The organism is Vibrio qinghaiensis (genome assembly GCF_002257545.1).
Taxonomy (GTDB): Bacteria; Pseudomonadota; Gammaproteobacteria; order Enterobacterales; family Vibrionaceae; genus Vibrio; species Vibrio ordalii.
Map to the genome: position 1 here is coordinate 691,277 of NZ_CP022741.1, position 57,671 is coordinate 748,947.

54 protein-coding genes, 1 other RNA gene and 1 riboswitch (2 of these 56 running past the window's edge) are annotated in these 57,671 nt (G+C 45.2%); of the genes, 31 read left to right on the top strand and 24 right to left on the bottom strand.

The window, feature by feature from the left end; translation table 11 throughout:
* From hscA to CCZ37_RS03385, 13 genes are all read left to right on the top strand, one after another.
* Positions 1-1,468, top strand: the 3' portion of a protein-coding gene (gene hscA / locus CCZ37_RS03325) for a Fe-S protein assembly chaperone HscA (RefSeq protein WP_094499740.1). Its footprint begins 386 nt before the window's first position; only the last 1,468 of its 1,854 coding nucleotides appear in the window; its start codon lies beyond the left edge, outside the window; the stop codon is at positions 1,466-1,468.
* An 11-nt stretch (positions 1,469-1,479) separates the two neighbouring features.
* A complete protein-coding gene (gene fdx, locus CCZ37_RS03330) occupies positions 1,480-1,818 on the top strand; it encodes an ISC system 2Fe-2S type ferredoxin (RefSeq protein WP_010320405.1) in 339 nt (112 codons plus the stop codon).
* A gap of 50 nt (positions 1,819-1,868) precedes the next feature.
* Positions 1,869-2,063, top strand: coding sequence for a Fe-S cluster assembly protein IscX (gene iscX / locus CCZ37_RS03335; RefSeq protein ID WP_010320404.1), 195 nt, complete (start codon positions 1,869-1,871; stop codon positions 2,061-2,063).
* Between the two features lie 184 nt (positions 2,064-2,247).
* On the top strand, positions 2,248-3,543 hold the full coding sequence (gene pepB, locus CCZ37_RS03340; protein ID WP_094499741.1) for an aminopeptidase PepB: 1,296 nt from the start codon (positions 2,248-2,250) through the stop codon (positions 3,541-3,543).
* A 72-nt stretch (positions 3,544-3,615) separates the two neighbouring features.
* Positions 3,616-4,041 carry a nucleoside-diphosphate kinase gene (ndk, locus tag CCZ37_RS03345; protein WP_010320402.1) on the top strand — a complete coding sequence of 142 codons (426 nt, stop codon included), beginning with the start codon at positions 3,616-3,618 and terminating at the stop codon, positions 4,039-4,041.
* Positions 4,042-4,250: 209 nt separating this feature from the next.
* Positions 4,251-5,372 carry a dual-specificity RNA methyltransferase RlmN gene (gene rlmN, locus CCZ37_RS03350; protein ID WP_010320401.1) on the top strand — a complete coding sequence of 374 codons (1,122 nt, stop codon included), beginning with the start codon at positions 4,251-4,253 and terminating at the stop codon, positions 5,370-5,372.
* A 301-nt stretch (positions 5,373-5,673) separates the two neighbouring features.
* The gene (rodZ, locus tag CCZ37_RS03355; protein WP_094499742.1) at positions 5,674-6,642 is read left to right on the top strand and encodes a cytoskeleton protein RodZ; all 969 of its coding nucleotides are present in this window, start codon (positions 5,674-5,676) and stop codon (positions 6,640-6,642) included.
* A gap of 8 nt (positions 6,643-6,650) precedes the next feature.
* Positions 6,651-7,775: a flavodoxin-dependent (E)-4-hydroxy-3-methylbut-2-enyl-diphosphate synthase gene (gene ispG, locus CCZ37_RS03360; protein WP_010320399.1), complete on the top strand. Its 1,125-nt coding sequence runs from the start codon at positions 6,651-6,653 to the stop codon at positions 7,773-7,775.
* Positions 7,776-7,800: 25 nt separating this feature from the next.
* The gene (gene hisS, locus CCZ37_RS03365) at positions 7,801-9,069 is read left to right on the top strand and encodes a histidine--tRNA ligase (protein ID WP_094499743.1); all 1,269 of its coding nucleotides are present in this window, start codon (positions 7,801-7,803) and stop codon (positions 9,067-9,069) included.
* Between the two features lie 38 nt (positions 9,070-9,107).
* A complete protein-coding gene (locus CCZ37_RS03370) occupies positions 9,108-9,722 on the top strand; it encodes a YfgM family protein (protein ID WP_094499744.1) in 615 nt (204 codons plus the stop codon).
* Positions 9,723-9,734: 12 nt separating this feature from the next.
* Complete coding sequence (gene bamB / locus CCZ37_RS03375; RefSeq protein WP_094149451.1) at positions 9,735-10,895, top strand: outer membrane protein assembly factor BamB; 1,161 nt, start codon at positions 9,735-9,737, stop codon at positions 10,893-10,895.
* A gap of 149 nt (positions 10,896-11,044) precedes the next feature.
* Positions 11,045-12,532 (top strand): ribosome biogenesis GTPase Der, encoded by a 1,488-nt coding sequence (der, locus tag CCZ37_RS03380; protein ID WP_026027693.1) that lies wholly within the window; start codon positions 11,045-11,047, stop codon positions 12,530-12,532.
* Positions 12,533-13,168: 636 nt separating this feature from the next.
* Positions 13,169-13,393, top strand: coding sequence for a zinc ribbon domain-containing protein (locus CCZ37_RS03385; protein WP_010320394.1), 225 nt, complete (start codon positions 13,169-13,171; stop codon positions 13,391-13,393).
* Between the two features lie 4 nt (positions 13,394-13,397).
* Here CCZ37_RS03385 and xseA read toward each other — a convergent pair whose 3' ends face one another.
* Complete coding sequence (xseA, locus tag CCZ37_RS03390) at positions 13,398-14,729, bottom strand: exodeoxyribonuclease VII large subunit (RefSeq protein WP_094499745.1); 1,332 nt, start codon at positions 14,727-14,729, stop codon at positions 13,398-13,400.
* A 230-nt stretch (positions 14,730-14,959) separates the two neighbouring features.
* Here xseA and guaB point away from each other — a divergent pair, with 230 nt between their 5' ends.
* The 5 genes from guaB to CCZ37_RS03415 all read left to right on the top strand — a co-directional run bounded on the left by guaB (position 14,960) and on the right by CCZ37_RS03415 (position 21,946).
* Complete coding sequence (guaB, locus tag CCZ37_RS03395) at positions 14,960-16,423, top strand: IMP dehydrogenase (protein ID WP_094499746.1); 1,464 nt, start codon at positions 14,960-14,962, stop codon at positions 16,421-16,423.
* Positions 16,424-16,519: 96 nt separating this feature from the next.
* A complete protein-coding gene (gene guaA, locus CCZ37_RS03400; RefSeq protein ID WP_017044245.1) occupies positions 16,520-18,073 on the top strand; it encodes a glutamine-hydrolyzing GMP synthase in 1,554 nt (517 codons plus the stop codon).
* Between the two features lie 48 nt (positions 18,074-18,121).
* Positions 18,122-18,232: riboswitch (TPP riboswitch) on the top strand.
* A gap of 99 nt (positions 18,233-18,331) precedes the next feature.
* Positions 18,332-19,189: a bifunctional hydroxymethylpyrimidine kinase/phosphomethylpyrimidine kinase gene (gene thiD / locus CCZ37_RS03405; RefSeq protein WP_094499747.1), complete on the top strand. Its 858-nt coding sequence runs from the start codon at positions 18,332-18,334 to the stop codon at positions 19,187-19,189.
* A gap of 280 nt (positions 19,190-19,469) precedes the next feature.
* Positions 19,470-21,158, top strand: coding sequence for a chitinase (locus CCZ37_RS03410; RefSeq protein ID WP_094499748.1), 1,689 nt, complete (start codon positions 19,470-19,472; stop codon positions 21,156-21,158).
* Positions 21,159-21,337: 179 nt separating this feature from the next.
* Positions 21,338-21,946 (top strand): acetate uptake transporter, encoded by a 609-nt coding sequence (locus tag CCZ37_RS03415; protein ID WP_010320388.1) that lies wholly within the window; start codon positions 21,338-21,340, stop codon positions 21,944-21,946.
* Between the two features lie 92 nt (positions 21,947-22,038).
* On the opposite strand, the gene CCZ37_RS03420 is transcribed toward CCZ37_RS03415, so the two are convergent.
* Entirely contained in the window at positions 22,039-23,583 is a 1,545-nt protein-coding gene (locus CCZ37_RS03420; protein WP_094499749.1) for an alanine/glycine:cation symporter family protein, read from the bottom strand.
* 525 nt (positions 23,584-24,108) lie between these two features.
* Between CCZ37_RS03420 and CCZ37_RS03430 the strand changes: the two genes are divergently transcribed.
* Positions 24,109-25,086, top strand: a complete 978-nt coding sequence (locus CCZ37_RS03430; RefSeq protein WP_094499750.1) for an ion channel — start codon at positions 24,109-24,111, stop codon at positions 25,084-25,086.
* 20 nt (positions 25,087-25,106) lie between these two features.
* Here CCZ37_RS03430 and CCZ37_RS03435 read toward each other — a convergent pair whose 3' ends face one another.
* A complete protein-coding gene (locus tag CCZ37_RS03435; protein ID WP_010320385.1) occupies positions 25,107-25,712 on the bottom strand; it encodes a DedA family protein in 606 nt (201 codons plus the stop codon).
* Between the two features lie 252 nt (positions 25,713-25,964).
* Between CCZ37_RS03435 and CCZ37_RS03440 the strand changes: the two genes are divergently transcribed.
* Positions 25,965-26,285: a DOPA 4,5-dioxygenase family protein gene (locus tag CCZ37_RS03440; RefSeq protein WP_010320384.1), complete on the top strand. Its 321-nt coding sequence runs from the start codon at positions 25,965-25,967 to the stop codon at positions 26,283-26,285.
* A 305-nt stretch (positions 26,286-26,590) separates the two neighbouring features.
* Positions 26,591-28,765, top strand: a complete 2,175-nt coding sequence (gene katG / locus CCZ37_RS03445; protein ID WP_094499751.1) for a catalase/peroxidase HPI — start codon at positions 26,591-26,593, stop codon at positions 28,763-28,765.
* A gap of 138 nt (positions 28,766-28,903) precedes the next feature.
* Here katG and CCZ37_RS03450 read toward each other — a convergent pair whose 3' ends face one another.
* From CCZ37_RS03450 to CCZ37_RS03500, 11 genes are all read right to left on the bottom strand, one after another.
* On the bottom strand, positions 28,904-30,829 hold the full coding sequence (locus CCZ37_RS03450) for a BglG family transcription antiterminator (protein ID WP_244187278.1): 1,926 nt from the start codon (positions 30,827-30,829) through the stop codon (positions 28,904-28,906).
* A gap of 88 nt (positions 30,830-30,917) precedes the next feature.
* Complete coding sequence (dagF, locus tag CCZ37_RS03455; protein ID WP_094499753.1) at positions 30,918-31,664, bottom strand: 2-dehydro-3-deoxy-phosphogluconate aldolase; 747 nt, start codon at positions 31,662-31,664, stop codon at positions 30,918-30,920.
* Positions 31,655-32,779 carry a DgaE family pyridoxal phosphate-dependent ammonia lyase gene (locus tag CCZ37_RS03460; protein ID WP_094499754.1) on the bottom strand — a complete coding sequence of 375 codons (1,125 nt, stop codon included), beginning with the start codon at positions 32,777-32,779 and terminating at the stop codon, positions 31,655-31,657. The genes dagF and CCZ37_RS03460 overlap by 10 nt, the downstream gene beginning before the upstream one ends.
* On the bottom strand, positions 32,763-33,926 hold the full coding sequence (locus CCZ37_RS03465) for an amidohydrolase/deacetylase family metallohydrolase (protein WP_094499755.1): 1,164 nt from the start codon (positions 33,924-33,926) through the stop codon (positions 32,763-32,765). Before CCZ37_RS03465 ends, CCZ37_RS03460 begins: the two co-directional genes overlap by 17 nt.
* Positions 33,927-33,971: 45 nt before the next feature.
* The gene (locus CCZ37_RS03470) at positions 33,972-34,619 is read right to left on the bottom strand and encodes a DUF4310 family protein (RefSeq protein ID WP_064624573.1); all 648 of its coding nucleotides are present in this window, start codon (positions 34,617-34,619) and stop codon (positions 33,972-33,974) included.
* 10 nt (positions 34,620-34,629) lie between these two features.
* On the bottom strand, positions 34,630-35,406 hold the full coding sequence (locus tag CCZ37_RS03475; protein WP_017042959.1) for a DUF4311 domain-containing protein: 777 nt from the start codon (positions 35,404-35,406) through the stop codon (positions 34,630-34,632).
* Between the two features lie 24 nt (positions 35,407-35,430).
* A complete protein-coding gene (locus tag CCZ37_RS03480; RefSeq protein ID WP_010320376.1) occupies positions 35,431-35,724 on the bottom strand; it encodes a DUF4312 family protein in 294 nt (97 codons plus the stop codon).
* Positions 35,721-36,089, bottom strand: coding sequence for an SFCGS family glycine-rich protein (locus CCZ37_RS03485; RefSeq protein ID WP_017042958.1), 369 nt, complete (start codon positions 36,087-36,089; stop codon positions 35,721-35,723). Before CCZ37_RS03485 ends, CCZ37_RS03480 begins: the two co-directional genes overlap by 4 nt.
* Positions 36,080-36,442 carry a transcriptional regulator gene (locus CCZ37_RS03490; RefSeq protein ID WP_244187280.1) on the bottom strand — a complete coding sequence of 121 codons (363 nt, stop codon included), beginning with the start codon at positions 36,440-36,442 and terminating at the stop codon, positions 36,080-36,082. Before CCZ37_RS03490 ends, CCZ37_RS03485 begins: the two co-directional genes overlap by 10 nt.
* Positions 36,443-36,736: 294 nt before the next feature.
* Positions 36,737-39,664 carry a DEAD/DEAH box helicase family protein gene (locus CCZ37_RS03495; RefSeq protein WP_094499757.1) on the bottom strand — a complete coding sequence of 976 codons (2,928 nt, stop codon included), beginning with the start codon at positions 39,662-39,664 and terminating at the stop codon, positions 36,737-36,739.
* A complete protein-coding gene (locus CCZ37_RS03500) occupies positions 39,661-40,248 on the bottom strand; it encodes a class I SAM-dependent methyltransferase (RefSeq protein WP_088731932.1) in 588 nt (195 codons plus the stop codon). Before CCZ37_RS03500 ends, CCZ37_RS03495 begins: the two co-directional genes overlap by 4 nt.
* Before the next feature lie 250 nt (positions 40,249-40,498).
* Here CCZ37_RS03500 and CCZ37_RS03505 point away from each other — a divergent pair, with 250 nt between their 5' ends.
* The gene (locus tag CCZ37_RS03505) at positions 40,499-40,894 is read left to right on the top strand and encodes an ACT domain-containing protein (protein WP_094499758.1); all 396 of its coding nucleotides are present in this window, start codon (positions 40,499-40,501) and stop codon (positions 40,892-40,894) included.
* A 243-nt stretch (positions 40,895-41,137) separates the two neighbouring features.
* The gene (locus CCZ37_RS03510; RefSeq protein WP_094499759.1) at positions 41,138-41,683 is read left to right on the top strand and encodes a hypothetical protein; all 546 of its coding nucleotides are present in this window, start codon (positions 41,138-41,140) and stop codon (positions 41,681-41,683) included.
* Positions 41,684-41,729: 46 nt separating this feature from the next.
* Here CCZ37_RS03510 and CCZ37_RS03515 read toward each other — a convergent pair whose 3' ends face one another.
* The 6 genes from CCZ37_RS03515 to smpB form a co-directional block, all read right to left on the bottom strand.
* A complete protein-coding gene (locus CCZ37_RS03515) occupies positions 41,730-42,074 on the bottom strand; it encodes a helix-turn-helix domain-containing protein (protein ID WP_010320369.1) in 345 nt (114 codons plus the stop codon).
* A 159-nt stretch (positions 42,075-42,233) separates the two neighbouring features.
* Complete coding sequence (locus CCZ37_RS03520) at positions 42,234-43,403, bottom strand: D-alanyl-D-alanine carboxypeptidase family protein (RefSeq protein ID WP_094499760.1); 1,170 nt, start codon at positions 43,401-43,403, stop codon at positions 42,234-42,236.
* A gap of 330 nt (positions 43,404-43,733) precedes the next feature.
* Entirely contained in the window at positions 43,734-44,201 is a 468-nt protein-coding gene (locus CCZ37_RS03525) for a helix-turn-helix transcriptional regulator (RefSeq protein WP_167372376.1), read from the bottom strand.
* Positions 44,198-45,559: a type II toxin-antitoxin system HipA family toxin gene (locus CCZ37_RS03530; RefSeq protein WP_167372377.1), complete on the bottom strand. Its 1,362-nt coding sequence runs from the start codon at positions 45,557-45,559 to the stop codon at positions 44,198-44,200. Before CCZ37_RS03530 ends, CCZ37_RS03525 begins: the two co-directional genes overlap by 4 nt.
* 359 nt (positions 45,560-45,918) lie before the next feature.
* Positions 45,919-46,303: a transfer-messenger RNA gene (ssrA, locus tag CCZ37_RS03540) on the bottom strand.
* A gap of 67 nt (positions 46,304-46,370) precedes the next feature.
* Positions 46,371-46,856, bottom strand: a complete 486-nt coding sequence (gene smpB / locus CCZ37_RS03545) for an SsrA-binding protein SmpB (RefSeq protein ID WP_010319509.1) — start codon at positions 46,854-46,856, stop codon at positions 46,371-46,373.
* Between the two features lie 116 nt (positions 46,857-46,972).
* On the opposite strand from smpB, the gene CCZ37_RS03550 reads away from it, so the two are divergent.
* Entirely contained in the window at positions 46,973-47,404 is a 432-nt protein-coding gene (locus tag CCZ37_RS03550; protein ID WP_010319508.1) for an SRPBCC family protein, read from the top strand.
* Positions 47,404-47,706 carry an RnfH family protein gene (locus CCZ37_RS03555; protein WP_094499763.1) on the top strand — a complete coding sequence of 101 codons (303 nt, stop codon included), beginning with the start codon at positions 47,404-47,406 and terminating at the stop codon, positions 47,704-47,706. The genes CCZ37_RS03550 and CCZ37_RS03555 overlap by 1 nt, the downstream gene beginning before the upstream one ends.
* A gap of 111 nt (positions 47,707-47,817) precedes the next feature.
* On the opposite strand, the gene bamE is transcribed toward CCZ37_RS03555, so the two are convergent.
* The 3 genes from bamE to nadK form a co-directional block, all read right to left on the bottom strand.
* A complete protein-coding gene (gene bamE, locus CCZ37_RS03560) occupies positions 47,818-48,177 on the bottom strand; it encodes an outer membrane protein assembly factor BamE (RefSeq protein WP_026027472.1) in 360 nt (119 codons plus the stop codon).
* Between the two features lie 144 nt (positions 48,178-48,321).
* Positions 48,322-49,986 (bottom strand): DNA repair protein RecN, encoded by a 1,665-nt coding sequence (recN, locus tag CCZ37_RS03565; RefSeq protein WP_094499764.1) that lies wholly within the window; start codon positions 49,984-49,986, stop codon positions 48,322-48,324.
* Between the two features lie 430 nt (positions 49,987-50,416).
* Entirely contained in the window at positions 50,417-51,301 is an 885-nt protein-coding gene (nadK, locus tag CCZ37_RS03570) for an NAD(+) kinase (RefSeq protein ID WP_010319504.1), read from the bottom strand.
* A gap of 142 nt (positions 51,302-51,443) precedes the next feature.
* Here nadK and grpE point away from each other — a divergent pair, with 142 nt between their 5' ends.
* The 3 genes from grpE to dnaJ all read left to right on the top strand — a co-directional run bounded on the left by grpE (position 51,444) and on the right by dnaJ (position 55,746).
* Positions 51,444-52,043, top strand: coding sequence for a nucleotide exchange factor GrpE (gene grpE, locus CCZ37_RS03575; RefSeq protein WP_010319503.1), 600 nt, complete (start codon positions 51,444-51,446; stop codon positions 52,041-52,043).
* A gap of 363 nt (positions 52,044-52,406) precedes the next feature.
* The gene (dnaK, locus tag CCZ37_RS03580; RefSeq protein WP_010319502.1) at positions 52,407-54,317 is read left to right on the top strand and encodes a molecular chaperone DnaK; all 1,911 of its coding nucleotides are present in this window, start codon (positions 52,407-52,409) and stop codon (positions 54,315-54,317) included.
* A gap of 286 nt (positions 54,318-54,603) precedes the next feature.
* Positions 54,604-55,746, top strand: a complete 1,143-nt coding sequence (gene dnaJ, locus CCZ37_RS03585) for a molecular chaperone DnaJ (RefSeq protein ID WP_094499765.1) — start codon at positions 54,604-54,606, stop codon at positions 55,744-55,746.
* Positions 55,747-55,855: 109 nt separating this feature from the next.
* On the opposite strand, the gene CCZ37_RS03590 is transcribed toward dnaJ, so the two are convergent.
* Positions 55,856-56,287, bottom strand: a complete 432-nt coding sequence (locus tag CCZ37_RS03590; protein ID WP_208613938.1) for a type IV pilin protein — start codon at positions 56,285-56,287, stop codon at positions 55,856-55,858.
* A gap of 102 nt (positions 56,288-56,389) precedes the next feature.
* Between CCZ37_RS03590 and CCZ37_RS03595 the strand changes: the two genes are divergently transcribed.
* The 3 genes in view from CCZ37_RS03595 to CCZ37_RS03605 are tightly spaced (each overlapping or abutting the next) and all read left to right on the top strand, a layout consistent with a single transcriptional unit that may run on beyond the window.
* Complete coding sequence (locus CCZ37_RS03595) at positions 56,390-56,890, top strand: GspH/FimT family pseudopilin (RefSeq protein ID WP_094499767.1); 501 nt, start codon at positions 56,390-56,392, stop codon at positions 56,888-56,890.
* On the top strand, positions 56,868-57,536 hold the full coding sequence (locus CCZ37_RS03600) for a PilW family protein (RefSeq protein ID WP_094499768.1): 669 nt from the start codon (positions 56,868-56,870) through the stop codon (positions 57,534-57,536). The genes CCZ37_RS03595 and CCZ37_RS03600 overlap by 23 nt, the downstream gene beginning before the upstream one ends.
* On the top strand, positions 57,527-57,671 hold the 5' portion of the coding sequence (locus CCZ37_RS03605; protein ID WP_094499769.1) for a hypothetical protein. It continues 1,163 nt past the right edge of the window; 145 of the gene's 1,308 nt are visible here — the first part of the coding sequence; its start codon is at positions 57,527-57,529; the stop codon falls past the right edge of the window. The genes CCZ37_RS03600 and CCZ37_RS03605 overlap by 10 nt, the downstream gene beginning before the upstream one ends.

A 57,671-nucleotide genomic window follows, 5' to 3' on the forward strand; every position in this document is an offset into this window, starting at 1 on the left:
TTCCGCCGATATTCTTCAATCTCTTGCTCAGCGTGCCGAAGCGTCGTTAGGTGGTGAATTAGCGGGCGTGGTGATTACCGTACCTGCTTACTTTGATGATGCGCAGCGCGTGGGCACCAAAGATGCCGCTCAACTTGCCGGCTTGCACGTACTACGTTTACTCAATGAACCTACCGCTGCAGCGATTGCCTATGGCTTAGACTCAGCGCAAGAAGGTGTGATTGCGGTTTATGATTTAGGTGGCGGTACGTTTGATATCTCTATCTTACGTCTGTCGAAAGGCGTGTTTGAGGTACTCGCGACTGGTGGCGATTCTGCGCTCGGTGGTGATGATTTTGACCATTTGATTGCTGACTATTTTTTGAGCCAAATCGGCTTAGCTGAACCGCTCAGTGCAGAGCAGCAACGAGCATTGCTTGATGCGGCCACCGAAGCGAAAATTGCCTTATCTGATACTGATAGTGTCGAGGTTTCTGTGCTGGGTTGGCAAGGGCGTTTAACTCGCGATGAGTTTAACCAACTCATCACGCCACTAGTAAAGAAAACCTTACTATCGTGTCGTCGAGCACTCAAAGATGCCGAGATTACTGCAGATGAAGTGTTGGAAGTGGTGATGGTCGGCGGTTCAACTCGTACGCCACTGGTTCGAGATTTAGTCGGTGAGTTTTTTGGTCGCACACCACTAACTAGCATTAACCCTGATGAAGTTGTCGCGATTGGCGCGGCGATTCAAGCCGATATTTTAGTGGGTAATAAACCCGATTCAGAAATGCTCCTGCTGGATGTCATTCCTCTGTCGCTGGGTATTGAAACCATGGGTGGCTTAGTGGAAAAAATCATCCCACGTAACACCACCATTCCTGTTGCGAAAGCTCAAGAATTCACCACCTTCAAAGATGGTCAAACGGCCATGAGCATCCATACGGTGCAGGGCGAACGTGAGATGGTAGACGATTGCCGCTCATTGGCTCGTTTTTCACTAAAAGGTATTCCACCAATGACGGCGGGTGCCGCGCATATCCGCGTAACTTATCAAGTTGATGCTGATGGTTTACTCTCTGTGACAGCGATGGAAAAAAGTACGGGAATTCAGGCGGAAATTCAAGTTAAGCCCTCGTATGGACTGAGTGATAATGAAGTAGCCAATATGCTGCGAGATTCGATGACGTTTGCCAAACAAGATATGCAGACTCGCGCTCTGGCAGAGCAACGTGTAGAAGCCGATCGTGTAATCGAAGGTTTGATCTCTGCCTTACAGTCCGATGGTGATGAATTGTTATCTGAGTCAGAAAAGCAGATCCTTCTGAATGCAATAGAAGATTTAATTGTGCTGCGTAATGGTGATAGCGCCGATGCCATCGAGCAAGGAATTAAAGAGACAGACAAAGCCAGCCAAGATTTTGCTTCACGCCGTATGGATAAATCCATTCGCAGTGCACTTGCTGGTCAATCGGTAGATGATATTTAAAGAGAAAAATTATGCCTAAGATTATTGTGTTACCTCACCAAGAGCTTTGTCCTGAAGGTGCCGTTCTGGAAGCGCAAGCAGGAGAAACCGTACTGGATGTGGCGCTGAAAAATGGTATCGCTATTGAACATGCGTGTGAAAAATCCTGCGCATGCACGACTTGCCATATTATCGTTCGCGAAGGGTTTGACTCACTTGATGAGAGTGATGAGTTGGAAGATGACATGCTTGATAAAGCGTGGGGTCTTGAACCTGAATCTCGCCTTGGCTGCCAAGCTAGAGTCGCTAACGAAGATTTAGTGGTTGAAATTCCAAAGTACACACTCAATCTGGCTTCTGAAGATCATTAATCCTATTGAGCGTATTAACGCCCGTTCACTGTTTGTAAAAGGAAAGCAAAATGAAATGGACCGATTCTCGTGACATTGCGATCGAGCTTTGTGAGCAATACCCAGACGTAGATCCTAAAAATGTACGTTTTACGGATCTACACCAGTGGGTGATGGAACTGGAAGAGTTTGATGATGAGCCAAACCGTTCCAACGAAAAAATTCTCGAAGCGATTATTCTATGTTGGATGGAAGAGATCGACTAAGACTATTGCTAACATGATGGTTATTCAGTAAAACATCACAGAGTTAACAATTTTAACTAAAAAGAGCGGACCGAATGGTCCGTTTTTTTATCAAGTTGACATTTTGACCCTACAAAATGCTAACATCCCTTGGTTATTTAATCGTAATGGCACAGGTGAGGCCATATTCAGGCAAGGAGAAACCATGTCTACAAAGATGTCCGTATTTATCAGCCAACAAGCTGCCCAGCCTCAGTGGGGCGAAAAGGCGATTGTTTCGTTTTCAGAAAATGGTGCCACAATTCATGCTATTGAGAGTGAGCATGAACTCAGCGCGGTTCAGCGCGCGGCACGTAAGCTTGATGGGCAAGCTATCAGAGCTATCAGCCTACAAGGTGACGGTTGGCACTTAGAAAATATTTGGGCTTTCTACCAAGGTTATCGTGAAGCGAAAAAACTCAACACACTAGAATGGCAACCGCTGAGTGAGTCAGATCAAGCCGAGTTAGAATATCGTATTAAAGCGACGGAATGGACGCGCGATATCATCAATAAAAGCGCCGAAGAAGTCGCTCCGCGTCAGTTAGCGACCATGGCGGCTGAGTTCATCAAATCGCTAGCGCCTGAGCATGTCAGCTACCGCATTGTCAAAGATAAAGATCTACTCACCGAAGGTTGGGAAGGTATTTATGCGGTTGGTCGCGGCTCAGAGCGCACGTCAGCCATGCTACAACTTGATTACAATCCGACAGGAAAAGAGAGTGCTCCTGTTTTTGCTTGCTTAATTGGTAAAGGCATTACTTTTGATTCTGGTGGTTACAGTTTAAAAACGTCCAACTTTATGTCGGCGATGAAAGCGGATATGGGGGGCGCTGCAACGATCACCGGTGGCCTTGGTTTGGCTATCATGCGTGGTTTTAATAAACGTGTGAAACTCATTTTATGTTGTGCAGAAAATATGGTTTCCGGACGCGCCTTGAAACTGGGTGATATCATCACTTATAAAAACGGCACCACAGTTGAAATCATGAATACCGATGCAGAAGGCCGCCTAGTGTTGGCCGATGGCTTGATTTATGCCAACGAACAAAAACCGCAGCTTATTATTGATTGCGCGACATTAACGGGTGCCGCTAAAAATGCACTCGGCAATGATTACCATGCACTACTCAGCTTTGATGAGCGCTTATCACAGCAGGCATTGGTGGCAGCTCACCAAGAGAAAGAAGGCTTATGGCCTCTGCCTTTGGCTGAGTTTCATCGCTCTATGTTACCTTCAAGCTTTGCGGATCTCTCTAACATCAGCTCAGGTGACTATTCTCCAGGAGCAAGTACCGCAGCCGCTTTCCTCTCCTATTTTGTTGAAGATTACAAAAATGGGTGGCTGCACTTTGACTGCGCCGGTACTTACCGCAAGTCAGCAAGTGATAAATGGGCCGCAGGTGCAACGGCGATGGGGGTGCGTACATTAGCGCGCATTTTGACCGACCAAGCCCAATAATGAAAAGCTGCTCAAATCTCTGTTTTGGGCGCTTTGCTATAACTAAAAAAACAAAAGAAAAAGGATATCCTTATGGCTCTAGAGAGAACATTTTCTATCATTAAACCCGATGCGGTAGAACGTAACTTAATTGGTGAAATCTATCATCGTATCGAAAAAGCAGGATTGCGTATTATCGCTGCGAAAATGGTACATTTGAGCGAAGAGCAAGCGAGCGGCTTTTATGCTGAGCATGAAGGTAAATCCTTCTTTCCTGAACTAAAAAAATTCATGACGTCAGGACCTATAATGGTTCAAGTGCTTGAAGGTGAAGGTGCTATTGTCCGTTACCGCGAATTAATGGGTAAAACGAACCCAGAAGAAGCGGCATGTGGAACCATTCGTGCTGATTATGCGTTAAGTATGCGTTATAACTCAGTTCATGGCAGTGATAGCCCTGAATCGGCTGCGCGTGAAATCGCCTTTTTCTTCCCTGAATCAGAAATTTGCCCTCGTTAATCTTGGTATTTTCTATCCAAAATTCTTTCGATTAAGGCCTCACTTTGTGAGGCTTTTTTATGTTTATATAATTGAAATCTGCAGGAAAAAACTAATCCTTCAAGCATTGAATGACCTAGCAATTTAAGGGTTTTACAGCCCTTGTTGTTACTGCATAAAGGCTGTACAATTCGCGCCCTTATTTATTGTTTCTGTCGTTGAGAGGCCACATGACTATTGAAAAAGTCAATCTGCTTGATTTTGATCGCCAAGGTCTGCGCAAATTTTTTGCTGAAGAGCTCAGTGAAAAAGCGTTCCGCGCTGATCAGGTCATGAAGTGGATCTACCATTTTGGTTGTGATGACTTCGAACAAATGACCAATATCAACAAGAAACTGCGTGAGCAACTGCAACAACGCTGTGAAATTCGCGCGCCGATCGTTTCACAAGCACAACATTCGTCTGATGGTACTATTAAGTGGGCGATGCGTGTAGGAGATCAAGATGTTGAAACGGTTTACATCCCAGAGGAAGAGCGAGCGACTTTGTGCGTCTCTTCCCAAGTTGGCTGTGCTCTGGAATGCAAATTCTGTTCAACGGCTCAGCAAGGTTTTAACCGTAACCTCAAAGTGTCTGAAATTATCGGGCAAGTTTGGCGCGCAGCGAGAGAAATTGGCCTTGAGAAAGAGACGGGTCGTCGTCCGATTACTAACGTAGTAATGATGGGGATGGGCGAGCCTCTACTCAACATGAAAAACTTGATCCCAGCGTTAGAGATCATGCTGGATGATTTGGGTTTTGGTCTATCAAAACGTCGCGTGACGGTGTCGACTTCGGGTGTGGTTTCTGGTCTTGATCAAATGACAGGGCAAATTGATGTTGCATTAGCGATTTCATTGCATGCCCCTAACGATAAATTACGCAGCGAAATTATGCCGATCAATGATCGCTGGGATATTCAAGATTTCTTAGCCTCAGTGCGCCGTTACATTGCTACATCAAACGCCAATCGTGGTAAGGTTACAGTGGAATACGTGCTGCTGGATCACGTCAATGACGATATGGAACATGCACACGAATTGGCTAAGTTAATGAAAGGCACGCCGTGCAAAATTAACTTGATCCCATTTAACCCTTATCCCGGTTCACCTTATAAAAAACCGAGTAATTCACGTATTGACCGTTTTCAAAAAACACTGATGCAGTATGAACACACAGTGACGGTGCGCAAAACTCGTGGTGATGATATTGATGCCGCTTGTGGGCAGCTAGTGGGTGATGTGATTGATAGAACCAAACGGACCAAAATGAAACAGATGGGTGGCGATGTCATTCCTATTAAAGCGGTTTAAGTTAGACGATAAAACAAAGCCAGAGATTCCTCTGGCTTTGTACATTTTTACCATTTGAAATAATTTTCTTCGATTTTGACGTCAATTTTATGAAAAATATTGACCTAGCGGTAATTTCTTTGCTAAAGCCATGTTGTTTAACGCCAAATATCAATTAGAATTGCTAATTGATGTAATGTTAAATTTTAACTGCCGCCTGCATCAATGAATGCAGCTTTTTCACCGCGTTGGAATGCACAATTTTATTACTACGAACTAATAACAATAAAAGTGATGACGGTGCCATTCGAGCCATAACATAATGAGATGTATAAAACGGATGACTACTGAACAAGAACAGATTATTGCAGAGGTAAAAACAGACTCGGTACAACCCGGCACTTTATTAAAGGCAAAACGCGAAGCGTTGGGATTAACGCAAAAGCAAGTTGCCGATAGGTTGCGGTTACGTCTCTCTATCATTCAAAGTTTAGAGGAGAATAACTTCGCTTCAGATCAAGTCGCGATCTTTACTCGCGGTTATTTCCGTTCTTATGCTAAGGCGGTTGGGATCAAAGAGTCGGTGATTTTAGCTTCTTTTGATGATTGCTATCCTACTGTTGCGGCAGAGCAACCGATGCAAAGTTTTTCTAAGAAGACCAAGCGAGAGCTGCATGATAGCCGTATTATGACGTTAACTTGGGGTATTTTTGCCGTCATTATCGGTATTTCATCGCTATGGTGGTGGCAGAATCAAGAACAAGAGCACGCTGTCATTGAAAGTTCTCCATCGATAAGTTCGACGTCCGTTGAACGCTTACAAGATGAAGATTTCACAACCGTTAGTGAATTCGTTCCTACAGATAGTGCCCCTCAGGTCGATGCCGTCGCTGATATGCCCGTTGATGTTGAGGTTGATAATCAGATAGAAGTCAATACTCAAGCGGCTGAGCTTATACCTTCCCCTGAAGATGATGCAGCAGAAGCAGAGCCCAATGTGATCGATATTCCTGCGCCAGATAAAATTATGCCGCCTCAGAATGCAAGCAATCCATACGATCCTTTGACACTCACCTTCAGCGCAGACTGCTGGATTCAAGTGAAAGATGTGTCAGGTAAAACCCTTTCCACTGGGATTAAAAAATCAGGGCAAACCGTAACTTTGGAAGGTGAAGCTCCGTTTCAAATCATTCTTGGCGCCCCTGAAAGCGTTTCAATGACATTTGCAAGTGAACCTGTAGACCTTTCTGGGTATACTTCCGGTAAAGTCGCTCGATTCACCTTACCTTAGAAAATACTATGCAACACGAATCTCCAATTAAGCGTCGTTCATCGACGCGTATTTATGTCGGTAATGTGCCCATCGGTGATGGTGCTCCTATTGCTGTTCAATCTATGACCAACACGCGCACTACCGATGTTGCGGCAACCGTCGCCCAAATTAAAGCGTTAGAAAAAGTCGGGGCTGATATCGTACGAGTTTCTGTACCGACAATGGACGCGGCAGAAGCGTTCAAGTTGATCAAGCAGCAAGTATCCATTCCGCTGGTGGCTGACATCCATTTTGATTACCGCATTGCGTTGAAAGTCGCCGAATATGGCGTTGATTGCTTGCGTATCAACCCTGGTAATATTGGCAACGAAGAACGTATTCGCGCCGTGGTCGATTGCGCACGTGACAAGAATATACCCATTCGCATTGGCGTGAATGGTGGGTCGCTCGAAAAAGAGATCCAAATGAAATATGGTGAGCCAACACCGGCCGCTTTAGTCGAGTCAGCGATGCGTCATGTTGATATTCTTGAAAGACTCAACTTTGATCAATTCAAAGTCAGCGTCAAAGCATCGGATGTTTTTCTCGCCGTTGATTCCTACCGTTTACTGGCTAAACAGATTGCCCAACCTCTGCATCTTGGTATTACGGAAGCAGGAGGCGCAAGAGCCGGTGCAGTTAAATCGGCAGTGGGCTTAGGTATGCTGCTTGCCGAAGGCATCGGCGACACGCTGCGTATTTCACTGGCTGCAGATCCGATCGAAGAGATCAAAGTCGGCTTTGATATTCTTAAATCGCTGCGTATTCGCTCGCGAGGCATTAACTTCATCGCTTGTCCAAGCTGTTCACGTCAAGAGTTTGATGTGATCGCCACAGTCAATGCGTTAGAGCAACGTTTGGAAGACATTTTGACACCTATGGATGTCTCGATCATCGGTTGCGTGGTTAATGGCCCGGGTGAAGCTGAAGCTTCTCATCTTGGTTTGGCTGGCAGCAACAAGAAAAGTGCATTCTACGAAGATGGCGTCCGCCAGAAAGAGCGTTTTGATAACGATGATCTGGTCAGCCAACTCGAAGCGAAAATTCGCGCCAAGGCCTCTATTCTCGATGAGAAGAACCGAATCAACGTGACTCAAATCGAACAAAATTAATCTCAACGACCTTACGGTAAGTATTGTGGCAAAAACAATTCAAGCAATTCGAGGCATGAACGACTGCCTCCCAACTCAGTCTCCACTTTGGCAAAAAGTGGAAGGCACAGTGAAAAACGTGATTAGTGCATATGGCTACAATGAAGTACGTATGCCTATCGTTGAGATGACACATCTATTTAGCCGTGCGATCGGTGAAGTGACCGATGTGGTTGAAAAAGAGATGTATTCTTTTGAAGATCGCAATGGTGACAGTTTATCGCTTCGTCCAGAGGGTACCGCAGGTTGTGTCCGTTCTGGTATCGAAAATGGTTTGCTCTACAACCAAGAGCAACGTTTATGGTACATGGGGCCGATGTTCCGTCATGAACGTCCGCAAAAAGGGCGCTACCGTCAATTCCACCAATGTGGGGTTGAAGTGTTTGGTCTGGATGGTCCTGATGTTGATGCCGAGCTGATTATGATGACCGCGCGTTTGTGGCGTGAATTGGGCATCGACAAACATGTTCGTTTGGAACTGAACTCAATTGGTTCTCTTGAAGCGCGAGCCAATTACCGCACCGCCTTGATTGACTATTTAGAGCAGCATCAAGAGGTGTTGGATGAAGATGCCAAACGTCGCATGTACACCAACCCACTGCGTGTACTCGATACTAAAAATCCAGATATTCAAGCGATTTTGGGTGACGCACCCAAATTGTCTGAGTATCTAGATGAAGAATCCAAGCAACATTTTGCCGGCTTATGTGAACTTCTTACCGCTGCGGGTATCGAATACCAAGTTAATGAGCGCTTGGTGCGCGGCCTAGACTACTACAACCGCACTGTATTTGAGTGGATCACCGAAAGCTTAGGTGCTCAAGGTACGGTTTGTGGCGGTGGACGTTATGATGGCTTGGTAGAACAACTGGGTGGCAAAGCGACACCGGCAGTGGGTTTTGCCATGGGGTTAGAGCGCTTAGTGCTCATGATGGAAACACTGGAACTGACCGACGTGCGTCGCAGTGTCGATGTGTACATGGTCAGTGCGGGTGAAGGCACTATGATGGCAGCAATGAAACTTGCTGAGCAGTTGCGTGAACGGGTTCCGGGGCTGCGTGTTATGAACCATTTTGGTGGTGGTAACTTCAAAAAACAATTTAAACGTGCTGATAAAGTGGGCGCTGCGGTGGCTTTGGTATTAGGCGAAGATGAAGTCGCAGAAAGCACAGTAGTTCTCAAAGATCTTATCGGTGGTGAACAAATTACGATTTCTCAAACTGAAGTCGCCAGCAAACTGACGCATCTTGTGTAAGCAAGCGCATTTGAGACATCTATTAAAGAGGACAGGAAGTGGAACTCTACGATACTGAAGAACAACAAGTTGAAGCGATAAAAGATTGGTGGAAAGAGAACGGTAAAGCCGTGATCTTTGGTGCTGTAATTGGCCTTGGTGGCTTGTTTGGTTGGCGTTATTATCAAGATAACGTTATTGCTGCGCAAGAAGCCGCTTCTGAAAGTTATAGCAAAGCGGTAACTCAGTTAGCTGCAAAAGGCGCAGAAGCGGAGATGGTTGTTCAGAGCTTTATTGACAGTAATAAAGGCACAGAATATGCTGTTTTAGCCGCACTACAACTTGCAAAAGTTCAAGTGGAAGCGGGTCAAATTGATGAAGCTTTAGCACAGCTTGAATGGGCAAAAGCAAACACCAAAGATGATGCTATTCTACCGTTAGCGACCTATCGCCTGGCCCGCATTAAAGCGGAACAAGGCCAGTTTGATGCCGCCTTAGCTGATCTTACGACCATCACAGAGAAAGGGTGGGCGGGACGCATTGCGGAACTGCGTGGTGATATCTCATTGCGTAAAGGCGACACGGACGCGGCTTATACGGCATACACGGAAGCACAACAAGCTGACGATGCAAGCCAAACGCTACAGATGAAACTGGACGATCTTGCCAAATAAGGGCACAAGTTGATGAAAAAGTTGTTCAACAAAGTGCTCGTTTCTGCCGTTGTGCTTGGAGCACTTGCAGGGTGTGCCAGTGAAGAAGACACCATTATCATGGCTCCTGTGCCAATGGTAACCAGTGAATTTACGCCTACAACTCAGTGGAGCACATCGATTGGTGATGGCGTAGGGCATTACTTCTCAAAGTTATCTCCAGAATACGCTTACGACAAAGTATTTATTGCTAGCCGTGATGGTTTGGTGAAAGCCTTGAACCCTAAAACGGGTAAAGAGCTGTGGAAAACCGATCTTGAACAAGATGGCACCATGCGTTTATCCGGCGGTATAGCGGCGGCCTATAGCCAAATTTACATTGGTAGTGAAAACGGTTTAGTCACTGCGCTTAATGAAGCTACGGGTGAGCTTGTATGGCAAGTTAAAGTCGACGGTGAAGTGCTAGCAGCTCCGGCTGCAGATGCGAACATGATCATTGTTAATACCAGTCGTGGCACTTTGGTGAGTTTAGACCAAGCGACGGGTGAGCAAAAATGGACCATCAGTACTGAAGTTCCTAATTTAACGTTGAGAGGCGACAGCAAACCTGTTGCGGTATCGGGCGGTGTTTTTTGGGGAACCTCAGGTGGCCGTCTTGCTGCCGCTATCGTTGAGCGTGGTCAGTTGATTTGGCAACAACCGATTGGCATGCCTAAAGGTGCCACTGAAATTGACCGCCTAGTCGATGTTGATGCCTCACCTATCGTGATTGGCGGCATGCTGTATGCGGTTGGTTTTAATGGCCAGTTGATCGCCATTGATCTGCGTTCGGGCAAACCAGCTTGGAAGCGGAATTACTCTTCAGCAACAGACATGGCTAGCGATGGTGGCCGATTATTTGTGGTGACCGACAAAGATCATGTGGTGGCTGTGGATACAAGAAGCGGTACCGAACTTTGGAGCAACAAACAGCTTGAACATCGTTTGTTAACTGCACCAGCGATTATCAATGGTTACCTTGTGCTAGGTGACAGTGAAGGGTATCTACATTGGATTGATCGTAGCAGTGGCGAATTCGTTGCCCAACAATTGGTTGATAAGAGTGGTTTTGCGGTGAGTCCTCTCGCTGTCGACGATGGCTATGTCAGCATCACCCGTAATGGCAATGTAAAGAAACTGACGATTAAAAAATAAATCGTGATATAATTCACATTCGGCTCCTGGCTGGTAACAGTTAGGGGCCGTTTTATTGAATAAATAGATGTGGTTATAGGTAAAAATTTAATGCTTGCTAGCAAGTGTTTACCTATAACTACATAAGAGAAAATATTGTAGAGGTTAGTATGGTTCCTGTTGTTGCTCTTGTTGGGCGCCCCAATGTCGGTAAATCTACGTTGTTTAACCGATTAACTCGCACTCGCGATGCGTTGGTGGCGGATTTCCCCGGTTTAACGCGTGACCGTAAATATGGCCAAGCTAAATTGGGTGAGCACGACTTCATTGTTATCGATACCGGCGGTATTGATGGTAGTGAAGAGGGTGTAGAAACGAAAATGGCTCAACAGTCATTGGCCGCGATTGATGAAGCTGATGTTGTGCTATTTATGGTTGATGGTCGCGCTGGTTTAACGGCGGCTGATGAAATGATCGCCCAACATCTGCGTAAAATTGAAAAGCGAGCTATTTTGGTCGTGAATAAAGTGGATGGCATTGACGCTGATGCTGCAAGCGCTGAGTTTTGGCAATTGGGCGTTGATCAAATGTACCAAATTGCTGCCGCTCATGGCCGTGGTGTTGGGATCCTTATCGACCGAGCTTTGAATCCACTTGCTGAAGAAATGATCGAGCAGGCCGAAGGCGAAATCGAAGATCTAACCGACTTTGAAGATGCCGAAGAAGAAAAGTTAGATTACACCGAAGAAGAAGCCGAAGCTGAATACAAACGTCTGCAAGATCAGCCGATAAAACTGGCGATCATTGGCCGTCCTAATGTCGGTAAATCCACGCTCACCAACCGTATTCTCGGTGAAGAACGTGTTGTGGTTTACGATATGCCCGGAACGACGCGTGACTCCATCTACATCCCGATGATGCGTGATGAGCGCGAGTATGTATTGATTGATACTGCTGGCGTGCGTCGTCGTACTCGCATTAACGAAACGGTTGAGAAATTCTCGGTCGTCAAAACCTTAAAAGCAGTTGAAGATGCAAACGTTGTTCTGTTAGTTATTGACGCTCGTGAGAATATCTCAGATCAAGATCTTAGCCTGTTAGGTTTTGCACTAAACTCCGGACGTTCGATAGTGCTTGCAGTCAATAAGTGGGATGGGCTCGATAACGACGTCAAAGAACGTGTCAAGAAAGAGCTCGATCGCCGTTTAGGCTTTGTCGATTTTGCTCGTATCCACTTTATCTCTGCACTGCATGGCACGGGTGTGGGTCATCTATTTGAATCGGTTCAAGAAGCGTATAAATCGGCGACAACACGTGTTGGTACATCGGTATTGACTCGCATTCTTAAAATGGCAACCGATGATCACCAGCCACCTATGGTTCGTAGCCGCCGCGTAAAACTTAAATACGCTCACGCAGGTGGTTATAACCCGCCGATTATCGTTGTACACGGTAACTTGGTGAATGAGCTGCCAGATTCTTACAAACGTTATTTGATGAACTATTACCGTAAGTCTTTAGAAATCATGGGTACGCCTATTCGTATCCAGTTCCAAAGCAGTGATAACCCATTTGAAGGAAAAGTGAATAAGCTGACCTTATCTCAAGAGCGTAAACGTAAACGCTTAATGACGATGATGAAAGGACGCAGCAAGTAGCCTTCCTCATAACTGAAATACCCAAGCTAAGCTTGGGTATTTTTTTGCCTAAAATTTATCATTGGCAATAGAACTTCACTAACGTGGCGGTCTGAAAATGAAGTGCAGTGCCAAAATGATTGAGTGAAAAACAGAGCATGGCAACGTTGCTGCTTTGTATAAGTATCAAACAAAATGAGTAGAACATTTCGCCAAAAGATCATTTTAATATATTCTGGTTTTTTTGATTTATTAGCTATCAAGTGGAGTTTTATATCGTTATAAATCCATATGCAGAATATGTAACTTATGCTTTCGGCGTGTGGTTATATAAATGTTCTTTTGAGAGTAGATCGCTGAACGGAGCAGATAAAGCAAATGATCAGGCTGAGATCTTTTATCGATCATAGCCTAATGTGTATGAGATGGTTGGTGAGCCTAAAGGTATTGTGATAGAGATCAAAGCTGAACTCTCGATAATCCGAGACCATACGTGCCGTTTGATGAAGTGTCGGCTATCACATGCACGAACTATCTACGCAAACGAGCTATCTATTAAAACGAACTATCTATTAAAACGAACGATATAAAACATCTACCAAAATCACACTATGTGAAAGATGTTATGTGAAAGACACAAAGAGAGATGGGATCAATATGCAGGAAAATCTTTGCCCTTGTTGCCAAAATCCACTGGTGTGGGATGGGCGTTACCATTGTGCTCAGTGCAAACATCACTTTAACAAAATTGGTTTTTGCCCTGAGTGTGATTCGGAGCTGGAGAAATTGCAGGCGTGTGGCGCGGCAAATTTTTTCTGTAATTCATGCAATGAGCTCAAATCAAAATCTAAGATTCGATTTGAGTTTCAAGCACAGGATTAAGTGATTAATTGACGGTAGAGAAAACTTCGCCATCCGCCACTCGCGTGATCAATTGATCGCCGGTTTTTAGATCATGAGCGCGGTGAATCACTTTGCCTGAGCTATCTCGCGTGATCGAATAGCCTCGTTTTAGTGTCGCTAATGGGCTTACTGCGTCAAGCTTCTCTGCGGCTAGCGTTAAACGGTGTGCTGTGCGCAGGAGTTTTTTCTCCATTACGTCCAGTAATCGTTGCTCGCTTTTGGCTAGTCGATGCTGCTGCTTCGCCAAGGTTTGTACGGGAGAATGCAACTGCAGTTGATGGTATTGCTGGCCAATGTGCTCGCGCTGAGTCGAAATATAGCGCTGTATCGCCCGCTGTAGGCGCATTTCTGTGTCATCAAGTTGCTGGCTTTGACGCTGCAAGCGATAAGTGGGGTGCTGTTTCTCTAGCGCGTGAACCAAAGCGCGTAAATGATGCGCTTGTTGACTGGTGTAATAGCGCATCGCACTTTGTAGCTTGTGCTGGTATGAGGCGAAAGCTTGCCGCTTATTACTGTTGTCTCGGCTGACTAATTCTGCAGCAGCGGAGGGGGTTGGGGCACGTACGTCAGCCACAAAATCAGCAATCGTCACATCGATTTCATGCCCGACGGCACTGATAATTGGGATCTGACTAGCGGCAATTGTGCGCGCTACGATCTCGTGGTTAAAACACCATAAGTCCTCTAAAGAACCGCCACCGCGACCCACAATCAATACGTCACACTCTTGCCTCGCATTTGCTCTACCAATTGCTTGAGCAATTTGAATGGCCGCTTGTTCGCCTTGAACCAGTGTAGGATAAATGATGACGGGCAAGCTTGGATCGCGCCGCTTGAGCACATCAAGAATATCAAACAGGGCTGCGCCAGTTTTTGAAGTAATAACACCGACGCATTGAGGATTTTCCGGCAAGGGGCGCTTATTGGATTGTGCAAACAGCCCTTCCGCGGCCAACTGCATCTTCAGCTTTTCAAACTCTTGCTGGAGACGACCATCTCCTTCGGGTTGCATACTCTCGATAATGACTTGGTAGTCACCTCTGGGTTCATAAAGAGAAAGACGCGCTTTAACAAGTACCTGCTGGCCATTTTTAGGTTTGAAGGCCACAAAGCGATTATTGCCTTTGAACATCGCACATTTTACCTGCGCGCGAGAATCTTTGAGTGAGAGATACCAATGGCCAGAAACCGGAGCGGAGAAGTTCGATATTTCACCAACGAGCCACACAATGCCCATTTCATTTTCAAGTAACAGGCGTACTTCAGCATTGAGACGAGAGACAGTGTAGATGTTTTCGTTGGTCAAAGAAGGCAAGGCTAATCCCCTAGACGAGGGTATGGAAATTAGCGGCAATATAATACATATCAAGGGTTGGAATGCAAATTAAAAATGAAAAAATGAGTGGTCAAGCGATTACCTCGGGCGTATAATCCGACCGCAATATCAAATCCAAATCGATTTATCCTGTTCATTGTGTATTAGGGCAAATTGAGACAACTTGGATTTACCTTTTATTCACTCCTCTTAATTGTGAGATATTGCAAATGCTAAGAATTGCCAAAGAAGCGCTGACATTCGATGATGTTCTTCTCGTACCAGCACACTCCACCGTTCTCCCAAACACAGCCGATCTCCATACTCAGCTGACCAAAAATATCGCACTGAACATTCCGATGATCTCAGCTTCTATGGATACAGTGACAGAGGCTCGCCTTGCGATCGCTCTTGCCCAAGAGGGTGGTATTGGTTTTATCCACAAAAATATGCCCATTGAAGAGCAGGCTGAACAAGTCCGTCTTGTCAAAATTTTTGAAGCGGGTGTAGTGACTGCGCCAGTAACAGTTCGCCCTGACGCAACCATTCAAGATGTGATTGCTTTGACAGAGAAACATGGTTTTGCCGGTTTCCCTGTGGTGAGCGATCACAATGAGCTTGTCGGTATCATCACCGGCCGCGATATTCGCTTTGTTACTGATTTAACAAAAAAAGTTGAAGCAGTCATGACACCAAAAGATCGCTTAGCCACAGTTAAAGAGGGCGCATCTCGTCAGGATGTACAAGAGCGCATGCACAAAGCGCGTGTTGAAAAAGTCTTGGTAGTGAATGATGAATTCAAACTGACTGGTATGATCACCGCGAAAGATTTCCATAAAGCAGAACGCAAACCGAATGCTTGTAAAGATGAACAAGGGCGTTTACGTGTTGGTGCGGCTGTTGGTGCCGGTGCTGGCAATGAAGAGCGCGTAAAAGCATTAGTGGAAGCGGGAGTCGATGTTCTATTGATTGACTCTTCTCATGGCCATTCAGAAGGTGTACTTAACCGTATTCGTGAAACGCGCGCCGCTTATCCTGATCTCGATATTATCGGCGGTAATGTTGCAACGGGTGCCGGTGCGAAAGCTCTAATTGAGGCGGGCGTAAGCGCGGTCAAAGTGGGTATTGGCCCGGGCTCAATCTGCACAACGCGTATTGTTACGGGCGTTGGTGTTCCTCAAATTACGGCGATTTCTGATGCAGTTGAAGTGGCTGATCAATACGGTATTCCTGTGATTGCTGATGGCGGTATTCGCTTTTCTGGCGATATTTGTAAAGCGATTGCTGCTGGTGCATCTTGCGTGATGGTCGGCTCCATGTTTGCGGGTACTGAAGAAGCTCCGGGTGAAGTTATTTTGTTCCAAGGTCGTTCATATAAAGCTTACCGAGGTATGGGCTCGCTGGGGGCAATGTCTCAAGGCTCTTCTGATCGTTATTTCCAATCTGACAATGCAGCTGACAAGCTTGTACCTGAAGGGATCGAAGGCCGTATCGCTTATCGAGGCCGTCTAAAAGAGATCGTCCATCAACAAATGGGTGGTTTACGCTCAAGCATGGGTCTAACCGGTTCTGCCACCATCGAAGATCTGCGCACTAAAGCCGAGTTTGTTCGTATCTCTGGTGCAGGTATGAAAGAGTCACACGTGCACGACGTTCAAATTACCAAAGAAGCGCCAAACTACCGCTTGGGTTAATTAACGAACCACGAATAGATTGAAGCTTAATAGATTGAAGCTTAGGGGAGCGCGATGCTCCCCATCCACTACATTAATGATTGAGATTGACCTTAAATGACTAAAGATATCCATGACCAACGTATTCTGATCTTAGATTTCGGCTCTCAGTACACACAACTGGTTGCCCGCCGTGTTCGCGAAATCGGTGTTTATTGTGAGCTGTGGAGCTGGGATGTTGAAGAGGCGGACATCCGTGAATTCAACCCAGATGGCATTATTCTCTCTGGTGGCCCTGAAAGCGTGACTGAAGCCAACTCTCCGCGTGCGCCACAATATGTGTTTGACTCTGGTGTGCCTGTATTTGGTGTTTGTTATGGCATGCAAACCATGGCTGAACAGTTGGGCGGAAAAGTGGCCAGTTCTGAGGAACGTGAATTTGGTTATGCAGCCGTACAGTTAATGGGTGAATCGGCCCTGTTTAGCGACCTTGAGCTAACGCAAGATGTTTGGATGAGCCACGGTGATAAAGTGGTGCAAATTCCGGCTGATTTTGTCAAAACAGCGCAAACGGAAACTTGCCCTTATGCGGCAATGGCGAATGAAGAGAAAAAATATTATGGCGTGCAGTTTCACCCAGAAGTGACGCACACCAAAAACGGTCTAAAAATGCTTGAGAATTTCGTTCTCAATGTTTGTGGTTGTGAGCGTCTATGGACGGCTGAGTCTATCATCGAAGATGCGGTTGCTCGTATTAAAGAGCAAGTCGGCGACGATGAAGTGATCCTTGGCCTATCGGGTGGTGTAGATTCGTCAGTTGTGGCGATGCTGGCTCACCGAGCGATTGGTGATAAATTAACCTGTGTGTTCGTTGATAACGGCTTATTGCGTCTGAATGAAGCTCAGCAAGTAATGGATATGTTTGGCAACAAATTTGGCTTAAACATCATTCATGTTAATGCAGAAGATCGTTTCCTCAACGCACTGCAAGGTGAGTCTGATCCGGAAGCGAAACGCAAAATTATTGGCCATGTGTTTGTTGATATCTTCGATGAAGAGTCAAAGAAATTGAAAAATGCAAAATGGCTCGCGCAAGGCACGATTTACCCAGATGTGATTGAATCGGCCGCCTCTAAAACAGGCAAAGCGCACGTGATTAAATCTCACCATAACGTTGGCGGTTTGCCTGATGATATGGAAATGGGATTGGTTGAACCACTGCGTGAGCTTTTCAAAGATGAAGTACGCAAGATTGGCCTAGAGCTTGGTCTGCCTTACAACATGCTTTACCGCCATCCGTTCCCTGGTCCTGGCCTTGGCGTACGCGTGTTGGGCGAAGTGAAGAAAGAGTACTGTGATTTGCTGCGCCGCGCCGATGCTATTTTCATTGAAGAGCTGCATGCCGCTGATCTGTATAACAAAGTGTCACAAGCTTTCACGGTTTTCTTACCTGTTCGTTCAGTAGGCGTTATGGGTGATGGACGTAAATACGATTGGGTTGTATCACTACGCGCTGTGGAAACCATTGACTTTATGACAGCACATTGGGCGCACCTGCCTTATGAGTTCTTGGGTAAGGTTTCTAACCGTATCATCAATGAAGTGAATGGTATTTCTCGTGTGGTTTACGATATTTCAGGTAAGCCACCAGCAACGATTGAGTGGGAATAATCCTCCAAAAAAGCGTACTCCTTCGGTGAGTGCCCTGTTATGATTGCTGCGAAATAGTCGGGGAGCCGATGCAGATTCTGCATCGGCTGAGATCGAAATTCGAGACCCGTCGAACCTGATTCAGTTAATACTGACGTAGGGAACTATGAGCACTTTGTCACCAGCCGAATAACAACGGCTAACCTTTGTAAATTCGATTACCGAACTTTTCAAATCACGGTCAAAGTCAGTTCCTGTATGTCTGTCATAGGAGCGACCATGGCACACCCAATACAGAAACATACTCAAGAAACGACGCGATTAAACATACCCGTTGTACTTACTATCGCAGGGTCTGATAGCGGTGGAGGGGCAGGCATTCAAGCCGACATCAAAGCGATATCGGCAACCGGCAGTTTCGCGTGTTCCGTTATTACCGCCATTACTTCACAAAATACTCAAGGCGTTTCCGCCATTTTCCCTATTCCACTTGATCATATCGAAAGCCAGTTAGATGCCGTCTTTAGCGACTTGAAGATCGTGGCCGTTAAAATTGGCATGCTAGCCGATGCCAGTATCATCAAGATCGTTGCCAAAAAAATGCAGCAATACCAACCTAAGAGCCTTGTGATAGACCCCGTGATGGTGGCGACCAGTGGTGATTTATTACTTGAGCAATCGGCAATCAGTACATTAAAAGAAATGTTGATCCCTTTGGCTGACATCATTACCCCCAATTTATTTGAGGGAGCAGTACTTACTGGCAAGCCGGTTCCTCAATCTGGAGTCGAAATGAGCGGTATGGTGGCTGATTTACGAGCGTTGGGTGCAAAGGCGGTGCTGCTAAAAGGTGGGCATTTAGAACAAGATGAAAACAGCAACGATCTTTTGATCATGCAATCTTCGTCAGAATTACTCAGTGCGAAGCGTTTTCCAACCCCAAATACCCATGGGACGGGTTGCACTCTCTCTTCTGCAATCGCTTCTTACCTTGCTCAGGGAAATAACCTGCACAAATCCGTGTATTTGGCTAAACAGTATATCTCGCAAGCCATTGGCCATGCCGATGAGCTGGATGTTGGCCAAGGTCGCGGCCCAGTTCATCACTTTTTTACAGGCCACGTTCATGTGCGCTAAAGCCATTGCCGATGCGATGATGTTTGAGAAATTTGAGACATTGGTTGTTCACTTAACCTGATGGAAAATAGATTAGACTCTAAAATCCTCAAACTTTTTTGCAGCTTTTTCATATTTATCGACTCGCCTTCAAAGGGCAATGTCGCCGTACGATAATTGGTTTACATCATGATGAAACTACTCGCATTTTGACATTTAATTGATAAGTTTCACTATCCACAATGACTCAACTATCCATACTATTTTGCGGTACCCACTAAGCAAAAAATAAGGGATTGATATGTTGAAAACAAAGCATTTAGCCGTGCTGATTAGCAGTGTTTTAGCCGCAAACAGTTACGCGTTAAATATCTTACCTGACCCTGAAAATTCTGCGGGTTATATTGTCTCTAAAGTAGAGCTACAAGCGGCAGAAAAAGCCAAAACAGCGGATCCTATGTATGCTATTTGGTCGGAAGCACTAGAAACGCGTTCGAATGCGATTGTTGAAGCAATAGTACCGGGGTTAAGTTCTAACCCTGAAAACGTCAAGCGTGTTGAACGGGTATTTCCACAGTACGAGTGGGATTTCTTAACTCAAATGGCGGCTCCCGAATACACCTATACGCGCTTCTTACGGGCAATAGGCAAATTCCCCGCGTTTTGTGGCGAATATACGGATGGCCGAGATTCAGACGCAATTTGTAAAAAATCCATCGTGACGGCTTTTGCTCATTTCTCACAAGAAACGGGTGGCCACATTGCGAAAGACAACGTATCTGATAACCCTAATGGGCTTGAAGAGTGGCAGCAAGCACTGGTTCATGTACGTGAAATGGGGTGGTCTGAAGGGCAAAGTGGCTATACAACCGGTTGTGGCCAAAATGATTGGCAAAATGCTCGTTGGCCGTGCGCCGCCGGGCAAGGGTATTTTGGTCGAGGCGCGAAGCAGCTCTCTTACCATTTCAACTATGGCGCTTTTTCTGAAGTGATGTTTGATGGTGATGCCAAAGTACTGCTCAATAACCCCGGATTAGTCGCTGATTCTTGGTTGAACTTAGCTTCAGCGATTTGGTTTTTTTTAACACCTCAAGCACCGAAACCGGCAATGTTGCATGTAATTGACCGTACATGGACACCTTCGCAACGTGAAAGCGATGCTGGTATTGGCTATGGTTTTGGCACCACAATTAACGTTATCAATGGCGGCATTGAGTGCGGTGAACAGAATAAGGATAAAGGTCAACCGGTTAATCGCATTCGCTACTGGGAAGGGCTAGCGGATCATTATCAAATACCGATTGAGTCAGATGAAAAGAACACCTGTTGGCAGCAAACACCTTACGGCAGCTTAAATTTGAACGGTGCGACAGATGTGCTGTATACCAACTGGGATGGTAATTGGAAATATTACTCTGATCGGCCAGGTGGCTACTCGTTTGAATGTGAACTGGTTGGTTTCCAAACCGCGTATTCAGCCCTTGTGGCTGGTGATTACGAAAAGTGTGTGACTAACTTTTATGGTTCACATTCAAGCTGGCCACAAGTGCGTGTTGTGGATGCGATTGATCCCGGTACGCCACCAGAGCCGCCAGTGGATGGCATCGTCGGCTGGGAAGCGACAAAGGTATATAACACGGGCGATAAGGTGAGCTATAAAGACGCTACTTATGAAGCTAAGTGGTGGTCACAAGGTAATGAACCCACTCAAGGTGATCCTTGGAAGCTTATTACAGGTGAACCAACAGCGCCCACAACGCCTGACCCTGTTGAGCCTCCGCCAGTCGTCAATGAGCCAGAACCGCCCGTCACATCAGAGCCGACGCCACCAAGCAGTGATTTTTCAAGCTGGGTTGCAGGGGTTACTGTTGCAAAAAATGGCGATAAAATTACGCATAATGGAAAGTGTTTTATGGCTAAAAATAACCCCGGAGTATGGGAATCACCCACGCAAAGTAACTGGTTTTGGGATGAAATAAACTGTCAATAGAGAGTGATGTTCGGTAGAAAAATATCAGCACGATCGATTTAGGTCGTGCTGTTCTATTTTTGAACAATCAAGTAGCTAAATTTACAATCTTAGTTTCCGTTAACGTTCTTTCCATTTTGTGTGTTACTCCACTAAAATCCGCGCGTAATTTTTATCAACATTTTTTAAGGTACTCGCGAATGTCTACTAAATTGGCCAATCCAGCGCCGCTAGGCCTAATGGGTTTTGGCATGACGACTATCCTGCTTAATATCCATAACGCAGGCTTTTTCCCTATCGACTCTATGATTTTGGCGATGGGTATTTTCTACGGCGGCTTAAGTCAAGTCATCGTGGGTATCATGTGTTTCAAACGTGGTGACACTTTTGGCACCACAGCGTTTACCTCTTACGGTCTATTTTGGCTCACATTGGTTGGACTGATTGTCATGCCATACATGGGACTACCAGCAAGCCCTGCTCATTTTATGGGTTGGTACTTAGCGTTGTGGGGTATTTTCACTGGTTTCATGTTTATCGGTTCATTGTGCTACCCACGAGCTAAACAAGTGGTATTCGGCTCACTGACCATTCTATTTGCTTTGCTAGCGGCGCGTGATTTCACTGGTAGCGAGCTTATCGGCACGATTGCCGGCTTTGAAGGTATCTTCTGTGGCGCAAGTGCGATTTATTTTGCAATGGCTCAAGTTCTGAATAACGAATACGGCCGTGTTATTTTGCCGATTGGTGAAAAGAAAGCGCAAAACGCTGTTGTCGAAAAGTTGACGACACAAGAAATCGCAGCCTAATACGGGTTGATGAAAAAGAAAAAGGGTTAGCGTTTGCTAACCCTTTTTGCGTTTACCTTGAATGCTTTTTGCTGATGAGTTTAGCTAATCCGTTAGGATGATGGTTGTTCAACACCCACGGAGCTCTCTTCTACGGTTGGTTCTTGTCCCGTTTTGCGTTTATATTTTCCTTCCCAATATGTCGCATTCTTAATGCCGAGTTTTACTGGGTTGAAAAGATACTCATCGACACCTTGTTTTTGTTGCTCTTCATAATCTTTGAGTGCTGCAATAGCTGGTTTAGCCATAAAGAAGATGATCAAAATCCCGACTATGTTTAGCCACGCCATCAAACCCACGCCCACATCACCCATTGCCCAAGCAAGGTTTGCGGTTTTCACCGTGCCGTAGAATACCGTTGCAACGATCACTACTTTAAGCAGAAACATCAGGCCATCGACTTTAAAGGTGCGGCGAATGTAAGCAATGTTCGTTTCAGCAATATAGTAGTATGCCAAAATCGTGGTAAAGGCGAAGAAGAACAGAGCAAACGCAACAAAAGGTTTACCGACGCCTGGTAGTGCGCTCTCAATCGCCATTTGAGTAAATACTGGGCCATTGGCACTAATATCCGCCGCGATGTTCTGTACTAAAAATGCACCTTCTGCGCCGCCGTGCACGTTATAAGCACCAGTGATCAGAATCATGAACGCGGTTGCGGAACAGACCAGCAGAGTATCAATGTAGATAGAAAATGCTTGCACTAAACCTTGCTGAGCTGGGTGATCAACACTTGCGGCAGCCGCGGCGTGCGGGCCAGTACCTTGGCCTGCTTCGTTTGAGTAAACACCTCGTTTTACCCCCCAACCAATCGCAGCACCAATGCCTGCCATTGGTGTGAACGCATCACCAATGATCATAGCAAAAATACGTGGTACTTCACTGATGTTAAGCAGGATGATAACAAACGCAGTAATCACATAGGCCAAAGCCATAAATGGCACCACGACCTGTGTGAAGTTAGCGATACGCTTAACACCACCAAAGATGATGAACGCTAAAATGATCGACACTACGGTACCGGTAAAAATTTTAGCAAAAGTGAAGCTACCGATAGCGGTTTCAATGGTTGGGCCAGCACCAAAAGCGGCCTCTACAGCATTACCAATACTGTTGGACTGGACGCCAGGTAAAAGCACACCACAAGCAAAAATAGTGGAAATGGCGAAGATCCATGCATACCATTTTTGCCCCATCGCTTTTTCGATGTAATAAGCAGGACCACCACGGAATTCACCTTCATCTTCTTCTTTATAAATCTGTGCCAGAGTTGACTCAGCATAAGCAGTCGCGGCACCAAAAAAGGCCACTACCCACATCCAGAAAATAGCACCAGGGCCACCAAAGCCAATTGCCGCGGCTACGCCTGCAATATTACCGGTACCGACGCGTCCCGAAAGTGAAACGGCCAAAGCTTGGAAAGAGGATATCCCTTTGGTTGAGCTTTTTCCGGAAAGAAGAAGTCGCCACATTTCAAAAAAGTGACGGACCTGAACGAATCGGGTCACAATTGAGTAGAATAAACCCGCACCAAGGCATAAATAAATTAGCGCCGGGCTCCAGATTATTCCATTCAGAAAATCAACAAATGACTGCATATGCATTTCCCTGTTTTAGTAGTTTTGATGAGTGTTGTGTTTGCTTTGTGGGCAACATATTAATCTTTTTGTAACTCAGTTGTTAATTTATTTGTCAGTAAATAATCGTTAGCGTGATGAAGAACACAAATGATAATGAAATGTTAAATTTTTGGTGGGTTAATAAGAATTGACTGAAATTTCAGCTCATGGATTGGCTAAGTACAAGTTTGCTTACTGATAATCTTAGTAAGAAGCGGCGTGGTTCCATGCGCTTCAAACCGCCACTTTAATGCTTTTTGTGGAATACAGGGTGCAGCCCTAGGTGAAGAGTCGCCATAAGATATGTGCCCTTCGTGAGTAAAGCTTGTTTCTTTTGCGGCTTGTGATTGACGATCAACTACCGTAGTCATTCTCGTTCTCTGAGCACATTCAGAGTTAGTATAAATGTTCACATAATATCAACGTCAAACATCAAATTGAGTGGCAACACCATCACTAGCCCCTACACTTATTTTTATATCACGATAACAAAAGGGGCGGTAAATGAAGTCAGAGACAGGTCTATGCTGCTATAAAAACCCTGATGGTTGGTGTTGTGATCAACCTAGTGGTGAGTCTGGCCTTTGTTATTGGCATGACCCCAAAATAGATAAAAGTAATGACGACATCAAATCTCAGGTTGAACAATGGGCGGCCTCAGGTAAACCTTTAGATGGATTTCAGTTGGCTAAAGCAAATTTAGTCGATCTCAACCTCGTCAATCGGGGCCGTAAAACTGGCTATCAATGTCGGAACGCCGATTTTTATCGAGCAGATCTGACCAATGCTCACTTTTTTGGTTTGGATTTACGAGGTTCTTCTTTGATGAAGAGCAAGTTGGTGTGTGCTAACCTCCATTGCGCCAAATTGCAAAAAGTCAATTTGCTGGGGGCTGATCTTTCTCGCGCTAGGTTGGAAAATATTGAATGGGGAGAGGAGTTGAAGCAAGAGCAAGAAGCTAAAGTGGCCTTAAAAAAAGGAGAGTACAAGCAGGCTTGTGCACTATGGCAAGAAGCTGAGGAAGTGAGCAGGGGAGTTCGTAAGCAGTGTGAAAAGCAAGGCTTGTTCGAAATGGCCGGAACGTTTTTTAAAAAAGAGATGCGTTTCAGACGTTACCAAATGCCCAAGTTTAGTCTTCAGAGAATGTTGTCGAAAACCGTTGATTTGTTTTGCGGTTATGGGGAAGAGCCGTTAAGAGTGGTGTTATTTTCGCTTTTTGTCATTCTGGCCAGTGCAACGGCTTACTTTTTCTTAGGTACCACCTCTGCAAACCCGATCTATGATGATGTAACAGGGTGGACATTTTACTTATTAGAGTTTTTCAACGCGATCTATTTTAGTGTCGTCACCTTTACCACTTTAGGTTATGGCGATATCTCTCCAGTAGGTGTTGCGCGATTTATTGCTGCATTGGAAGCCTTCTTAGGCAGTTTTACTATGGCACTATTTGTTGTGGTGTTCGTTAAAAAAATGACGCGTTAGAACTCACTCGAAGTGAACTCTCAGCGCTGAGTATGTTTGTGCTTCAAAACCGCATAAATCATTAAAGCAAAGGCAATCGCAGCGGCCACCCAAATCCAGTAACGGTGCGCGGAATAAAAAGCACTGATTTGGTGAAGATGTTCAAACGCAAAATGGGTGAGTAAACCAAAGACCGCGACCCAAACGGTGGTGGCAAGCAGGTTACCCAGTAAAAATACTCTGATGGGCATTTTCGCCACTCCGCAGGCTAATGGCATGAATTGTTTCATCCCCTCAACAAAGCGACTGATGATTAAGCAAATCGGGCCGTATTTTTGAATAGCACTTTGCAGTTTTTGAAATTTCGCTCCGGAAATATAGCCTTTTCTATCCAACCAACCTTCAAAATAATAGCCGATCAGATAGCCGCAACTGTTACCAATAAAGCAGCTTAGCCACGATACAATCATAACCAGCGAGAAATTCATTACGCCATTGGATGACAAAATAGACGCGGCAATCATGAGCGATTGGCCGGGCATTGGAATGCCAATCCCTTCGAAAAAGATGCTGATGATCAGTGCTAGGTAGCCGTACTGTTCCAATAACGGCTGCATTGAGAGGAGCAGTTGATTGATAGGTTGCAAAGCGAGTATCCACCATCGAAAGTTTGATGTTATTTAATACGCTGGTTCTTCGTTTGAATCAACGTCATCCTGTGATTATGCCCATTTCTTGGCGCTTAAAATAGAATGTGTTGCGGTAAGTACCTTCAAAGCGGTTAGTACCTTCAAAGCGGTTAGTACCTTCAAATTAGCTGAAAATCATCAGCAAATTTGTTGTGGTTTCTATGCTCTTTTGGCGTAGTACACTGCTTAAAAATCAAGAGGAGTTATTTTATGTTTCATGCCCATGTTTATTTTGATCTCGCCGAGCAAGCGAAAGCACAACGCGTACAACAAAAAATTGCCCAACAACGACATGATGTACAAGCTATGTTTGGTTTGGTACCTCGGCTTGTTGGCCCGCACTTAAAGCCGATGTTTGAAGTACACCTTGCTGACAATAGCCACGGATTTATCGAGTGGTTAGATGAACATCGGGAAGGTCTTAGCGTGTTGATCCATCCGGTTTCTGGAAACGATAGGTATGACCATTCTGAGGGACAAGTTCTGTGGTTAGGTGATGCTTTAGGTGTCAACTTAGCTGTATTGCGTTAGAGGATGCCTATCGAATTAATAGCCACATTGAATTAGTGTTTAATGCTCATCTTGTCTAGTCTGTACATGAAGCAACAGAGCACAATAATTGTGGCAAGGTTTTGAAGATAAAGGTTTTCCGACCAAGTCGTGATCGCAGGCACATTACCTCCCGTTGTTATTGCATATATATAATCTTGTTCTAAGTTTTGTTGCATTTGAATTTAACACAGTGAATGTTCAGCCAATATCGACTGTGCTGAGTGTTTTTAGAATAAATCAAGCACACTTAAATAGCCGCAGTAATGCGAAGCAAGGAGAACGCAATGGAGAACAAAGGTATGAATTCGGGCGGTAAATGCCCAGTCATGCACGGCGGAGTAACATCAGCTGAAAAGTCCAACATGGATTGGTGGCCAAAAGCACTGAATCTTGACATCCTTCACCAGCATGATGCGAAAACCAACCCAATGGGTGCGGATTTTAATTACCGCGATGCGCTAAAAGCATTGGATGTTGATGCCTTGAAAAAAGATCTCAAAGCATTGATGACCAATAGCCAAGAGTGGTGGCCTGCCGACTGGGGGCATTACGGTGGTTTGATGATCCGCATGGCATGGCATTCTGCAGGTACTTATCGAATTGCAGATGGTCGCGGTGGCGCGGGCACTGGCAACCAGCGTTTTGCTCCGCTTAACTCGTGGCCCGATAACGCCAACTTAGATAAAGCACGTCGCTTATTGTGGCCAATCAAGCAGAAATATGGCAACAAAATCAGTTGGGCGGATCTAATGATCTTGGCGGGTAATATGGCTTATGAATCCATGGGGCTTAAAACCTTTGGTTTCGCTTTTGGTCGTGAAGATATTTGGCACCCAGAAAAAGACACTTATTGGGGCTCAGAAAAAGAGTGGCTAGCGCCAAGTGGCGGAGAAAATAGCCGCTATTCCGGTGTGCGTGATTTAGAAAATCCGCTTGCTGCCGTGATGATGGGCCTGATTTATGTAAACCCTGAAGGCGTTGACGGTAATCCAGACCCGCTTAAAACCGCACATGACATGCGCGTTACTTTTGAGCGGATGGCAATGAATGATGAAGAAACCGTGGCGCTGACAGCGGGCGGGCATACGGTGGGTAAAGCGCATGGTAATGGTAGCGCTGCGAACTTAGGGCCAGATCCTGAAGGGGCGGACTTGCACGAACAAGGCTTGGGTTGGAATAACCATACCAGCCGCGGCATTGGCCGTAATACGGTCACCAGTGGTATTGAAGGTGCATGGACTACACACCCAACCCAGTGGGATAACGGTTTCTTCCACCTGCTATTTACTTACGAATGGCAACTAACGAAGAGCCCTGCCGGTGCGTGGCAGTGGGAGCCAATCAACATCAAAGAGGAAGATAAACCGGTTGATGTGGAAGACTCAAGCATTCGTTATAACCCCATGATGACCGATGCCGATATGGCGCTGAAGATGGATCCTGAATATCGCAAGATCTCAGAGCGCTTCTACAAAGACCCAGCGTATTTCTCTGAAGTATTTGCTCGTGCTTGGTTTAAGCTCACTCACCGCGATATGGGGCCTAAAGCGCGCTACTTTGGCCCTGATGTTCCGGTAGAAGATCTCATTTGGCAAGATCCCATTCCAGCAGGTCGTAAAGATTATGATGTGGATGCGGTAAAAGCAAAAATAGCGGCCAGTGGCTTAAGCATCAGTGAGATGGTCAGCACCGCATGGGATAGTGCACGTACTTTCCGTGGTTCCGATAAACGTGGTGGCGCTAACGGTGCGCGCATTCGCTTGGCTCCTCAAAAAGATTGGCAAGGTAATGAGCCAGAAAGACTCAGCAAAGTGTTGGCTGTTCTGGAGAAAATTGCCGCTGATGCGGGTATTAGCATCGCCGATACTATTGTTTTGGCGGGTAACGTCGGTGTTGAACAAGCGGCCAAAGCGGCGGGTGTCAATATTACTGTGCCTTTTACTGCAGGACGTGGTGATGCAACGCTTGAACAAACCGATGTGGAATCGTTTGATGTGCTTGAGCCACTGGCGGATGGTTTCCGTAACTGGCAGAAGCAACATTACGTGGTTAACCCAGAAGAGATGCTGTTAGATAAAGCGCAACTATTGCGCCTGACTGCTCCAGAAATGACCGTATTGATTGGTGGATTGCGAGTGCTCGGTACAAACTACGGCGGCAGTCAACATGGTGTATTGACAGACCGTGTTGGGGCGTTGACTAACGATTTCTTCGTTAACCTCACCGACATGAATTACACTTGGAAGCCAACGGGCCGTAATTCTTACGATATGGTTGAGCGTAAGAGCGGTAAAACAAAATGGACAGCGACTCGTGTTGATCTGGTGTTTGGCTCAAACTCCATTTTGCGCTCATACGCTGAAATTTACGCGCAGGACGATAACAAAGAGAAGTTCGTCAAAGACTTTGTCGCTGCTTGGACCAAAGTCATGAACGCCGATCGCTTCGACGTGTTGTAAGCCCTCTCCACTCAGTAATCTTGATATTAAGGCCCTCTTAGCGAGGGCCTTGTTGTGGCTAGGTTTTACTCTAAAGTTTTGATTTGTAAAAGAATTGAGAATTGTTTTTAAAAGAAATACTTATAGGGATCAGTTATTCTATTGTAATTCCAAGTGCGCCAGTGTTTTGAAGTGCTTGAAGGTTTCGCATTGCGACAGACTTTTGCCTAATTTTTTATTAATCAGCACTTGGAAAAGATCATACAGCCCCATCGCCTCTTCATAGTCACATTTACTTAAGGCGAGGAAAAAGATCAGATAGGCTTTTTCACCATTACCCCATTCAATTCCACGCGGTGCAGCGACGGTGTAAACCATCGAACGTTTAGCAAAGAGTTCAATCGAGTGAGGTAGAGCAATGTATTCACCCATCATGGTTGAAACCAAACTCTCTCGCTCTTGCAGTGAAGCTCGGTATCCTTCCTCTACCAACTCCGTTGATTCAAGATGCGAGCAAACCTGCTCAAAGAGGTGTGATTGCTCAATGACGTCATCAAGGTAGAGAAATTGAGCCTTGGAAAAATACTTGTCCAAAAGATAAGAGTGCGTGCGATCAACCAACACTTGTTTGCCCAGCTCTTCCAATTGATGTTGGGTAGGGAAGGGGTCAACCACAAAGCTCTGAATCTCTCTATTGGCTAAGGGCATGGTGGTAATAATGAGGTCCGCTTGCGTGGCATCAGCGGTGATCAACTGTTCAGGGGAATAAACCGTTTTCATATCCAATTGCGGATACTGGCGGCGGATGATCGCTTCTAGCCCAAGTGTCGCGGCATTACCTGCGTCGCAATACAGGAGCGCTTTTGGTGTACGGTGACCTAAATGATAATTACGTTCAAGCCCCACACCAATGTGAATTACAAGATAGCCTATTTCGTGCTGCGTCATGCAGTAACCCGTCTCTCTGATCCAGTCTGCGATGGCTGATAAGGTAATACTGTAAGCGAGTGGGTAGTGCTGTTTGATATGTTCGGCCAATGGGTTAATTGTCGCGACATGATGTTTGACACGAATGATCATATGGCAGACGTGGTTGTGGAGATCGCGGCGTAATAGCGCATCGTCACGCACATCGTAAGGGTAATTTTGATAGATATAATCAAAGATGTGAGTGACTAGATCATCGGCCTCATGCTGTACACCCTGGCTAAGGAGTGCTTGATTCGTCGCAATTCTCGCTTGAATGTGAATCGCTAAGGCGGCAATTTCATGGTTATTGGCGGGTAGCAGCATCGGTAGCGCAGAAAATAACGCTTTGGCAATCGGTAGCGTCGTTTCATGAACATCGTTTTTAGAAAATTCGGTAAGCTCTTTGCCACACGCGAGCCTGTGCAGAGTGACGGCAGCATAAAGGGTTAACCAACGCAGCCCAATATCATTGATATAGAGTGTATGGTTGGTCAACACTTCACGAAAGCGCGCTGCAAAAATTTGCTGAGATTTATCAGGGAAGATCGTACTAATAAAGCCCAGAGCTTGTTTTGTCTCTTTTTGTTCGATGTAGATAAGCTGTGTTAAACGGGAGCGAATTGCCATTTCTGGGCCTTGGATCAGCATGCCCAAACGAGGTTTACTTTCAATCGATAAACCAAACGTGGCGAGTTGGCTGCGTACATCGGCCATATCATTTTGAATAACGGTGCGGCTTAGATTCCATGTCTCGGCCAATTCGTCAATTTTTACGCCTTGTTCTGCCGTTAATAGCAGTACTTGAATCTGAATGATGCGCTCTTTACTGGTCCTTGGAATCGTTTCTGCATTTTGCACCCTCGACAAAAAATGCTCGAAAGTTGACGGGTTGTAAATATTGAGTTGGTAACCGGAACCGCGCTGGTGGAGAAGATGCGCGCCATGGTTGACCATCACATTATTGAGCAGCGCGACATCGGTGCGTATGGTGCGTGTCGAAACATTAAGCCGTTGCGCAAGTTCGTCCTGAGTCAAAGGCGAGGCGGATACAGCATCCAACAAATGAATTAGGCGAGGGTGCGGTAGCTTGTACATCATCGATTCCCATTCCAGCATGAACAGCGCTATCTAAAAGGTAAAATGCACTAAAGGCAATAGATAGCCAACGCTTTGTTATACCGGAGCACATGCTCCGGCGTCGGTGTTATGAATGTGCCAGCTGTTTTTGAGTCATGGCCAGCAGGGTTTTCACATCCTCGGGGCGAGTCTGTCCGGTTTTCTCATCGATGATTGAGCTATAAATGTGTGGAATGACTTTTTCGACACCCGCATCGAGAGCGATGCGTAAAATCTCTTCAAAGTTGTCCAAATCAATACCACCCGTTGGCTCTAACCAAAAGTGGTGACGAGCACAGGCGTTGGCAACTTCTTGGTACTCAGCTTTGCATTTTAGCCCCTGCATTGGGAAGAATTTGACTGAGCTGCAGCCCATATCTTGCAACATGGCAATCGCCGTATCAACGGGAACAACCGCTTCTTCCATGCCGGAACTTTTCGGGCCAGTTGAGATTTTAACCAAGCCAACAGTGCCTGATGGTGAAATCAAACCATTCACGATAGTGTGATCTTGACCTAGCGCTTGACGCGTAGCCCCGACACCAGTAAAGACTTGATTGACATGCTGAGGCTGCAGTATTCCGGCTAAAGCCGTTACCATATCCGATTGTTTTGGATCCCCTGCGCCAAGGCCAATCGATAAAGCATTCTCGATTTTTTCAGCGCACGCCTTCATATCAGCTGATGCGCTTGCCGTATCTGGGTAATCTTTCGAGAGCATACCAACCAACACATGGCCTTGTGCGGCTTGGTAGACTTCAATCGCATTATGATGAGAGCCCGCCAGCACATTGAGACATACACGGTCAGCGTAAAAATTAGGGCTTAAAGACATTCTAATGACTCCTGATTCAGTTGGTTCATGGCGCTAAGGATAAGTTCAAGTTGATGAGATGAAACACTGCGGACATCAAATTCCACCGAACCTTCATTGGATTTGTAAGCGCGGCAGTAAATTGCTGGGTTACCATTTTGGAGGCGTGTGACGGCTTCATTAGCGCTGATACCAAATTGTTTGGCATCAAAACTCACTTCTGCACGTGCGATATCTCGGCCTGCACTGTCCCAAACCACGCGCGCGCTTATCCCTTCAATACGGTTTAACCCCTCGATAAATGGCGTCATTTTATCCACCATTTGTTGGCCGGTTTCTGGTTGGCGGCTTAAGTACAGCTCAATGGCATGCGTTAGGCCTAAAATGCCTTCTTTACCGACTTTCATGGCACGGCCAATCCCTGCAGATTGCTGCTTAACCCATTCCACATATTGATGTTTCCCAATCACTAAACCGCTGGTTGGGCCTTCAATCGCTTTCGCACCACTGTAGATAACCAGATCAGCCCCTTGCTGATAATAGAGTTGTAGATCCTCTTCTGCTGCTGCATCAACAATCAACGGAAGCTGGTGGTCTTGAGCCACTTTGGCCGCTTGTGCCACGGTTAACATGCTTTTTTGCACGCAATGGTGCGATTTAATGTAGAGAATGGCGGCGGTATTGGGGGTGATTGCCGCGGCTAATTGTTCTGCGCTGCATTCATTAGCCCAACCGGCCTCAATCAGGTTACCGCCGCCAAGATTTACCATGCTGCCAACCGGGGCACCATAATTGACGTTATGCCCTTTGGGGATCACAATATCCGTTGCGATCGAGTGCGTTTTTGCATGCAGATGCTCAAGCAGATAAGGGTTACCACGCACAATGACTGCCGCGACACTCTGCGCAATTCCCGCTGAAGCGCATGAGACGACGACCGCATTTTCAACTTGCAGCAAACGAGCAATATATTGGCCAGTTTTGTTCACCAAATCGCTCATTTCAAAGTAGTTGTTCATCCCAAAACAGACAGTCTGCTCCACTTCGGGCTGCGGAGTGGAAACACCAAGAGCTGTCATACGGCCAGATGCGTTGATCACCTGTTTCAAGTGATATTTTTCAAGAATGGAAGACATAATGCTGTTGTCCTTGTTCAGTCAATACAAGCTTGCCGTCAATGATGGCAGCAAGAGGTGTAAATTTCTGTTGTCCAGTTCGATGCTGGTGATGAGTATCGGTGTAGTTAACCGATGCTTTATTGATGGTGTAGAGCGTTAAATCGGCATCATAGCCTGCAATTAAGTGCCCTTTTTTCGCTAGGCGAAGTGCTTGCGCTGCTTGACTCGTCACGCGCTCAATGATCTGCTCATGGGATAATCCGAGTGTAAAAAACATCGACATCAGGTGGGCAAGACCGTAAACCGGGCCATTGAGCCGGTTTTTACAGTAAATGTCAGAACTGATTGTATCGGGCAAAATCCCTTGTGCGATGGCCTGCTCAGCCACTTCAAAACTGAAACTGGCACTGCCGTGGCCGATATCAAGTTTCATGCCTCGAGCTCTGGCCTGCTGAACGCTGCTTTTTATCTCCCCATGACAATCAAGAATGCGATTAGGCTTGCCATTAAAGCAGTGAGTGAGAATATCGCCTTTGCCCAGCAGAGCGACAATCTCATCCAAATCTGGCGGTGCATTACCGACGTGCACCATCAATGGAACGCAGCCGCATTGCTGCTGTAATGCTTTGGCTGCATGAAGTGGCATTAAGCCATTGTGGCCGACAACACTACCGCTCATGCGTGCTTTTAAACCGACAATAAATTCGGGATGACGAAGCAGCGCTTGCTTTGCGCTATCCAGATCAATGTCGTTGGCATCGGCCAGTTCATTTTGGCGCAACAAGCCAATTTTCGAGATATTCAGTAGAGCTCGCACATGGGTTGTGCATTGCGCTGCAAGCTGTGCAAAATCATCCACATCATTTGCGCCTGTGCTGCCCGCATCAATGACAGTTGTCACGCCACCTGACACCCCAACGTTATCGGGGTGGTCGTTATAAATCGGCGAGTTCGGATAGCAGTGAGTGTGGCCGTCAATCCAACCGGCACTCACAAAAACGTCATGATCTAAATCGACGGTCTGTTTTGCCAATGAACCAGCAAGATCGCCCACCGCCGCTATTTTGTTGCCCTGAAGGGCGATATCGATACTAGACCCACCCGCTTGTTGGGCATTTTTGATCAGGATGTCATACATAATTTGCATCTCACGCTCTTCGCTCATCGGCGCGAAGAGCGATTATCAGTAGAATTTAAACCCCAGCTTGTTTTACAGTGCGATAGGAAAAAGAGCTCCTAACGCCATCGCTCCGAGAATTGCACCACCCGTAATCGGTTTACCCCACACATAGAAAATCAATGCGCCACCTAGAGAGCCGATCCCAATCGGGATAGAAGCGGCCATCGCAGATAAAATGATCAATGGTCCAAGAAAACGGCCGGAGCTATTGCCTGCTCCCATCATCACATCTGCCCCGTAGGTTGAATCGCTTTGGTTAATGGTGAATTTACGTGCCAGCACAATTAAGCCACCAATCGCCAAACCAGCGAGCATGCCTGTGATTAACGAAGCGGTGAAATTTTCAAGAGGATAAACAATGCCAGCACCCAGTAATAAAGCTGGAATCCCTAAACCCACACCGGTTTGCACTGCGCCACCGATATCCAAAATGCCCACGAGCGAACCTTCAATGATGCGTGCAAACAGAAAGCTTGCACCAAAAGCGGCCACCGCACCGTACGCGCCTGTATCCATCCCTGCTCGCAGCATGGAAACAAACGCCACCTCGTTAAAAGCACCGACACCGTATAAGTAGTACATGTGCGTTCCGGCAAAAACCCCGGCTGAAAGCAAGCCCACGAAAATCGGGAAAGACCAGTCGGCATACCAAAAGTTGTTTTTCATTTTTTCGTCCATGGTCAACTCCTTATTTGCCACTGATCATGAGATGGATATTTTCAAGCCACAAAGGAACTTGCATATGGAAAGCTTCGATAAATTTCATGTCGAACCCGCGGAAGAAAGCACTTAACGCAAACAGTGCAATAATCGCCGTCATCATGATCTGAGTTACTCTGTTCCAACCACTCTCTTCAACACCTTTACCAATCAAAATACCCAGCACCAAACCAGGAACGGCGTTGCCCATGATCATTTGCGCTAAACCACCAAAGATAGTGGCCCAAAAGCCCGATTTCTTACCCGCTTCAATTGCCGCTAGCCAGAAAATAACCGGCATGACGGTATTCACCAGTAAGTTTGCCGCAGGTACTAATACCTTTACCGCCGTGACTTGCAGCGCCGCAGGAACGGCCGCCGCCGTTGAGTTAAGAAACGCAACCACAATCGCACCGATAATGGCGCACGCAATGCCCATTCGTTTTGGATCATGCAAGGTAGTGGCAAGGTCGCGGTTTTTTATCATCAGCGCCGCTGCGCCCCAGTTCGGGATGATGCGGTGGTCAACATCTTGAGTGAATGCCCCTGCCGCAACCGTTGAGGCCCAAGCATTAAAGAAGAATCCAAGCCCAAAAGAGAAGTGAGAGGCAGGGTCGCCTTCACACGAGTTCAACTCTCCCAGAGTACGAAATGCGCCCATACCTTGGATAGTTGGAGCATGGAACATCCTTGCCGCGCCTACTCCAACGCCGATACCGACTAAGCCACCAATGATGATGGACTTAAAGAGAATGATAAGAAACATGTCAGGGATCCTTATAGTGACCTGTTAACGTTTGAAATCGACCTGTTCCACATCGATGTGGGTCAGGCTGACCGTAACCTCTAGCTTGACGCTGTATTGGCGTCGATCTCTTGCAAGAAAGAAGAAAAGGAATTTCTCTCGCTTTACTTTCTCTTCTGCTTGCAAAACGTTGACGTCTAACGGCTCAATCCGGAGGAGCACTTTTGCGTTATTCTTAAGTAACGTGGGTTGCACTTGGCTTAAAGCCGCGGCAAAAGCCTGCTGCTTTGTTTCGCCTTTGCCACTCACGGTTACCTTAGTGGTTAACTGCTCTTTCATGCTTTGACGCCATGCTTAGCCACAAACGCCTTCACCAGTTTTTCGCCCAGCTCTTCTTTATCCATAAAGCCGAAACCCAAAACCACGCAGCCTTCATTGATCGCGGTTATCCCTTCCTCAACAGAGCGCATTCCATAACGACATTGATAGCCATATTTTGTTTGCGCTGTTATAGCACCAGCGCCGCCGCTGCCGCAAAAAGAGATCCCTAAATCGGCTTGCTGCTGATGCATGACATCACCTAACTTCATGTCTGCGGCCATGCCGGGAATAACGGTCACTTCAGCGCCTGCCGCTTGAGCACCGGCTCCTACTTTCTGACCTTTGCCCATGCGATCACCAATAACGACTTTGATTACGGACATGTTGTTTCTCCTACTGTTGGGTTTAATTCGTTTTCTTTAGCTACTTCAAAATGGACCGAAAGCAGATGCGCTTCTTCATAAGCGAGGTTCTCCATCCAACGACACACTTGCTCGGCCAAGGTGAAACAAATGGGAGAGATTTCATCAAACATCTCCATATCGAGTTCAGGCAACGATTCACCGCTAAATGAGCGCCAAACCATCGCTTTGATGTGTGTTTCGAGCATTTTTTTCTGTAGCGAATCGGGGCAGATAGCGTGTGAATTAAGCAAGGCAATGGCTCGTTCGGTGAGCGACAAACCAAGCTCTATAATCTGTGCATCATCCATGCTAATGGGTTGAGAGTTTTGCACCGTGGGATTCTCCAAATGTTTAGCTTGGAGAAGAAAATAGCGTAAAAGGGAGCAAGGGTGGATAGGCCCTATTTCCACTTCCAAATGGAAATAAACCGTGGCCAGTAACATTCGCGCGGTTTTATGTGATGTGTGAAGAAGATTTATGGGAATAAATGCGCTGAAAAGGTGATTTGAATCGCTATTTCAAGCGCAAATTTATCGTCTATTTATTTGCTAACCGTCACAAAACAACGGGTGGTTATTTTAGTTTTATGTTTATTTTCCCAATCGGGCGTCAGGAAGCACGCAATATTAACGGAGGATGGCTTTGAGCCGAGCAAAAGTGCGCATGCTGTCGGTTGCAAGCATAGGAGTGTAGTCAGCGTTTTGTGCCTCAAGCTGATAATGGTTTGGTCCTATTTTGCGTACTACGCGTAGCAAGTAGTGGTTATCACCCGTTTCATCTTGAGTTTCAATCGCCATGACCAGATTAGAAATTGAACCTGCGCTCTTTGGTGTGACCCATTCAAGTAGTAGTAAATCACCATCTTGAATCGGGTTTTTACCTCCATTCATTGAGTTACCTGAAGCGGGGGCAATGAAATGTCTTGTTGGATCAAGCTTACCGTAACCAGCGGCGACTAAATATTGCTCTTGAGTATCATGAGTACCTTGCTTGAAATGACCGCAAGCAATTTTTAGATCGGGGTAGAGGGGCAAATAGATACCTTTTTCGTTTGCTTGGCTTGGCAACGGAAGGATCTTGGCCGAAGTTTGGATTGGCTTCGAGTTTGAGTGTGCTTCTTGCTTACTGACTCGCTGTATGTATTCGGCAAAACGCAAATCGACAAGTTCTTGAATAAGATCATGAAGCTGTGGCAAATCGGCATTGTCTACAGCAAAAGTGGGTAAAAAGCGGTGATTATCCACCTTAAACCATGCATGGCCAGAAGAGTCTGGGCTTGTAAACGCTTTGACTGGGTTTCGATTCCAGTAATTTAGCCATTCTGATCCTGTGGTGCTAAATTGCTTGGCTTGTTCGGTGAGATCTCGTCGCATTAAATCAGGTCTACGTGATAGCACTTTATGACTTTGAATCGCTAGCTCATTCAATGTTGGAGGTTTTCGCAAACCATCAAGCTCTAATAGTGCTTCAAGTAAAACGGCTTTAAAGCATTTGCTCATCGCTGTGATTTCGACTGCTTTGAGCAAAAACTCGTCATATTTCGCCAGTCGTTGAGTCAGTGCTAAGTCACTTTCTTGGTCTGCCACGAACCTAAACCAACTTTTCATCGAGCGGCGTACTTTAGTGAGATCATAACCATGGTGGAAAAACTCGGCGGCACTCGGTCGGTGTGCCAGTTGATGCTTAAGATCTTGGTAATCTTCAGCCGCAGTTGAACGTATCTGTTTTGCTAAGGTTTGCCAAAATTGCAGCAGTTGTGGATCAAAGTTGACATAGCAACCAGCCGCTAACGAAGTAGTTTGGTTGATCGTTTTGACTATTTCTTTCAGTGAACCCACATTGAGTAGGGTTGCTGGCCTATTTAAAAATGAAGAGTGATTACCGATAAAATCTAACACCAGTAATTGCTGTTTACCTGTACTCGGAGATTGGCGCAAACCGCGGCCTAATTGCTGTAAAAAGAGTATTTTTGATTCGGTGGGACGAATCATCAAAATGGTATCAATCGCTGGTAGATCGGTTCCTTCATTGAATAGGTCGACAGAAAAAAGAATGTCGATGCTTCCTTCATTCAACTGTTTTAAGGCGTCGTTTCGACGTATTTGAGAGTCACTATAGACAGCGATAGCGCGAACGCCTTGTTTGGAAAAGTATTTCGCCATGTAATCGGCATGACGTTTAGAAATACAGAAAGCTAATGTGCGCTGTTGTTTTCTGTCAAACCAATGTTGATAAATATGTTCGGCACGCTGCTTGGTTGCAAATGCACTGTCCAAAGCTGTGGGGTTAAATTTGCCATTGCGCCAAGGGATTTCTTGATAATCGACGAATTGATCGTAAATACCGTAGTAATGAAATGGCACTAAAATTTTCTCATCAATGCCATGCACCAAGTTACGCTCAAACACTAAATTGTTGTCGCAAAGCGATAATATATCGGCTTGATCAGAGCGCTCGGGTGTTGCGGTTAAGCCTAAAAGAAACGCTGGTTGGAAATAAGCGAGTAAATCTCGGTAACTACGCGCACTTGCGTGATGAAATTCATCGACAATAATATAGTCAAAATCATCGGCTTTGAAGCGCGCTAACTGCGCTTTTTTACCTAAGGTGGCGACTGAAGCAAAAAGATAATCAGCTTCCTCTGTTTTTTCAGATCCGTTGTATAAGCCAGTTTTAGCGTTAGGTATTAATTTACTAAATGTGCTTTCAGCTTGAGTCAGAATCTCTTCTCGATGGGCAACAAACAAGACGCGTTTTGCTTGCATCTGTTGAGCATCAAAAGCGGCTAACCATGTTTTTCCCATTCCAGTCGCTAAGACAACCAAGCCACGTACATAGCCTTGCTCACGGCTCTGGTTTAGCGCTGATAAAGCCAACACTTGCATTGAGTTTGGGGTAGGTATCTCCGGTGCTTTATCGGCTCCATCCAACAGTGTTAATGAACGTTGCATTGACAGTTTTTTGTAGCGCAGTAAGTAGTCGTCTATCCAGTGATGGGAGAGAGTCATACTCTGTTCATGAGAAAAAATAGCTGAAAACTGCTCACGAATATATTCAAATTCTTGCGCTGCGGGTGAAGTGGCTGGTTGCTCAAAATCGTGGCGTAAAGCCCACTCATAGCTTTGTAGTAATGCTGTTTTACTGATGTTATTTGAACCGACCCAAGCACACCCTTCACTGATGGTCCCTTGTTCTGTTTTAACAAAAATGTAGGATTTCATATGAAAGCTATGTTGACTTTCACAAGTAAAAATACGGCATTGCGCTCCACGTTCCGCCAATATCATAAGGCGTCGTAATGCGACTGGGTGGGTTATTGCTAGATAGTCCGAAGTCAGTAATTTGAGTGAGGCTCCACTTTTTAGAGCGTCAAGAATAGGGTCAAATAGTAAATCCAATCCGGAAGGTTGAACGAAAGAAACCGAGATCTCTATTTCACTAGCATGGTTAATGGCTTGGATTAACTTAGGAAGTAGCGGGTCTTGTTTCCCTCCCGCACTTAATTTTGGACCGCTATATAAAGTGGCTAGACCCTTGTTTCTATGAGCGCTCATCGCTCTTCACTTTTTATTAAAATGGCATTTAACCATTGTTCATTTTGGCGATCCGCTCTTAAATCATTGGTTATCCAGATTTTTGCCACATTCAATGGGGCATGAGCGATCCATTGTGCTAAACGCTGTTCATCACCGTTGGTAAATCGACGGCCATCTCGTTCGACTTCCCCTGTCCCATATTTAAAAGAACAATATAGAGGGGCTAATGGTTTTAGCTGAGAAGCTAAATGAGTAAAGGTATCTGGAAGATCCAACTCACCGACATGCAGTAACGATGCGCAAGCCCAAATACCATCAAAAGATTGATCACTTTGAAAATCAGCAAAGGTTGAAACGGTGACCGGAATTTGAAGCAGTTGAGATGCCAAGCTTGCTAATTCTTCACTGGCGTCAAATGCCACCACTTTATAACCCTGCTCAATGAAACTTTTTGCATCTCTGCCAGAACCACAACCAGCATCAAGGATGATGCCCCCTTTTGGAATATGGGGCGTAAAGTGTTCCATCAGCGAATGGGTATCTACTTCTTTGGTTGATGCAAAAAACAGTTGGGCATTTTGGTTGTAGAACTCGATAGACATAATCGCTCCTCAAAGTGAACGCTATTCTAACTATCTAATACCAAAGGCTCAATTGATTGCAGTACAAGTGTGATCAACTGAGTTGTTTTAAGTTTTTCGTGCGCAGACAGCTAGCCTAAAGTCGCCATAGAACTCAAGTGATGTTCTATTCAATAAGAGTGACTAATTAACCATTAATATTATTAATTTCACTTATTCCACCGAGGGCTTTACTCTGCACTTCGGCTTCAATTTGAATGAGAAAGAAAATATGACAGCGATTACTGATTTAGAGGTTTTACTGCAATCCATGTCACCCGAGTTGGTGGGCGGAAGCTATGTGTTTTGTACTGTGCAAGGGGCATTAGCCGATTATTTGCATTTAGAACCCGTGGCGACATTTCAAGAGCGTGAAGGGCTGACCTTGGTCATTGAGCAGCAAAAGGCTGTTGCGGCGCAGCTCGATTTTGAATCGGTATTCAGCTTAATTACACTGACGGTTCATTCAAGTTTAGAGGCAGTGGGTTTAACGGCCGCTTTTGCAACTAAGCTAGCTTCGTATGGCATCAGCGCTAATGTGATTGCGGGCTATTATCATGACCATATTTTTGTACAAAAAGATAAGGCAGAAAAGGCGATGGCGGCACTCAAAGAGTTCGCACAATAACGATTCCCTTGCTACCTAAAACTCCAAGTTGTTTGGCTATAAATATTCAAAATAGCGTCGTTTGATGCAACCAATCGGTTAAGTGTAGAGGATAAGAGTCTTTTCTAGGATTTATACCGAATGCCGTGATATTATCCTGCGCCCAACGGCTATGTGGTGGGTTTATAAACCACTACAGGCCTTATTAGTAGCAGATAGTTTCATTGTTGTGGATGATGATTCTATGTAAAAAGAGACCATGTTTTGCTTGATATATTACGCGAAGTATTAGGATGGACATCTGTCGCATTCTATATATCACTCACTATTTTTAATTCGATGAAGTTTACTCGCTATGCTGCTTTTGCTTCGGCTGCGAATGACATTGCTTGGTCAATTTTGATGGGTTGGTGGCCTAAAGTGATCCTTAACCTGTCGGTTGGTGCCATTAACGCCTATCGATATGTGAAAGATTTTACTAACACCAGCAAAATGGTGATCAATTCTGCTGCGGCTTTGATGGCGAGCGGCATTCTTTATATTGCTTATGTGGCCGTAAGCAGCTTTATCAATAACCCTACACTTGCCGAAGCCTTGCAGTTTGGCGATCTCGCGTTAATTTTGTTGGCGCTGTATATGACTGACCTGAAAAGGTTCCGTTTGCTCATGTTCTTATCGGGGTTTGTTGGTATGGCCGCCTATTTCGGTAACCCACAAATGATGATCATCAAAGCGTTGGTTATTGGCATTATGGCTTACAAGCTTTTCCGCGCCGATAAACTCACGGCAGTCGCTGCCCATCAGCAATAAACAAAACTATAACAGCGGGTGTGTAACAAGCTGCTGTGGCCAGTAATTAGGCATAATGAATGTATTCAATGATCACTTGATTACCTTCTATCGACACATGCTGGATATCACCATCAACGCTTATCCGGTTTTTTAAACAGATCGCTTTTACCTCGCTGGTGGCGGTCTGTTTAAAACTCGGCAATATCCTGTGCGGCTCAATATGCAGATGACGACAAAATTGGCTAATAAACGGCATTGATAAAGGGCTATCTCCGCGTAAAAGATGGGAAAATTCAAGTTGAGTGAGGTTAAGCCGCTTGGCCATTTCCATTTGAGTTAAATGCATTTTGGCCTTTTGTGACATCCACGCATTGTATAAGGCTTGGCGATCTTCCTCGCTAAACTCCATTGTCTATCCTCTTTCTGTTATCAGCGCTTGTAGTGGTGCAGAGTGACAAAAACAAGTCGCGATGATGTCAGTGGCAGGTTAGAGGCTATTCAAATTTTCCAAGTTAAACGAGTAAGTGACACCAGAGAAAGGCTCGCTGGTGCCTTACATGATGAGTATTTAAAACCAACTTACCCATAAACGCTTAAGGCTATCGATCATACGTTTAAACCAACTGCCTTTATCAACGCTCTCTAATGCAACCAAAGGAACTTCACCCACAGAGCGGTCACCCACTTGATAAATCACTTTACCTACTACATCATTTTTTTCGATTGGCGCTTGTAAATTGCCATTAAGTGAAATCAATCCTTTAAGTGATGATATTTCACCTTTGGTGAGCGTCAAATAGTGAGTTTCAGCAACGCCAACGGCCAACTGATCATTTTTTCCCATCCAAATACGCGCCTGTTCTAGAGGCATGCCAGCTTGGTGTGGTGCAACGGTTTCAAAAAACCGAAAGCCGTAGCTCAGCAGCTGTTTACTATCCACTTCACGACTTTTCGCACTGTTTGAACCCATCACGACAGAGATTAATCGCATATCACCCTGAGTTGCTGATGTAGTCAGGCTAAAGCCCGCACCGCTGGTATAGCCAGTTTTCATACCATCAACATTAAGACTGCGGTCGCGCAATAGCCCATTACGGTTGTATTGCGTTATCCCATTGTAGGTAAACGCGGTTTCACTGTAGAGCGGGTATATTTCCGGTAGGTCACGAATTATCGCTTGCGCAAGCTTCGCAATGTCATAAGGCGTGCTGTGTAAGCCTGAACTGTCTAGCCCATGAGGGTTGGTAAACGCTGTATTTTTTAAGCCAAGAGTTGAAGCCCAAGAATTCATGAGATTGACAAAGGCATTCTCTGAGCCAGCAATATGCTCCGCAATCGCTACACTTGCATCGTTTCCAGACTGAACAATTAGGCCTCGGTATAGATCCATCATGTTCACTTTAGTGCCGACTTCGATAAACATTTTTGAAGAGTCAGGAAAGTTTTTAGCCCAAGCTCGTTGGCTAATCACCGCTTGGTCGCTGGCCGTGATATTGCCAAGTTTCATCTCTTGCCCAGCCACATAAGCGGTCATCAATTTCGTAAGGCTCGCCGGGTTTAGCTTGGTGTGCGCGTTATGTTCCACTAAAACAGTGCCTGTATGGAAATCGATCAAAACATAACCTTTCGCAGAAAGCTGAGGAGGGTTGGGAACCACAACCGGTGTTGCCTGACTTATCAGGGGCATAAAAGATAAGCAAGCTGCAGAAATAAAGACTATAGACTTGATATTTTTCATAATTTACATCCCAAAATCAAAGAGGAAAACAACATAACGGTGGCTAGGTTACCTTGTTTCGCGCTCTGGACTCGTAAAGTAGTGTAAATGAACGTAACAAGCTTATGAAGCGGTTGAGAATGGTGAGCTGGCGGGAGTTGAAATGATTTCTCACTTTTCGTAAATTCAGTAACTTATATCGATGTTACCAATTTGGTGTTGCATCAAATGTTACATCAATTTCCTGCTTCAAAAGGAACTGAACCCGCGTCCATGTATTCCTAAATCATTTGAAAATGCTAGCTTGTTATAGCAATTCAATCTAAAGCAATAACGCTGATACTGAGCATTTTACCCATCCTCACTATCTATTAATAGCGATTTTAACGCATCGGGAGAAGAAGGAAGTAGCCCTATTTTTAAGCTAAATGGTTTGAATACCTTGTTGAGAATCTCTGTATTGTAGCTGCCCCGATCATTCTCTATGTCTGAGAGTGTTTTTCTTGAGACATCGACAAGTCTTGCGAATACATCCTGTTTGAGTCCCAGTATATTAATGCGTAGACTTTTCAGCGCTTGGCCCTGTGTTAGCTCTCCAAGCAATAAGTGTTTGATGACTTTGTTTGCCTCGGTTTTGCGCTCTGTTGCACTTACTGCTTTGGCGTTTTTTGAGGCTTTCGATCTCGTTGGGGTATTAAGTTGTGTTTGCTCTTTGATCGAATGAGTTGCATTCTTCCCAACCTTGGACTGCTGTTGATTTCGCTTTGCTCTTAGACGAGTTACCGTATCTTGTACTGATTCTTTACTGCTTGGCTTCATAGTAGCCCCCATTTAGTCAGCTTTTCTGATATATAATTAAGTCCAACGGCTGGCATCTCCAAGATTTGTTCTGGTACTCCTCGTAAAGCGAGTCTCTGCTTTAGGCCTACGCATTTACTTGCAGTAATTGCTAGCTCTCTTATTAACACTTCCTTTGGCACCATATCAGATAAGGTGTCTGCAATGCCGACAAAGTCGTAAGTTCCGCCAACCTCTAGTGGGGCTTTCCATTTTGTTGTTCTTGGAATTCCTTCAGGATCAGCTTTCATTGGTGCGAAATCGTAAATGGGAGCAAGCTTTATGACTCCATCACCCTTTAAGAATGAAGTATTTCTGCCATGGTTATCACTATTACCAAACAAGATGTTGAGTAGATCTCTCTTCACCCATTCAATAACGAAAGCTTGGGTATCGAACCTATACCCTTGGTGTTTAACCATATTGCTTTCAGTAATTTTTTCTATGAGAGTTCGGATTGTTGTTTCGTGATCAAGTGTGACCCCAGCGCCTTTGTTCAAAATGGAATACACAGATTCCATGCCAAATCTCTCTATTTGTTGCTCATTAATTTGAACGTCAAATCGAGGAAGCCACAAGGAAGGGTAGTTTAATCCTTCCTCCAAGCGCATACCGTCGGTGGAGATCGTTTCAACTCCCATTTCAGTTAGCTCGTGGTAGAAGTAGAACTCAGCTCTTAGAATATTACAGTCGATGGTGCTTCTTGAGCCTCTAGGGTACTTTACTAAGTAATGTAAGTCGTGGTTGCTATTGTCATCTTGGTATGGATCAATCCATATTTTTTCGCTGCCAGATCCATGATCGAAACCACATCGGAGGATCAGTTTTGGCGCTTCACCTCCAGCTCCAGTTGCACCACCTGCGGCTGCCCCTCTTTGCTGTGCGTAGTCGAGGAAATCACCAGCTCGATTTTTAACATCATCAACAGAGAAGTAGAGGTTGTCTGCGACTTCGTAGCGTTCAGGAAGGGAGTCTTTTATTCTTAAGTTACCAATAGGCGACATCGTGCCAAATTTGAGCAAAACATAGTCTTGTTCATCAGAACTAAGATCTTCAATATCTAGGTGTTTGACCCAGTATCGTCTACTAGCGCCACTAGGCATAATATCGTCTAGAAACTTTAGCCATCCAGGTTTACCCATATCATCAAAAAAGAACGAGATAGGGTGGTTGAGTGAAACAGCGTGAAAGTCATCTTTATCGTGATGTTCTAGCGCATAGTCGCTGAGGTAGTTGAGTTCAGTCACTCGGAAATTATGTTGGCTACTTTTAGGGAACGAGATAATACCAATATTTATCCATTCACCTCTGATAAAAGCTTGTACGGTTAGTTCTTCCACTGACAACACCTCTACTTATTAATGAGTAAAACTTTACTCGTAAAGTCGTTTATTTTCAAGTAATGAGTAAAAAATTACTCATTAATGTGTGGGAAGACTATTTATGAGTAAATGATTACTCATAGAATGTAAGTCAAAATTGTTGATGAGCAGAATGGATTGTTTTAGCTATGAAAGCTGCGATAGGGAGTGGGGCGTTAATTGTTTGTTCAGTGATGCAGCTTGTTCATAATAAATGAACAGTTGCCTTAAATGAACAAAGTGAATCTTGATGAGACGCCCTGAACCACTTAAAGCCAAATAGGACAAGAGTTTAGAAAAGAAAACGGGACGTCCTGAGACGTCCCGTTACTAGTGATTGGTGGAGCTGGCGGGATTTGAACCCGCGTCCGAAAATCATTCATCATTGGTACTACATGCTTATTCGGTCTTTAATTTCACCATCAAACTGCGAACCGACACGCTATCTAATGGCTATCCTGAATTAGTTTTAATGCTTTGTCTCTCAGGCGGGAGACGCTGCACGAGCTGGTTTGGTTTTGAACTCTTGTTGTTCCCCGTCTTACAAGCGGAAGCTAGGGCAAGAGTGGTCTGTTAGTGTATTAGACTAAATTACGCCGCGAGGCGTACAGAACCGTATGAGTCGTCGTTTGCGACTATTTTTTTGCGGCTTTTAACGTGGCAAACCGCCCCACGGCATGCACCTCAGACTGCAAAATTCCCGTCGAATCCAGAATCAGCCCCAAGTGTGTTGACGCATACTACCAGAAAACGTTTGTCTGTCTAGCTTTCTGCATCTAAGTGGTCAAGATTAACGCAATGAACTCTTCATTACGCGTGCTTTCTCTCTTGCCCAATCTTTTTCTTTTAAATCATCACGTTTGTCATGCAGCTTTTTACCTTTCGCTACACCAATTTTGATTTTCACCCAAGAGCGAGACCAATACAGTGATAGTGCGATAAGTGTCATGCCTTCACGGTTGATGCGCCCGAAAAGGTTATCCAGTTCACGGCGGCTGATTAACAGCTTGCGCACGCGAGTTGGGTTGGCAACCACGTGAGTGGATGCTTGCTGCAGTGGCGTTATTGTCATTCCGGAAACAAAGGCTTCTCCGTCTCGCATGAAAACGTAGCTTTCTGCGATATTCGCTTTGCCTTGACGAAGAGATTTGACTTCCCAGCCTTGAAGCTCCAAGCCTGCTTCTACATCATCTTCGATGAAATATTCGTGGCGAGCTTTTTTATTTAAAGCAATGGTATTGCTACCTGCTTTTGAGTTTGATTTTTTCTTTACCATAATGGCGTCATTATACGGCTTGGTTTGAGCTTAGGAAATCCTTTTATTTGCGTAGGATAAGAATAAAAGTAAAATTGTTACACACCAGACTGTTTCGGTGGTGATGAGGAGAGAATATGAAGCAAGTCAGTCGCTCTGCTTTAGTGTCTTTTAGTGCAGAACAAATGTTTAATCTCGTGAATGACGTTGCTCGTTATCCTGAATTTTTGCCAGGTTGTTCTGGTTCTCGCGTTATTGAATCTTCCGATTTGTCGATGGTGGCTTCGGTGGATGTTTCAAAGGCAGGGATAAGTAAGACGTTCACAACGTCGAATGTGTTGGTGGGCAGTGAAGCTATTTTGATGAACTTGGTCGATGGTCCTTTTAAGGCTTTAAAAGGCGGTTGGTATTTTACGGCACTTGATGAACAGGCCTGCAAGGTTGAACTTAAACTGGAGTTTGAATTTTCGAACAAAATGGTGGAGTTGGCTTTTGGCAAGATATTCAATGAATTGACCAGTAATATGGTTAACGCATTTACCAAACGAGCGAAACAGGTGTATCAGTAATGAGTATTGAATCTGAGATGATCCATGTTGAGGTAGTCTATGCATTGCCTCATGAGCAAAGAGTACTGAATTTGGTGGTAGACAAAAACTCAACCGTCGAAACGATAATTCAACAGTCCGGTGTGCTTGAGCTCTACCCAGCGATTGATTTATCAAAAAATAAGGTCGGTATTTTTAGTCGTAACGTTAAGCTAGATTCGACGGTCAGAGACCGTGATCGCATTGAAATTTATCGTCCGTTATTGGCCGATCCTAAAGAGATCCGTCGCAAGAGAGCCGAGCAGGCAAAAGCGCAACAGTAAACGTTGCTGCGGTATTGGGTGCAAGATAAAGGGCTCGTTATGAGCCCTGTCCGTTAGTGTCACTCATTGTGAGGTGCACTTTGGGTATCATTTGTTTGAACGTGTTTTCGTTCAGTTTACGCCTTCAAAAAACCGTTCGCTAGGAGGGTAGTCACCACTGATTTCCATCAAAGCACCTGCGGTATTAAATGTCGCAATCAGGTTTTTCTGTATCGATTCTTTGTGGCCTTCCGTGTGGTGATAAATGTAATACCAAGTATCGGGATAACCGTTTTCAATAAGCATCGGCGACCCCATGACAAACCTAACCTGTTCTTTGCTCATACCGAACTTGAGTTGATCGACGGCTTGCTGTTCAACGTAGTTGCCTTGGTTAATATCAATACGATAAACGAGTTTTTCTAATAAAGAGCACCCAGTCAGCATTGTCATTGCTAAAGGGACTGCGATTAACCACTTTTTTAACTGCATATTCAAAATTCTTTGCCAATAGGTCGTAAAACTGGACTGATAATAAACAAGCTCGCAGCAGAAGTAAAAAATAGACTGAGCTACGAGCTAGTTGAGACTGCAAATTTTGAGTTTGGTTGCAAACCTAAAAAGAAAAATGTCAGCTTAGGCGGCGATCAGCAGTTCTTTCGCATTAGCAAGGGTTGATTCGGTGATTTGGCTACCCCCTAAAAGGCGAGCAAGCTCAGCGACGCGTTGTTCATTGTCTAATCGTTTCATTTGTGTTTCTGTCTTTCCTGCTTTGGCTTGCTTGCTGACAAACAGTTGTTGGTGCCCGCAACCTGCCACTTGTGGTAAGTGAGTCACACACAGTACTTGAGTTGATTCGCCTAATGTCCTTAACATTTTTCCGACTACCGCGGCTGTCGGGCCACTGATACCGACATCGACCTCATCAAAAATAAGGCTAGGAGTGTCTACTTTTTGAGCGGTGATCACTTGGATTGCTAGAGATATCCGTGACAGTTCTCCGCCTGACGCGACTTTAGCGATAGGCTGCAGCGGTTGACCTGGGTTGGTTGAGACTAAGAAAGTTACTGTGTCAAAACCCAGTGGTGATGGATGCGTTGTTTCATGATTAACTTCGATGCAGAACTTGGCTTTTTCCATGCTCAGTTCGTGCATGCTATTGGTGATTAATTTATCTAGCTCTTTCGCGTAACGGCTACGAGACTTATGCAGTTTGTCGGCACAGGTTGCAAACTGCTGATACTGTTTGGCAACGTTACTTTCCAGTTCTTGTAATTTATCTTCAGAGCAGTCAAGTTGCGCTATTTGTTTGAGCAGATCTTGGTGGTGGTGGTAAAGCGTTTCAGGAGCGATGTAGTGCTTGCGCGATATGGACATCACTTTAGAGTAACGTTCTTCTACATAAGCCATACGTTCAGGATCGACATCGATACTGTCCAAATAGTTTCGCAATTCACTGTTGGCTTCTTCGAGTTGGATGATAGCTTCAGCCACCATGTTGGGTAAGGTGGCAAGTTTTTCATCTAACTCGGCCAGTTCAAGCAAGGCGTGGTTGGCTGACTGCAGCAAACTTAGCGCATTGACTTCTTGCCCCTCATAAATAAGTTCAATGGCTTGCTGGCAAGTGGTAGCAAGCTCGCCACTGTTGGCTAAACGTCTGTGTTCTTGTTCGAGTTCGGTGAACTCTTCTTCACCAATCGCCAATTCATTGAGCTCTTTGATTTGATATTCCAGCAGTTGAACTTGAGCTTGGTTTTGTTGACTATTTTCTTTGAGTTGATTGAGCTGGTTATCTGCTTGACGCCACATTTGGTAGGCTGAGCGTGTCTCTTTGACAAGACTCACGTGACCTGCGTATTGGTCCAGCATGCTCATTTGATACTCACTTTTCATCAGTTGATGATGGGCGTGTTGACCGTGAATGTTGATCAGTAATTGACCTAGAGCTTTGAGTTGTGAAAGAGGCACAGGGCTGCCATTGATGAAGGCTCGAGAGCGGCCATCTTTGGTGATGATTCGGCGTAAAATACACTCTTTTTGGTCGAGCAAGTCATTGTCTTCCAACCAGCGCGTGGCGTTGAGGTTATTGTCCAAAATAAAGGCGGCGCTGACTTCGGTTTTTTCTTCACCCTGCCTGACCATTCCTGCTTCCGCACGGCCACCAAGACATAAACTGAGCGCGTCAATTGCAATGGATTTACCCGCACCGGTTTCGCCAGTAATGGTAGTCATTCCTTTGGAAAGCTCTAACTGCAATGATTTAACAATAGCAAAATTATTCACACTTAAATGAGCCAGCATTTCTGTACCTATATAATCAAATAACACTGTATAAGTGAACAGTATAAACTGTTTTTTTATACAGTAAAGATGCCTGTCAGAAAACGATGAATATTGTAAACTGCGCTGAGTTTAGTGCATGCGACAGGAAGTGATTTATGTTGCTTGGTAGCTCTGGCTTTCGAGTGGATTTTACTTCATTCGATGGAGTTAATTAGTTTTGAATTGATTATTAAATGTTCATTAAATAGTTTGACGGATATCGCAAAAAAACGGCTTTTTAATTAGAGCAGGAATTGATTAGCGATAAAATTCGAGTGAAATGGATAAGTAAATTTATGATGGAAAATAAATAGAAATTAAAAAACCATTAAATATTAATGATTTCCGATAAAAAGACCTCGGCATTATTAATCGAGGTCGACAGTCAATAGAGGGTGAAGTGGTTGGTTTAAAACAATTTACTCGACCAACCCAGTTTCTTTCTTAGCACGTGATAGTAGCTGTAATCTTTAGGATGAATGAGCTTTAGAATATTTGGGCTTTGGTAAATATGCACTTCATCACCGGGGGAAACCGGTAGGGATACTTGTCCATCGCAGCTGACTTCCAGTGTCCCGCGATTATCAGGTGAAACCAGCAGTTTTATCTGGCGGTTGCCATCCACAACTAAGGGGCGGCTTGAAAGGGTATGCGGGAACATGGGGACCAGTGTAATGGCGTTTAAACTGGGGGATAAAATCGGCCCGCCGCCAGAAAGTGAATAAGCGGTAGAGCCTGTTGGGGTAGAGACGATGAGGCCATCAGAGCGTTGAGAAAAAGCGAAGCTATTATCTATATAAACTTCAAATTCAATCATGTGTGCAATTTTACCGGGGTGTAATACGGCTTCATTAAGCGCTGCATTACGGCTTTTGACTTGCCCGTGGCGATGAATTTCTGTTTCCAGTAAGAAGCGTTGCTCTTCTAAATATTCGCCATTGAGTACTGCAAGTAGCCTTGGTTGAAAATCTTCTGGGTTGAGATCGGTCAAAAATCCTAAATTGCCACGATTCACCCCAATCACGGAAATGTCGAAGCGTGATAATACGCGCGCGGCACCGAGCATATTGCCATCTCCTCCAACCACTACAGCAAGGTCTGCTTTTTTGCCGATTTCAAGCAAGCTAGCGAAATGTTCCGCAGGTACACCGTCCAATATTTCGCTGAGGCGATCATCAATAAAGACTGGATATCCCATTGAAGTTAACCATTGGTAAAGCTCTTTATGTGTTTGAATGGCTTGTTGATCTCTTGGTTTTCCAATGATCGCGATCACTTCAAATGGTTTTTTCATAAATTTTCCAAACTAATTAGGCTTGAATCAGGATTGTTCATCCCCATAATAAGGGCAAGTTATGCCTTTGTGCGAATTTTTGTGTGCTTAACTTTTTGAACTGTGGAGGTTAAGCGCAAAATAGTTGGATTCTGGAGATATCATGAACAACGAAGAAAACAAAATCAAAGAAGAAGAACTACAGCAAGAAGTAGTGGATCAAGAAGCTGAAGTTGTCGGTACTGACGCGGATATCGATTGGAACGAACAGGTTGAAGTCGATGAGAAAGAGTCTCAAATTGCGCAATTAGAAGCGGCGCTACTGTCGAGCGAAGCAAAAATTCAAGAGCAAAAAGACTCAGTGCTAAGAGCGAAAGCGGAAGTTGAAAATATGCGCCGCCGTTCAGAGCAAGAGATCGATAAAGCGCGTAAATATGCGTTGAGCCGTTTTGCTGAAGAGTTGTTGCCAGTGTTAGACAACCTAGAGCGCACGATTCAAGCTGCTGACGCTGAAAACGAAGTAGTAAAACCGCTGGTGGAAGGTGTGGACCTGACACACAAAACTTTCATTGGTGTAGTTGAAAAGTTTGGCCTGAAAGAGATTAATCCTGAAGGCGAAACGTTCAATCCAGAATTGCACCAAGCAATGTCAATTCAAGAGAGCCCGGATCATGAACCGAACACTGTGATGTTTGTGATGCAAAAGGGCTATGAGTTGAATGGCCGAGTGATTCGCCCTGCGATGGTCATGGTATCAAAGTAAAGAGTTGCGAAATAAGCTAAGTGCTTTATTGGCGTTAATTTATTCAATATTAAAGAGAGGGGTGTACGTCGCCTCTCTCTTTTATGTCGAAATCGATTTATGTCGAAATCGATTAATGTCGAGATAGAAACCTTCATTAAGTGATTTCGGGATTGAAAAAGTCCTTATTTAGGACTGTTTAGTCGAAATATCATAACTTTTTTCAATTTTGCCCTTGAAAAGGTGTTGAGTGACCTTATTTATTGGGCATACGAGAAACAAACATCCTTGTTTAGTTTGTGAGTAAGGGTTGAAACCCTGTTCTCCCTCCCCCACATAGGGGGTAGCATAAAACAAAAATAGAATTTATTTGGAGATAGCCTGATGGGTAAAATCATTGGTATTGACTTAGGTACTACTAACTCTTGTGTTGCTGTTTTAGATGGCGACAAACCTCGCGTTATTGAAAATGCTGAAGGTGAGCGTACAACTGCATCGGTCATTGCATATACAGACGGTGGTGAGACGCTAGTAGGTCAGCCGGCGAAGCGTCAAGCGGTAACAAACCCAACCAATACGCTATTTGCAATTAAGCGTTTGATCGGTCGTCGCTTTGAAGACGAAGAAGTTCAACGTGATATTGAGATCATGCCTTACAAAATCGTGAAGGCTGATAATGGCGATGCTTGGGTTGAAGCAAGAGGCCAAAAAATGGCAGCACCTCAAGTTTCTGCAGAAGTTCTGAAGAAAATGAAGAAAACTGCAGAAGACTTCTTAGGTGAAGAAGTGACTGGCGCTGTAATTACAGTCCCTGCTTACTTTAACGATGCACAACGTCAAGCAACGAAAGATGCAGGTCGTATTGCAGGTCTTGAAGTAAAACGTATCATCAACGAACCAACAGCGGCTGCACTTGCTTATGGTTTGGACAAACAAGGTGGCGATCGCGTTATCGCGGTATACGACCTTGGTGGTGGTACATTTGATATTTCAATCATCGAGATCGATGAAGTTGAAGGCGAGAAAACATTCGAAGTTCTAGCAACCAACGGTGACACACACCTTGGTGGTGAAGACTTTGATAACCGCATGATCAACTATCTCGTTGATGAGTTCAAAAAAGAGCAAGGCATCAACCTAAAAACTGATCCACTTGCGATGCAGCGTCTAAAAGAAGCCGCAGAAAAAGCGAAAATCGAGTTGTCATCAGCGCAACAAACAGATGTGAACTTGCCTTACATCACCGCTGATGCCGCAGGTCCTAAGCACATGAACGTGAAAGTGACACGTGCGAAACTAGAATCTCTAGTGGAAGACCTTGTTCAACGTTCGCTTGAGCCACTTAAAGTGGCACTGGCTGATGCAGACTTGTCTGTCGGCGACATCACTGACGTTATCCTAGTGGGTGGTCAGACTCGTATGCCTATGGTTCAGAAGAAAGTGGCTGAATTCTTTGGCAAAGAAGCGCGTAAAGATGTTAACCCAGATGAAGCGGTTGCTGTTGGTGCGGCCATTCAAGGTGGTGTGCTTGCGGGTGAAGTAAAAGACGTACTGCTACTTGACGTAACGCCTCTGTCTCTTGGTATCGAGACAATGGGTGGCGTGATGACTAAGTTGGTTGAGAAAAACACAACGATTCCAACTAAAGCGAATCAAGTATTCTCTACCGCTGAAGACAACCAAAATGCAGTAACGATCCATGTTCTACAAGGTGAGCGTAAGCAAGCCATGTACAACAAATCGCTAGGTCAATTTAACCTAGAAGGCATTCAAGCTGCACCACGTGGCATGCCACAAATTGAAGTTGTGTTTGACTTGGATGCGGATGGTATCTTACACGTGTCTGCGAAAGATAAACAAACAGGCAAAGAGCAGAAGATCACTATCCAAGCGTCTGGCGGTTTGAGCGATGCTGAAATCGAGAAAATGGTCCAAGAAGCTGAAGCTAACAAAGAAGCGGACAAAAAGTTCGAAGAGTTAGCAACAGTGCGTAACCAAGCAGACCAAATGATTCACGGTACTCGTAAGCAAATTGAAGAAGCGGGTGATGCGCTTCCTGCTGACGATAAAGTGAAGATTGAAGCGGCCATTACTGAGCTTGAAGAAGCGAAGAAAGGTGAAGACAAAGAAGCGATCGACGCTAAAGTTCAAGCGCTTATGGCTGCTGCTCAAAAACTGATGGAGATCGCTCAGCAAAAAGCTCAAGCACAACAAGCGGGTGAAGGCCAACAACAGTCTGCAGAAGACGATGTCGTTGACGCTGAGTTTGAAGAAGTCAAAGAAGACAAAAAGTAATTGATTGAGTTCCCTCCTTTTAAACGGGGAGGGCTAGGGTTGGGTGGCTCGCGAGTTTAACCCACCCTAACTTCTCTAAGAGAAGAATGAAATCAACGGTATGATGCGGGCGTTTGGGGTAACTCTTACGCCCGTATGTCTGTAATTAATGAAAACTCATTGGTGTCCATCTAACTAACAGTGTCTTTTTAGTTTGAATTCACTAGAATCTAGAGCCATTAGTTAGGTCGATATAAACACCAAGCGGCAGCGTGTCGTTTGCGGTAACAAATTGGTGACGAAGAAGATGTCAAAACGTGATTTTTACGAAGTATTAGGCGTAGGCCGAGATGCCTCTGAGCGCGATATTAAAAAGGCGTACAAGCGCCTAGCAATGAAGTTTCACCCTGATAGAAACCAAGGGGATGACAGCGCTTCGGACAAGTTTAAAGAAGTAAAAGAAGCGTATGAAATTTTAACCAATTCGCAAAAGAAAGCGGCTTATGATCAGTACGGTCACGCTGCTTTTGAACAAGGCGGAATGGGCGGTGGTGGTTTTGGCGGCGGCAGTGCTGATTTTGGCGATATCTTCGGTGATGTCTTTGGTGACATTTTCGGTGGTGGTCGTCGTGGCGGTGGTCAAGCGCGTGCACAACGTGGTGCTGATTTGCGTTACAACATGGAACTGTCTTTAGAAGAGGCCGTTCGTGGTTGTTCAAAAGAGATTGAAGTGCCAACACTGGTCCATTGTGATTCTTGTGAAGGTACTGGCGCGAAGAAAGGCTCGTCTGCGCAAACGTGTGGAACCTGTCATGGTCACGGCCAAGTACAGATGCGCCAAGGATTTTTTGCTGTACAGCAAACCTGTCCGACTTGCCATGGTAAAGGCAAGATCATTAAAGACCCATGTAACGTGTGTCACGGACAGGGGCGTAAGCAAAAAACCAAAACGCTTAATGTTAAAATTCCAGCCGGTGTGGATACGGGCGATCGCATTCGTTTATCTGGCGAAGGTGAAGCGGGAGAAATGGGCGCTCCAGCGGGGGATTTGTACGTGCAAGTTCACGTCAAAGAGCACCACATTTTTGAACGCGATGGCAACAACTTATATTGTGAAGTCCCTGTAAGCTTTGCTATGGCAGCGCTTGGCGGTGAAGTTGAAGTTCCAACACTCGATGGCCGTGTAAACTTGAAAGTGCCAGAAGAGACGCAAACAGGGCGCATGTTCCGTATGCGTGGTAAAGGTGTGAAAGGCGTACGCGGTGGGGCGATCGGTGATTTGGTTGTCAAACTCGTGGTTGAAACACCAGTGAAACTGAGCGCGCGTCAAAAAGAACTATTACGTGAATTTGAAGAAACTTGCGGTGGTGAAGCGGCAAATAAGCATAAGCCAAAATCGGAAGGTTTCTTTAATGGCGTGAAAAAGTTCTTCGATGATTTAACCAGCTAATTCACTGTTGAATTATTCTCTATTCAATAAGGCCTGCATTGCAGGCCTTATTCGTTCCTGATACAGGATGACTTTGTCCTCCCCTCACAAACTGAACCTTTGTGGTGTTCTATTTCCAACATGCGCTTGGGGCTGATTCGTTGGTTGATTTCAATGTCATGGCCTTATCGCTGGTTAGACATTCATCCTTGTCTTGGCCTCTGGTGCTCTGCGCCGTCGCGGTAATGGTGTAGCTATTGGTTGCGGAGCTGGCGACTGAAAACTGATAGCGTTCAGCATTGCTTTCACAGATGACGCAATTTGCCCCTGAAATGATCCCGCTCCAGTCATAACTCTTATCGTAGTGATGCTCCAGTTCCAGTTGAATTCTGCCCATATCGGCGAGTGCGGTGGTTCGGTGTCCTTTTAAAACGTGCTTGGTATAACTTGGATAAGCGATTGCAGACAGTACGCCAATAATCACAACCGCAATCAATAATTCGATCAATGTCATCCCGAACGACCGCCGGTTGTGGTTGTTGCATTTAGAATTTCGAATCATCACGTGGAGTTCCTTGCTGATTTAGCCGCTATTTTTATTAGGTGATAGCATTCGCGCAAGGTGAATTTTGTTTCATATTTTAATTACATAGGAATTTGGGAAATGGCTCGCGGGTTTACTTTACTTGAGCTGCTTATCACGGTTTTCGTTTTGTCTATTTTACTCACGATAGCGGCTCCCAATTTCAAACAAGTCAGTGATAGGCAAAAGATGCAACGTTTAGCGGGTGAGATTAATGGCTTTATGATGAGCGCCCGTTCGGAAGCCGTAATGAGAAAGCAGCCGCTATGGGCACATATTGTCATGTCGGGTGCGGTTAATAGCCAAGGTGAATGGCAAATCGTGCTGACTAATTCAGGAACCTATCCCGGCGGGCAAGTGATTTCATCGCTATCGGGGCAACCTTATCGCAATATTGAATTGGGGGTGAATTACCCATCAAATCAGATCCATTTTGATGCCATTAATGGCCGAGCTGTAAATGGGAGCCTTGATTTTTCAACGCACCAAGGTGCACTAAAATTCACGACCTATAGACCTTCAGGACGAATGCGCCTATGTGGTAATGGAGGCGACTATTTTGGTTTTAAGCAGTGCAGCTAACATACCGAGAGCAAAAAAGCATACCTATAAAGCCCATATCGCTGAAACCAAGCAAATGGGGGCAACGTTAATTGAGTTCATGGTGGCATCCATGCTTGGCTTGATTGCGATAGCCATTATTGGCTCTGTATTCATCACTGGGCAGAAGGTAGCGACCGAAAGAGGCAAGGAGCTACTGCTACTGCAACAAGTGACGGGCGCGCTGCAATACCTCAAACAAGATATTCAACGTGCAGGTTACGATGGCGGCCATGGTAATTCACTCACGTTATTGGATAGCGATGATATCGTTTTTGTTTCGGCTGACCAATCAACGCTTGCGTATGCCTACCTTGATGATACGGGGGCAACGAAACAGATCAGAAATGTTGGGTTTGTCATGACTTCTGGCGCGTTGGGTGTCTGTGACAGGCCGACGTCTGTGATTTCAGGGGCCAAAACCGTTTCTCAAGCGACGGCTGGTTGCTCTGCTATTTTTGATACTAACCAGATTAATGTGACTCATTTTCAAGTCCAGCGATCATCATTAGCGGCGAATGGTGTGAGCTCAGCCTACATGACGATCTCTATCGCAGCAGAGTTGGTGGGGGATAGCCGTGTATCAACCTCATTTGGAGTGGCAATAAAACAAAGGAATTGGCAGTAATGAAGCAAGCTCAGCAAGGCGCTGTAACGTTATTGATCACCACACTTTTGTTGGTGCTCGCTTTAGTGGTGGCATTAGGCTCCTACCGTGCGCTCTTTTTTCAGATCAAACGAGCACAAAATGAGGTGCAAGCGA

Coding starts and splice junctions, on each gene's coding strand:
- CCZ37_RS03420 (WP_094499749.1), bottom strand. CDS start 23,583: ATGCAGTCATTTGTTGATTTTCTGAATGGAATAATCTGGAGCCCGGCG.
- CCZ37_RS03555 (WP_094499763.1), top strand. CDS start 47,404: ATGAGTATTGAATCTGAGATGATCCATGTTGAGGTAGTCTATGCATTG.
- CCZ37_RS03525 (WP_167372376.1), bottom strand. CDS start 44,201: ATGAAGCCAAGCAGTAAAGAATCAGTACAAGATACGGTAACTCGTCTA.
- iscX (WP_010320404.1), top strand. CDS start 1,869: ATGAAATGGACCGATTCTCGTGACATTGCGATCGAGCTTTGTGAGCAA.
- CCZ37_RS03470 (WP_064624573.1), bottom strand. CDS start 34,619: ATGGACGAAAAAATGAAAAACAACTTTTGGTATGCCGACTGGTCTTTC.
- CCZ37_RS03450 (WP_244187278.1), bottom strand. CDS start 30,829: ATGCTGGAATGGGAATCGATGATGTACAAGCTACCGCACCCTCGCCTA.
- CCZ37_RS03485 (WP_017042958.1), bottom strand. CDS start 36,089: ATGTCCGTAATCAAAGTCGTTATTGGTGATCGCATGGGCAAAGGTCAG.
- dagF (WP_094499753.1), bottom strand. CDS start 31,664: ATGTCTTTAAGCCCTAATTTTTACGCTGACCGTGTATGTCTCAATGTG.
- fdx (WP_010320405.1), top strand. CDS start 1,480: ATGCCTAAGATTATTGTGTTACCTCACCAAGAGCTTTGTCCTGAAGGT.
- guaB (WP_094499746.1), top strand. CDS start 14,960: ATGCTAAGAATTGCCAAAGAAGCGCTGACATTCGATGATGTTCTTCTC.
- CCZ37_RS03465 (WP_094499755.1), bottom strand. CDS start 33,926: ATGAGCGAAGAGCGTGAGATGCAAATTATGTATGACATCCTGATCAAA.
- CCZ37_RS03475 (WP_017042959.1), bottom strand. CDS start 35,406: ATGTTTCTTATCATTCTCTTTAAGTCCATCATCATTGGTGGCTTAGTC.
- CCZ37_RS03495 (WP_094499757.1), bottom strand. CDS start 39,664: ATGAGCGCTCATAGAAACAAGGGTCTAGCCACTTTATATAGCGGTCCA.
- thiD (WP_094499747.1), top strand. CDS start 18,332: ATGGCACACCCAATACAGAAACATACTCAAGAAACGACGCGATTAAAC.
- CCZ37_RS03505 (WP_094499758.1), top strand. CDS start 40,499: ATGACAGCGATTACTGATTTAGAGGTTTTACTGCAATCCATGTCACCC.
- grpE (WP_010319503.1), top strand. CDS start 51,444: ATGAACAACGAAGAAAACAAAATCAAAGAAGAAGAACTACAGCAAGAA.
- CCZ37_RS03550 (WP_010319508.1), top strand. CDS start 46,973: ATGAAGCAAGTCAGTCGCTCTGCTTTAGTGTCTTTTAGTGCAGAACAA.
- CCZ37_RS03440 (WP_010320384.1), top strand. CDS start 25,965: ATGTTTCATGCCCATGTTTATTTTGATCTCGCCGAGCAAGCGAAAGCA.
- smpB (WP_010319509.1), bottom strand. CDS start 46,856: ATGGTAAAGAAAAAATCAAACTCAAAAGCAGGTAGCAATACCATTGCT.
- CCZ37_RS03415 (WP_010320388.1), top strand. CDS start 21,338: ATGTCTACTAAATTGGCCAATCCAGCGCCGCTAGGCCTAATGGGTTTT.
- dnaK (WP_010319502.1), top strand. CDS start 52,407: ATGGGTAAAATCATTGGTATTGACTTAGGTACTACTAACTCTTGTGTT.
- CCZ37_RS03460 (WP_094499754.1), bottom strand. CDS start 32,779: ATGTCTTCCATTCTTGAAAAATATCACTTGAAACAGGTGATCAACGCA.
- bamE (WP_026027472.1), bottom strand. CDS start 48,177: ATGCAGTTAAAAAAGTGGTTAATCGCAGTCCCTTTAGCAATGACAATG.
- CCZ37_RS03500 (WP_088731932.1), bottom strand. CDS start 40,248: ATGTCTATCGAGTTCTACAACCAAAATGCCCAACTGTTTTTTGCATCA.
- katG (WP_094499751.1), top strand. CDS start 26,591: ATGGAGAACAAAGGTATGAATTCGGGCGGTAAATGCCCAGTCATGCAC.
- der (WP_026027693.1), top strand. CDS start 11,045: ATGGTTCCTGTTGTTGCTCTTGTTGGGCGCCCCAATGTCGGTAAATCT.
- pepB (WP_094499741.1), top strand. CDS start 2,248: ATGTCTACAAAGATGTCCGTATTTATCAGCCAACAAGCTGCCCAGCCT.
- rodZ (WP_094499742.1), top strand. CDS start 5,674: ATGAGATGTATAAAACGGATGACTACTGAACAAGAACAGATTATTGCA.
- ndk (WP_010320402.1), top strand. CDS start 3,616: ATGGCTCTAGAGAGAACATTTTCTATCATTAAACCCGATGCGGTAGAA.
- bamB (WP_094149451.1), top strand. CDS start 9,735: ATGAAAAAGTTGTTCAACAAAGTGCTCGTTTCTGCCGTTGTGCTTGGA.
- CCZ37_RS03590 (WP_208613938.1), bottom strand. CDS start 56,287: ATGATTCGAAATTCTAAATGCAACAACCACAACCGGCGGTCGTTCGGG.
- CCZ37_RS03520 (WP_094499760.1), bottom strand. CDS start 43,403: ATGAAAAATATCAAGTCTATAGTCTTTATTTCTGCAGCTTGCTTATCT.
- CCZ37_RS03515 (WP_010320369.1), bottom strand. CDS start 42,074: ATGGAGTTTAGCGAGGAAGATCGCCAAGCCTTATACAATGCGTGGATG.
- CCZ37_RS03430 (WP_094499750.1), top strand. CDS start 24,109: ATGAAGTCAGAGACAGGTCTATGCTGCTATAAAAACCCTGATGGTTGG.
- CCZ37_RS03385 (WP_010320394.1), top strand. CDS start 13,169: ATGCAGGAAAATCTTTGCCCTTGTTGCCAAAATCCACTGGTGTGGGAT.
- recN (WP_094499764.1), bottom strand. CDS start 49,986: ATGCTGGCTCATTTAAGTGTGAATAATTTTGCTATTGTTAAATCATTG.
- CCZ37_RS03480 (WP_010320376.1), bottom strand. CDS start 35,724: ATGAAAGAGCAGTTAACCACTAAGGTAACCGTGAGTGGCAAAGGCGAA.
- rlmN (WP_010320401.1), top strand. CDS start 4,251: ATGACTATTGAAAAAGTCAATCTGCTTGATTTTGATCGCCAAGGTCTG.
- nadK (WP_010319504.1), bottom strand. CDS start 51,301: ATGAAAAAACCATTTGAAGTGATCGCGATCATTGGAAAACCAAGAGAT.
- dnaJ (WP_094499765.1), top strand. CDS start 54,604: ATGTCAAAACGTGATTTTTACGAAGTATTAGGCGTAGGCCGAGATGCC.
- guaA (WP_017044245.1), top strand. CDS start 16,520: ATGACTAAAGATATCCATGACCAACGTATTCTGATCTTAGATTTCGGC.
- ispG (WP_010320399.1), top strand. CDS start 6,651: ATGCAACACGAATCTCCAATTAAGCGTCGTTCATCGACGCGTATTTAT.
- CCZ37_RS03410 (WP_094499748.1), top strand. CDS start 19,470: ATGTTGAAAACAAAGCATTTAGCCGTGCTGATTAGCAGTGTTTTAGCC.
- CCZ37_RS03595 (WP_094499767.1), top strand. CDS start 56,390: ATGGCTCGCGGGTTTACTTTACTTGAGCTGCTTATCACGGTTTTCGTT.